The organism is Terrabacter sp. Soil810, from assembly GCF_001429645.1.
Taxonomy (GTDB): domain Bacteria; phylum Actinomycetota; class Actinomycetes; order Actinomycetales; family Dermatophilaceae; genus Terrabacter.
In genome coordinates, this window is the sequence record NZ_LMSW01000001.1 from 172,518 (window position 1) to 230,188 (window position 57,671).

Genomic DNA, 57,671 nt, shown 5'->3' on the forward strand with positions numbered 1-57,671 from the left:
GGGAGGCCCGGCGCCTGCGCCGCGACGTCCATGACCTCGCGGTCGGCGTCGGCAGGCGCACTGCACTGACGCGGGTGTCGACGCTGGCCGTCGAGGCGCGTCAGGCTCAGATGCTCACGGCCACGAGCGATTCCGTCGCCTGGCTCTTCACCCGCGACGCCGGCGTCCACGAGCCGTTGTATGCCGCCGCGCTGGCTGCCGCAGCCCTGCTGACCTCCGAGGGCGGGCGGGCACGTCTCCGCCGGCCCGGGCGACGGGTGCGGGTGGGTCTTCCTCAACCCGTCGGGCCGTCGGCGCTGGTGCATCATGTCGGTCTGCGGCAACCGGGCCAAGGCGCGGGCCTACGCCGAGCGGCGCCAGCGCACCGGCCCGACCTCCCCGACCTCCCCGACCGCCCTGCCCTGAGCGACGGCCCCAGCCCGCAACACACCGAGCAGGTCACAACGCACCCGAATCGGATCCGGGTGCGTTGTGACCTGCTCGGTGTGTTGCAGTGGAAGCGAAGGGGGGTACGCGTCAGAACGCGGACTCGGGGACGTCCATGAGGTCGTTGTCGGTGGCCTCGGCGATGGCGCGCTCGGCCGCGATCTTCGGCAGGACGTTCTTGGCGAAGAACGAGGCCGCCGCGACCTTGCCACGGTAGAAGTCGGCGTCCTTGCCCGAGGCGCCGCCGTCGAGTGCAGCCTGGGCGACCTCGGCCTGGCGCAGGAGCAGCCAGCCGACGACGAGGTCGCCGGCGGCGAGGAGCAGGCGCGTCGTGTTCTGGCCGACCTTGTAGAGGTTGGCCGTTTCGCCGCCCGTGCGCGGGTCGCTCTTCATGAGGTCGCCGATCATGTGGCCGACGATGCCCTGGACGTCCTCGAGCGCCCGGCCGAGCAGCTCGCGCTCGGTGTCGAGCGAGCCACCGAGGTCCTTGGCGAACTCCTGCACCTGGCCGGCGACGTACTGCAGGGCCTGCCCCTTGTCCCGGACGATCTTGCGGAAGAAGAAGTCGAGGCCCTGGATGGCGGTCGTGCCCTCGTAGAGCGTGTCGATCTTCGCGTCGCGGACGTACTGCTCGATCGGGTAGTCCTGCAGGAAGCCGGAGCCGCCGTAGGTCTGGAGCGACTCCGTGCCGAGCAGCACCCAGGCGCGCTCCGAGCCGAGCCCCTTGACGAGCGGCAGCATGAGGTCGCTGATCCGGTTGGCGACCTCGGCGGCCGAGCCCTTCTCGAGCGGTGCGGCGGGGTTGCCGGCCTGCGCCTGGTTGACGGCGTCCTGCTGGCTCGCGGTGTAGATGACGAGCGCGCGCAGGCCCTCGGCGTACGCCTTCTGGAGCATGAGCGAGCGTCGGACGTCGGGGTGGTGCGTGATGGTGACGCGCGGCGCGGCCTTGTCGGTCATCTGCGTCAGGTCGGCGCCCTGGACGCGCTCCTTGGCGTACTCGAGCGCGTTGAGGTAGCCGGTCGAGAGCGTCGCGATCGCCTTGGTGCCGACGAACATCCGGGCGTTCTCGATGACCTTGAACATCTGCGCGATGCCGTCGTGGACGTCGCCGAGGAGGGTGCCGACGGCCGGCTCGTGCTCGCCGAAGGTGACCTCGCACGTGGTGCTGACCTTGAGGCCCATCTTGTGCTCGACGTTGGTGACGTGGGCGCCGTTGCGCTCGCCGAGCTCTCCGGTCTCGAGGTCGACGTGGAACTTGGACACGATGAAGAGGGAGAGGCCCTTGGTGCCCGGGCCGGCGCCCTCGGGGCGGGCGAGGACGAAGTGGACGACGTTGTCGACCATGTCGGACTCGGCGGAGGTGATGAAGCGCTTGACGCCGGTGATGTGCCACGTGCCGTCGGGCTGCTGGACGGCCTTGGTGCGGCCCGCACCGACGTCGGAGCCGGCGTCGGGCTCGGTGAGCACCATCGTCGTGTGCCAGGCCCGGTCGACGACGTGCTTGGCCAGCTTCTTCTGGTCGTCGGTGCCGAGGTGCCAGAGGAGGTTGGCGAAGGAGTAGCTCGCCGTGAACATGTGGATGGCCGGGTTGGCGCCGCAGACCATCTCGGCGACGGACCAGCGGAGCGAGGCCGGCACGACCATGCCGCCGAGCTCGGCGGGAACGTCGAGGTTGCCCCAGTCACCGTCGACGTAGGCCTTGAACGACTTCTTGAACGACTCGGGCATGGTCACCGACTGGCTCACCGGGTCGTAGACGGGCGGGTTGCGGTCGCTGTCGAGCAGGCTGTCGGCCAGCTCGTGCTCGGCGAGGCGCGAGACCTCCCGGAGGATGTCCTTCGCCGCGTCGACGTCGACGTCGGCGTAGATCCCCGTGCCCAGGACGTCCTGACGGTTGAAGACCTCGAAGAGGTTGAACTCGAGGTCTCGCACATTGCTCTTGTAGTGGCCCATCCGGGGACCCTCCACGTTCTGTCGCTCGTCGTGCGTCCGCACTGTCGTCGGCGGGCGCGCCAAGTTACTGGCCGGTCACTTCCATGATGCTACTGACGGGTAACGATCGCAAGGGGGAGAGGTCACGGTTGCGCCACGGGCCGGGCCGAGGGCGTATGCCGCCGGGCCGGCGCGCACCGCCGGGACCGGGCGACCTGGCATACGGCATCGGACAGCAGAAGGGCCCGGTCGCGATGACCGGGCCCTTCTCATCTGGAGCAGGCGGCACGAATTGCACGTACGTCTTCCTTCTGGAAGAAGGCTGTTCTGCTACTGAACTACGCCTGCGAGGCGACGCCAACCGTAGCAACTCCGGGCCGCCGGAGTCCAAACGGACGCGCCGGGAGCCTCGACCGAGCGCCGAGCGAAGGTCCTCCCAGTGCGGCCCACGGGCTCCGCTCGGTCCGCGCCGTGCCCGGTGGCATGGTGCGCCACACCACCGGGCCGGCGTCGCTCGAGGTCGCGGGCTGAGCCACGTCCAGCGACCGGGCGTCAGCGGACGCTCACGACCCGTCGCGCAGGCGGCGGGCGAAGGCCGACGACCTCGCCCGGAGCTCCTCGATGCGCCGCTCCACGAGCGCGAGCGGGTCGAGGCCGCCCTCCATGCCGTTCGGCAGGCGCCGGACGTGGGTCGAGCAGCTGAAGTCGGCGTGCACGAGGGTCCCGAGGCTGTTGCCCTCGCGCCCGGCGGCGCCCGCCCGGCGTGCCACGAAGAGCGTGACGTCGCTTGTCGCGAAGACGTCCTCGCACCACGCGCACGTCGTGCTGGCCTTGCGGGTCCGCTCGGAGGCCCGCAGGAGCAGGCCGACGGGTTCGTCGTCGACGGGGATGACGGCATACGCCCGCTGCGGGTTGCTGCGGTCGACCCAGCCGAGGTAGTCGAGCGACTCCCAGCGGAGGCCGAGGTCGAGGTCGGCGGGAAGGTTGGCCTGCTTGGCCTCGCGCCGCGACGCGTTGACGAAGGAGGCGCGAATCTCTTTGTCTGTCAGTGGTTTCACGGTCTGTTCCTGTCAGTCGGGCAGGACCGGATGGCCCGGTCAGCCGGGGTGGGGGAGGTGGCGCGGGACCGGGACCGCTGAGCAGGCCATGACGGCCACCCACCTCTCCGCGGGCCTCCCCGCTGACGACTGACGTGCCCCGACGGAGCCGCGTCCATGGTGCGTGGTGGAGGGTGCGCCGGTCCACCCCTTAACGGCACGGGCCGCCGAGGGCGTATGCCGTGGGGTCACGGCGCGCCTCACAGGCGCCCTGAATGCCCCTGATGTCCGCCTGAATACCTTTTGACTTGTCAACTATTGCCATAATCTGACGTTCCATGCACTTTTCGTGACCTGTCTGTCACCGTCGATGGATGCTCATCGCCCGGGGTCCTCCCCGAGCGGCCCACCGGACGCCGAGTCCTGTCCACCGGTGGGGCAGCCACGCAATAACGGACAGGAGTGGGGGACCCACTTTCGGGCCGGTCAGCCGGTCCTTGGGGTGAAGCCGCATCTGCGGCCGGGCATCTTCCGCCCGAACCCGACAGCTCACCTCACAGGCGTGGGAAGGAAGTCCACCATGTCCATTTCTACCCTTGCACGCCGAATTCCCTTGCAGTCCTTGGCGATCACGCCACTACTAGCAGCAGCTCTCCTCGTCGGGACCGGAGGCGCACCGACATCGTCGGTCTCGCCCCACGCGGCAACAGGCTCAGCGCAGGGTCCGGTCACCATCAAGGCCAGGTCGGTCGCCTACGTCTCCGCCTACGCGCGAGCCGTCCGAGGAAGGGCGGCGGTGAAGATCGCCGCCGCACAGCAGGGCGACCCGTACCGGTACGGCGCCGCGGGTCCGTCGGCGTTCGACTGCTCCGGCCTCGTCTACTACACCTATCGCACGCGCCTCGGTGTCGGTGTGCCGCGCACGGCCAGCGCGCAGCGGCTCGCCAGCGTCCGCATCAGCAAGTCGAACCTCCAGCAGGGAGACCTGATCTTCTTCCTGTCCGGAGGACGCGTCTACCACGTCGGGATCTACGCCGGCTACGGCAAGGTCTGGCACTCGCCCAAGCCCGGTCAACGCGTCCAGCTCTCGAGGATCTGGACGACGAGCTGGGTGGCGGGCCGCATGCCCTGACGGCTGCGGTGTCGGCCGTCGCCTGCGGCGTCGGAGTCGATCCAGACCGGGACGGAGCGATACGTCGCGAACTGCGACCTGTATCACTGGTCCGGTCGTGGACCACTTGTCCGTGCGTCGCCTGACGCAAGGAACAGGGAGATCCCATGACCATGTCACTACCCGTCTTCGAGCTGGGTCGACCCGAGCTCGACCCCGGCCGCGTCGCAGCTCTCGCAGCCGACCTCTTCGAGCTCGAGGGTGAGGTCACCGAGGATGGTGAACGACTCTCTGTCTCCGACGAGAACCTGCTCCTCGAGGTGTTCGTCGCCTCGGGGGACCTCTTCGCTGCGGACCGCGCCCAGCTCTGGAACCCCTCACTGCGGCCCTCGCTGCCGAAGCCCGAGGAGGCCTACGACCGGGCCCGCGAGCTGATCCGGCGTCACGACCTGTGGCAGACGCAGGGGGACCTGGTCGAACTCGTCGAGCTCGGCGCCGGGGCCACCCATGTCGCCGCCCGAGGGCGTCGACGCGCTCGGGCGGACCGTCGAAGCCGTCAGCTCGACGTGCAGGCGCGCTTCGTCCTCGGCATCCGCAATCCGGGGGTCGACTCGGAGTCGAAGGTCCTTCCGGTCATCGGAGGTGGCGGGAAGCTCACCTTAACCTTCGGCGACGGCGGCCGGCTCATCGGCGCCAACGGAGGCTTCCGCCCGATCGGGGAGCCGCACGTCGTCGATGCCCTCGACGTGGACGAGGCCTTCGCGCGGCTCGGCGCCGACGGCGACCTCGGCGAGGTCGACCGCCGCGGCGCCTACCTCGCCTACTACATGGCTCCCGGCGATGTCGTCCAGGAGCTGCTCACACCGGTCTGGGTCTTCACGAGCGACTTCGAGGTCGAGCACGCCGGCGGCAAGGGCAGCTCGACCGTGCACGCCCGCCACACCTTCGTCGCGGCGACCGACCACGGACCGGTCTTCCCCGAGGCCGAGGTGCAGCCCGAGCGATCCGACCGCGCGCCCGCAGGACGGGCACCGCGATCCGAGCGTGCTGCGCGCGCGCTCAACCCGAGCGAGGCCGGGACGAGCTGGGTCAAGCAGATCGACCAGAGCCAGCCGCTCAACGGGAGCCCGGCGAACGCCCAGGGCTTCGTCGACGGGCTCTCGGCCGACGGCTGGCAGACGAACTTCAACTGGGGAGACCTCAACGCCTGGGAGTCCGACTGGCACTCCGACGACGACACGTGGGTCGATGCCGCCGACTTCGTCTTCTACACCGGCCACGCCAACCAGAACGGCTGGGTGCTCTGCGTGCCCGGCAAGAAGCAGTCGGTGCTCCTGACACCCAGCGCCGTCGGCGCTGCCCCGGCCTCGCCCGGGGACCTGTACGGCCAGAACGACCTCGAGTGGTTCGCCGTCGCCGCGTGCGGCCCGCTCCAGGACGACGTCATCTCTCCCGGAGGTGGCGACGTGCTGAGCCGCTGGGACGGCGCCTTCGACGGCCTGCACACGATGCTCGGCTACGGCGCCATCACCTTCGACAACACCGACGAGGGCCGCAAGCTCGCCCGCTACACGCGGGACGGGATGAGCGTCATCGACGCCTGGTTCAGGACCGCCAGGGAGGTGCAGCCCGCCACGAACAACCGGGGCGCGCCGGACGGGCCGGACATCTGGGTCGGCGCGATGTGGGTCACCAAGGCCGGCGTCGACCCCTCGAGCGACCACATCTGGGGGCACGGGTCCGTCTCCGCCGACCCGGCAGCCCCCTCCCAGCTCGTCTGCATGTGGACGACCTGCTAGCCGGAGCGCACGCACGAGGGCCCGGACCGGCACACGGTCGGGGCCCTCGCGCTGCTGCATCCTTCGTGGCGTGGAGCGAGCGACGGGAATCGAACCCGCGTATCCAGCTTGGGAAGCTGGCGCTCTACCATTGAGCTACGCTCGCACGGCCGCCCGGAGGTGCCCCGCGAAGGGTCCGCAAGGCGGCACGCGGCGTCAGTGTAGCCGACACCGCGCCAGTGCCAGGAACGCGACCCCAGGGGCCGAAACCGTCATGGATCTCGCCAAGCAGACCGCCTTCGTCGACCACGTCCGCGAGCGCGGCGGAGCGAGTGCCCAGGTGGCCGTCACCCTCGAGCAGTTCTTCGAGGGCAACGACTGCGAGTGGTGCATCGCACCCAACCGTCCCGAGGACATGCCGCTCGACACGGTGCGCCGGGTGCTCTTCGAGCTGCGCGAGCACCCGGAGGTCCACGACGTCCGGGTCGAGCTCGACGTCCTCGAGTTCCAAGACTTCCCCGACGACGAATGGCCCTACGCGAGTGGGGTGGCCGTCGTCACGACCTTGCTGCCGGAGGAGGTCGACGCGATGACGATCGACGCAGACACCGAGTCGAGCGGTGGTCCGGCCGCGAGTGCCGAGTGGCTCGTCGACGGTCCCGTCGTCCCCCAGGGCCACCACTACGTCGGCGTGTGGTGGGACTGATGGCGGCTGCACCCGGTCCCGGCCCCGTCGTCACGGGAGAGCTCGAGCAGGTCACCGACGCCCTCTGCTACCACGGCGAGGGTCCCGTCTGGTCGCCCACGTGGGGCGGCCTGCGCTGGGTCGACCTCCTCGCCGGTGACGTCCTGACCCTGCGTCCCGACGGGTCCGTCGACCGGATGCACGTCGGCGACGTCGCCGCGTTCGTGCGGCCGCGCACCACGGGCGGGTGGGTCGTCGCGACCGAGCGCGGGCTGGCGCGCGCGGACGAGCCGGACGGCATACCCACCCCGTGGTTCGACCTCTGGGACGACCCGTCCGTCCGGATGAACGAGGGTGGCGTCGACGGCGAGGGCCGCCTCTGGGCGGGGACCATGGGCTACGACCGGGTGCCCGGCAGCGCGCTGCTCTACCGCGTCGACGCGACGGGCCACGTCACGACGCTCCTGCCCGACGTGACCATCTCCAACGGCATCGACCTCTCGCCCGACGGCCGGCTCGCCTACTACGACGACACCCCGACCGGCCGCACCGACGTCTTCACGGTCATCGACGGCGAGCTCACCGAACGGCGCCCCTTCGTCACCCACGACGTCGGTCACCCCGACGGGCTCACGGTCGACAGCGCCGGCAACGTCTGGGTCGCCCTCAACGGCGCGGGCCGGGTCCGCTGCCACTCGCCGGAGGGCGAGATGCTCGCCGAGGTCGTCCTCCCCGTGCGCCTCACGACGGCGTGCACGTTCGGCGGCGACGACCTGCGCGACCTCTACGTCACGACGTCCCGCGAGAACCTCGACGACCCCGAGCCGCAGGCCGGCGCCGTCTTCCGCGTCCGCGTCGCCGTGCCGGGCCTGCCGGTGCGCGCCTTCGCCGGTTGACGGAGCCCCCGAGGGCGTATGCCGTGTGCCCGGGTCCCGCGGTCAGCCGGAGTGGGTGACCCCGCCGTCGGGGGAGTAGCCGAAGGACGCGACCGAGCGGCTCGGCCGCGGCAGCCGGCCGGACGGCATACCTCGCAGGTCGCCGTCCGCGCCGTCGTGCGCCCCGACACCGAGGAGGCTGCGGGTCAGCGCCTGCGCGTCGGACAGGAGCTCGTCGAGTGCGACGCCGAGGTGGTCGTCCGCCGGGGGCTCGTCGGCGACCGCCGCCGCGAGCACGGCTCGGCGCACGAGCTCCTTGGCGAAGGATGCCGTCGTGCCCTCGGCCCGGGCGGCCGCCGCCGAGATCGCCTCGGCGCCGAAGAGGTGTCCGCCGTAGAGGCGGAGCAGCTCGCGCCGTCCCTCGGCGTCCGGCAGCGGGATCTCCGCAGCCAGGTCGACGCGGCCCGGCCGCTGCGACAGGGCGACCTCGAGGTCCTCGACGCGGTTCGTCGTGAGCACGAAGGCGACGTCCGAGTCCGAGTCGAGCCCGTCGAGGGCGTCGAGCACCTCGAAGAGCAGCGGCGACGCCCCCATCGGCGCGAACGACCGGTCCTCGGCAACGAGGTCGCAGTCCTCGAGGACGACGATCGCGGGCTGGTGCGCGCGGGCGACCTTCGCGGCGTCGTGGATGAAGCGGAGCGAGCCACCGCTCAGCAGCACCGCGGTGGTGCCCGGGGTGGCCGAGAGGAGGTAGCGCACCGTGTGGGTCTTGCCGGTGCCGGGCGGGCCGTAGAGCAGGACGCCGCGCTTGAGGTGCTGGCCGTGCGCGACGAGCCGCTCGCGGTGCTCACCCATCCCGATGACATGGTGCGCCACGCGGTCGAGGACGCCGTCCGGCAGCACGACGGCGGCCGCGTCGACGGTCGGACGCTCGATGAAGGTGACTCCGGCCATGCCGGGGCCGTAGGGGTCCGAGCCGAACGTCACGACCTGTCCGCGGATGACGCTCCGCTCGTCCATCAGCTCCTGGACGCGGGCCATGAGCGCGTCGGACACGTCCCGGTCCTGCGCGACGACCTCGATGGTCCCGGACTCGCGCCCGAACTGCCGGTTCATGCCCTGCTGCCGGACCGCGACCGGGTGGCCGTCGAAGTGGAAGAGGCGGATCCCGGACGTCACGACCTGCCTCTGGTCGTCCTTGCCGGGGCCGGTCGGCATCCGGTCGTAGTCGACCTGCCCGACCGACATGCCCGGGCCGTGGAAGCGCTGCACGAGGTCGCCGAGCGACATGTGGTGGCGCGCGTCGCCGGCGATCCCGATGACCGTGGTGTCCCGGTCGTCGGCCGAGACCTCGGACAGGGCGATGTCCGCGTCGACGAGCCGGTGGGGTGGCACGGGCGCCGAGACGACGGCGAGCAGGTGCGGCTCGGCGCCCAGGTGCTCCCGGAGGGCCTCGGACAGCCGCTGGCCGCTCTCGTCGGCCGGCAGCGCCTCGAGGATCCGCCGCACGACGGAGTGGAAGTCGGCGAGCAGGGCGTCGTCGGCGACCGGGGCTTCGCGGGCGAGCAGGGCGTCGGAGGCGAGCGGGGCGTCGGAGGCGCGTCGGGCGCCCGTGTCCGAGGGGTCCATGAAGCGACGATAGGTGCCCCGCGGCCCACGTAGGGCGTCCGCGGGTCAGGAGAGTCCGGGCGAAACCGGTCCGGCGTTATAGCCTCGTCCCGTGCTGCTCTCCGACAAGGACATCCGGGCCGAGATCGCCGCCGAGCGGGTCGTGCTCGACCCGTGGGACCCGCAGATGGTCCAACCGTCGAGCGTCGACGTCCGGCTGGACAAGTTCTTCCGGCTCTTCGACAACCACAAGTACCCCTACATCGACCCGGCGGCGGAGCAGCCCGACCTGACGCGTCTCGTCGAGGTCGGCCCGGAGGAGGACCGCTTCGTGCTGCACCCGGGGGAGTTCGTCCTCGGATCGACGCTCGAGACCGTCACGCTGCCCGACGACCTCGCCGCGCGGGTCGAGGGCAAGAGCTCGCTCGGCCGCCTCGGTCTGCTCACGCACGCGACCGCCGGCTTCGTCGACCCCGGCTTCTCCGGCCACGTCACGCTCGAGCTGTCCAACGTCGCGACGCTGCCGATCATGCTCTACCCGGGCATGAAGATCGGCCAGCTCTGCTTCTTCCGCCTCAGCTCGCCCGCCGGGAACCCTTACGGCTCAGCGGCGTACGGCTCGCACTACCAAGGCCAGCGCGGTCCGACCGCGAGCCGGTCGTTCGCCAACTTCCACCGCAGCCAGGTGTGAGCGCCGAGCCGGCTCCCGCAGACGAGGTCCCGCTCGCGTCGCTCGTCTGGGACGCGCAGCCCACGGACGCGACCGTCGTCGCCCTCGTCATGCACGGTGGGGCCGTCGACGGGCACGAGCCCAACCGGCCGTGGTCGCACAACGTCGCCCGCCTCGTGCCGTTCGCGCGTGCCCTCAAGAAGGTGCCCGGCCCGATGGCCGTCGCCCGGCTCCGTTTCCGCGTCCGCGGCTGGAACGGCGACGCGATGCCCGTCGAGGACGCCAGGTGGGCGCTTGAACAGGTGCGGGCGGCATACCCCGGCGTCCCGATCGCCCTCGTCGGTCACTCGATGGGCGGACGGGTCGCGATGTTCGTCGGTGACGATCCCGACGTCCGGCTCGTCGTCGGGCTGGCGCCCTGGGTCGAGCCGGGCGACCCCCGCCCCGGCGCCGGCAGGCGCACCGTCCTCGTCCACGGCGACCGTGACGTCATCTGCTCGCTGGCCCGCACTCGCCACGCCGTCGAGCAGATGCAGGCCGACGGTCTCGACGCGTCCCTGATCCGCGTCGCCCGCGCCGACCACGCCATGCTCGTGCGCGCCCGGCTCTGGACCGCCCTCGTCAGAGAGGTCGTCGAGGCCAGCTTCGCGCGCGAGCTGGGGGGCACCGGCGAGCCGCGATCCGGACCGATCGGGGCCGTCGTGGCCCGGGTCGTGCACGCCGGGGGCGTCACGGTCGACATCTGACCCTCGACGAGGTCCGAGGTGCGGTCGGCGCAGACGGGTACGTTGAGGAGCATGATCCGCTTCGAGGGCGTGACCAAGCGCTATGCCGATGCGTCCGGCACCGACGGGGGAGCCGGGTCGGTCGCCGTCGACGACCTGACCCTCGAGGCCCCGACCGGCAAGATCACCGTCCTGGTCGGGCCCTCGGGCTGTGGCAAGACGACGACCCTGCGGATGGTCAACCGGATGATCACGCCGACCTCCGGCACCATCTCCATCAATGGGCGCGACACGGCCTCGCTCGACGTCGCCGAGCTGCGTCGCGGCATCGGCTACGTCATCCAGCACGCCGGGCTGTTCCCGCACCGCACCGTCCTCGACAACGTCGCCACCGTGCCGCGCCTGCTCGGCACCGACAAGCGCACCGCGCGGTCGCGCGCGATGGAGCTCATCGAGCGCGTCGGCCTCGACCCGGCCATGGCGAAGCGCTACCCCGCCCAGCTCTCCGGCGGCCAGCAGCAGCGCGTCGGCGTGGCCCGGGCGCTTGCGGCAGACCCTCCCGTCATGCTCATGGACGAGCCGTTCTCGGCCGTCGACCCCGTGGTGCGCGAGCAGCTCCAGAACGAGTTCCTCCGCCTCCAGTCCGACCTCGGCAAGACGATCCTCTTCGTCACCCACGACATCGACGAGGCCGTCAAGCTCGGCGACCAGGTGGCGGTGCTGCGCGTGGGCGGCGTTCTCGCGCAGCTCGACTCGCCGGCCAAGCTCCTCGCCGACCCCGTCGACGACTTCGTCGCCGGCTTCGTCGGTCGCGACCGCGGCTACCGCGCCCTCTCCTTCGCCGCGGCTCCCGAGCTCTCGCTCACCGACGAGCCCACGGTGCGTCTCGGGGCCGGTGCCGACGAGGTCCGTGCGATTGGTACGCCCTGGGTGCTGTGCGTCGGCGACGCGGGCGAGCCGCTCGGCTGGGTCCGTGCGGCCGCCGTCGAGTCCGAGGTGACGCGCTCCGTGCTGCACCGCGGCGGCACCGTGGCCTCGACCACCGGGTCGCTGCGGGCGCTGCTCGACGCGGCCCTGTCCTCGCCCAGCGGACGCGGCGTCGTGGCCGACGCGGACGGCCGTCTCGTCGGCACCATCCGGGCCGCCGAGGTGATCCCCGCGATCGAGGCCCGGCGCGACGCCGCCTCGTCGGGCGCCGCCGCCCCGTCAGGTGCCGGCACCGGTGCCACGACCTCGGCCGCCGACCGCCCGGCCGAGGAGGCGACCGCCCGGTGACCTGGGCCCTCGACCACATCGGCGACATCATGTTCCGCGCCGGCCAGCACGCCTGGCTCGCCGGGCTGCCGCTCGTGCTCGGCCTCGTCATCGCCCTGCCGCTCGGCTGGCTCGCCGCGCGCCGGCCCAGGCTGCGCGCCGTGCTCCTCACGACGACGGGCCTGCTCTACACGATCCCGTCGCTCGCGCTCTTCATCCTCCTGCCACCGCTGCTCGGCACGAAGATCCTCGACCCCGTCAACGTCATCGTCGCCATGACCGTCTACACCGTCGCGCTGCTGACCCGCACCGTCGCCGACGGCCTCTCCTCGGTCGACGGGTCCACGCGTCAGGCCGCCATCGCCATGGGCTACGGGTCGTTCGCCCGGTTCCGCGCCGTCGACCTCCCGCTCGCGGTGCCCGTCATCGCGGCCGGCCTGCGCGTCGCGGCGGTGAGCAACGTCAGCATCGTCAGCGTCGCCTCGCTCATCGGCATCTCGCAGCTCGGCTACTTCCTCACCGACGGCTACGCGCGCTCCTTCCCGACCGAGGTCTGGGTCGGCATCGTCGCGTGCCTGCTGCTCGCGCTCGTCTTCGACCTCGTCATCCAGGTCGTCTCGCGTTTCCTCACACCCTGGACGAGGGTGGTGGCCGCATGAGCTTCTCGGCGATCTGGGGCTGGTTCACCGACCCGGCCAACTGGCAGGGCACCGACGGCGTGCCCAACCGCGTGCTCGAGCACCTGCTCTACACCGGGCTGACGCTGCTCATCGCGCTCGTCGTCGCTGTGCCGCTCGGCGCCTGGGTGGGCCACTCCGGGCGCCTGCGCTGGCTCGTGACCGGCGCCAACGCCGCCCGCGCCGTGCCGACCCTCGGCCTGCTCTTCGCCGTGTCGATGTTCGTCGGGCCCCTCATCCAGAGCGACCTCGCCTTCGTCATCCCGAGCATCACCGTCCTCGTGCTGCTCGCGATCCCACCGCTGCTGTCGGGCACGTATGCCGGCATCGACAGCGTCGAGCCCGCCGCGCGCGACGCGGCCCGCGGGATGGGCATGACGGGTTGGCAGGTGCTGACCAAGGTCGAGGCGCCGTGTGCGCTGCCGCTCTTCCTCAGCGGCCTGCGCAGCGCCACCCTTCAGGTCATCGCCACCGCCACCATCGCGGCCTCCGTCAGCCTCGGAGGTCTCGGCCGCTACCTCATCGACGGGCTCGCCTCGCGCGACTACGTCCAGATGGTCAGCGGGTCGATCCTCGTCGCCGCCCTCGCGCTCGTCGCCGACGGCCTCCTGGCCCTGCTCGAGAAGAGGGCCGTCTCACCGGGAATCAGCGGGCGGGCCGCGCGTGTTGCCCGTTCACGCGCACGAAACTCCGATCCCCACCCCGAACCAGACTCCGACGGTGCAGACAGCTCGGACCCCGACCCGCGGCAGGCCGCGCTCGTGGGCTCCGGCAGCACCGGCCCCGTGCAGGCGACCGCCACCACGGGCACCCCATCCGAAAGGGACCGAACATGACACGCACGCGCTTCCTGGCCGCGGGCCTGCTCCTCGCCGCCGTCGTGCCGCTCGCCGCCTGCGGGGGCGGTAGCGACCCGCTCGCCCCGGCCACGAGCGCCGGAGCCGGCTCGACCGGGGGATCGACCGGCGCCGCCGGCTCGGTCAAGATCGGCTCAGCCGACTTCCCCGAGGCCGCCCTGCTCGGCGAGATCTACGCCCAGGCGCTCGAGGCCAAGGGCATGACGGTCACCCGCCAGTTCAACATCGGCAGCCGCGAGACCTACCTCAAGGCCATCACCGGCGGCGAGGTCGACGTCCTCGCCGAGTACACCGGCTCGCTGCTCAACTTCTACGACAAGAACGCCAAGGTCACCCAGCCCGACGAGGTCTACTCCGCCCTCCAGAAGGTCGTGCCGCAGGGCCTCACGGTGCTCGACAAGTCCGCGGCCGAGGACAAGAACTCCCTCGCCGTCACCAAGGACACCGCGAGCCAGTGGTCGCTCAAGGCGATCCCCGACCTCGCCGCGCACCAGGCCGAGCTCACCATCGGCGCCCCGCCGGAGTTCAAGACCCGCCAGCAGGGCCTCGTCGGCCTCAAGTCGGTCTACAACATCACGCCCAAGGAGTTCCGCCCGCTGCAGAGCCAGGCGACGGTCGAGGCCCTGAAGAACGGCCAGGTCAAGGCGGCCAACATCTTCAGCACCGACCCGTCGATCTCGGCCAACGGCTTCGTCGTGCTCGACGACCCGCAGAGCCTCTTCGGCTCCGACAACGTCGTGCCGCTCGTCCGGTCCGAGAAGGCCGACAGCGTCAAGGCCGCCCTCAACGCGGTCTCGGCCAAGCTCGACACGACGTCGCTGGCCGACATGGTCAAGGAGGTCGTCGTCGACAAGAAGGACACCAACGAGGTCGCCAAGACGTGGCTCGCCAGCGCGGGTCTCGCCTGACCCGACCCGTCGTCCGCCCAGAGGCCCCCGCGTCGGATGCGGGGGCCTCTGGCGTGCCCCGGCCGGACTGACTCGGCCGTGGAGGGAATGTAGCACCGTCGAGAATGGTTCTCATTACGGTTGCGGAAACTCGTGACCCCGAGACCGAAGGAGCCCCCATGGCCAAGCGCACCGACCTGCGCCCCGTCGTCACCCTGCGTTCGACCGCCGGCACCGGCTACGCCTACGTGACGCGCAAGAACCGTCGCAGTAACCCCGACCGCCTGGTGCTGCGCAAGTTCGACCCCGTCGCGCGCGAGCACGTCGACTTCCGCGAGACCCGCTGACGGCAGCGGACCGTCGCGTGACCGCGACGACTCCAGTGGCCACGTCCGACCTCGGACGTGGCCACTGCCATGTGCCGTATGCCGTCCGGCGCGGTGCCGGACCGCGCGCCGGGGGGGGTCAGGGCCGATGCGCCCCTACGGGGCCGGCGAAGCGGTCGAGGGCCGCGACCAGGATGCGCTCGCCCTTGCTCCCCGGTCCGTGCAGGTCGTCCTCGACCACGTGCAGCTCGGCGAGCGGCAGGGCCTGCGCCAGCTCGTGGGCGACCCGCAGGGGAGAGGCGATGTCGAGCCGGCCGCGCACGAGCACGGCGGGGACGCCCGCGATCCGGTCGAGGCGGCCCGTGATGGCGTCGTCCGGCAGGAAGGCGTGGTGACCGAAGTAGTGCGTGACGAGCCTCGCGAAGCCCAGCCGGAAGCGCGGGTCCGCGTACCGCGGGCTCGGCCGCACCGGCCCCGAGAGGGTCGCGATGCGGTCCTCCCACGCGCACCAGGCGCGCGCGGCTGCGTCGGCCACGAGCGGGTCGTCGTCGAGGAGCAGCCGGTTCACGGCCAGCGGCACGTTGGCCCGGTCCGCCTCCGCGGGCAGCGACGCGAGCAGGGCGTCGAACTCGGCGGGGTAGACCGCGCCCATCGTGTGGGTCAGCCACTCGACCTCGTGGCGGCGCGTGGTGACCACGGCCCACAGCACGAGCGCGCTGACCCGCTCGGGGTGCTCGACGGCATACGCGAGGGAGAGCGTCGAGCCCCATGACCCGCCCAAGAGGACCCAGGACTCGATGCCGAGGTGCTCACGGAGCCGCTCGAAGTCGCCGATGAGGTGGCCGGTCGTGTTGTGCTGCAACGCGGCCCGCGTGTCACCGGCGTGCGGTCGGCTTCGGCCGGCGCCGCGCTGGTCGACGAGCACGACGCGGTAGCGCTCGGGGTCGCAGAACTGCGTCCACCACGGCGAGGCCCCCGACCCCGGACCGCCGTGCACGACGAGGAGCGGCGTCCCGTCGGGCCGGCCGGACTGCTCCCAGTGCACCTCGTGACCGTCGTCGGTGGGGAGGATGCCGGTCTCGTAGGGCTCGTGAGCGGCATACACGGCTGTGTCCTCCCGGGAGTAGGGCTGGTGACTGCCGCGGTCGGGTGTCGGCGGTCGGGTGTCGGCGGCCGGCGGCCGGGGGCCGGGGGCGCGGATCGGCCCCGGCGTCGGACGCCGGGGCCGGATCAGGATGCCACCGAGGTGGTCAGCGTGCGTACGTCCCGACCTGTCGGGCGCGGTCCGTCGCGACGGGTGTGGGCGGAGGGGCTGCCCAGGCGACGGGCACCGGCTCGGGCGCCAGGGGTGCGAAGGTGGCCACGACGTCGATGCCGTCGCGCAGGAGCTTGACGAGGCGCTCCTCGGGGTCGTCGACGCAGGCGCGGGCGATGCCGTCCACGGCCAGGGCGACGACCTTGGCGGCGTTCGCCGGGCGGACGGCTGCGGTGTTGAAGCCCATGCGTGCCAGGTGGATTCGTGCCCACCGCTCCGCCGCCGGCGCGGCGGTGAGGGCGGCCCGTGAGGCCTTGGACAGCTGCCCGGGGGATCGACCGTCCTGCTCGGCGAGGATGCCCTCGGCGTTGAGGATGGCGAGGGCCATGACGTTCTGCCGCTCCTCCGCGGCGACGGGCAGCGCGGCCCGGGCCGTCGTCAGCACGAGCGCCGTCGTGACCCGCGGGTCGTCCGGGTTGAGGCCGACGACCTCGGGGATCATCGTGACCAGACGCTGGCGGTGCGTCTCGTCGAGCATGTCGTTGACGCAGCGCGCGAGGGTCGCCAGCACCGGGTGGGTGCACTCCGGGTGGTCGCTCCAGCGCTCGCCGGCCAGGAACGAGGCCATCTCCATGAAGCACGCGCCCTTGCGCGAGCTGCGGTGGCGGCCGCGGGACAACACGGGCACGCCGTCGGGCACGAAGGGGGCTCGTCGAGACATCGTCGCTCCTCGGACTTCCATCAAAGATCCTGCGCGGGTTCCTTCATGGTGCGCCTGAATCGGCTGCTTGACCACCCCTTCTGTCCAACCTGCCGGGCGCGCTCGACGTTGTGGGATTGCGCGCAGTCCTGTCGCCCGGCGCCGGAGTGTGTGCACAATCGGCCCATGCCCGTCGACGCGCACCCCGAGTCCGAGAGCAGCGGGGTCCGCGCCCACGTCGCCGACTCGTGGCTGCGGTCCGCCGCGGCCGGCGTCCAGGTCGACACCGTCGACGCGCCGATCACGCTGCCCGCGGACGCGCTGCGCGACCACCGCGAGGCGCACCCCTTGGCGCGCGTCTTCCCGTTGCTCGACGACGTGCTCGGCCAGGCGGCGCGCGACTGCGACGCCGTCATGGCCGTCTCGGATGCCTCGGGCCAGCTGCTGTGGGTGTGTGGGACGCCGAGCGTGCTCCGTCGTGCCGAGTCGATCGGCTTCGTCGAGGGCAGCAACTGGGACGAGCGCCTCGCCGGCACCAACGCACCGGGGATGGCCCTGCGCCTCGACCAGTCCGTCAACGTCATCGGGGCCGAGCACTTCCGGCACTCCGTCCAGCGCTGGAGCTGCGCGGCGACGACGATCCACGACCCGGCCGACCAGTCCGTCCTCGGGGTCCTCGACATCACCGGTGGCGACGACATCGTCGTGCCGCAGACCATGGCCATGGTGCGGGCGGCCGCGCGGATGGCCGAGTCCGAGCTGGCGCGCGAGCTGCTCGTGAGCGGCCGGGGCGCCCAGCCCGAGGGGACCGCGCGCGGGCTCTCGGTGCTCATGGAGTCGCTCGGCCGCAACGACACCCTCCTCACCGTCGACGACGGCAGGGGCCACCGCCGAACCGTCCGCCTCAGTCCGCGCCACAGCGAGATCCTGCTCCTGCTCGCCTCGGCGCCGCGCGGGCTCTCGGGCGACGAGCTCGCCGTCCTGCTCTACGAGGAGGACAGCAGCGCCTCGACGCTCCGGGTCGAGATGGGCCGGCTGCGCAGCCTGCTCGGTGAGGACCTGCTCGCATCACGCCCGTACCGGCTCGTCGCCGAGCTCTCCGGGGACTGGCTCGGGGTAGAGGCGCACCTGGCGGCCGGTGACGTCGCGAGCGCGATGCGCGCCTACCGCGGGCCGCTCCTGCCGCGGTCGACGGCGCCGGGGGTGGTCCGCCTGCGCGCGAGCGTCGAGGGCGACCTTCGCCGCGCGGTCATCGGGAGCGGTCGGGCCGACCTCATGTCGGCCTGGACGCGCTCGGCGTCCGGGGCCGACGACTACGAGATGTGGCAGGCGCAGGCGCGCGTCCTCGGCCCCGGGTCGCCGCTCATGCCGCTCGTCCAGAACCAGATCCACCGCCTCGACCGCGAGCTCGGCCCCGCCTGACCCGCCCGGTTCGTGGCCCCTCGACGGTTGAGACCCGGCCACAGCTGGCCCCTCGACGTTTCAAGCAACCGTCGAGAGGCCACGTCGCGCCCCGCCTCCCCCGTCGAGAGGCCACGTCGCGCCGCCCCCCACCCGTCGAGGGGCCACAAACCGGGCGTATGCCGTGACGTCGCCACCCCGCACACGGCACGCAACGTGGTTGCAACGTTGCCCTGCCTACGGTCACGCCAACCCCTGGGAGGGGCACCACCGAGGATGTTGGGAGATCAACCATGACCGTCTACGCACCGCCCGGCTCGCCCGACTCGCTCGTCACCGTCCTCGACCGCTACGGCCACTTCATCGGCGGCAACTGGGTCGACCCGAAGAAGGGCCTCTGGTTCGAGAACATCTCGCCGGTCAACGGCAAGCCGTTCTGCGAGGTCGCCCGGGGCACCGAGGAGGACATCGAGGCCGCGCTCGACGCAGCGCACGCCGCCGCCCCCGCCTGGGGCCGCACCAGCCTCGGGGAGCGCTCGCTCATCCTCAACCGGATCGCCGACCGCATCGAGGCCAACCTCGAGGCGCTCGCCGTCGCCGAGACGTGGGAGAACGGCAAGGCCGTCCGTGAGACCCTCGCCGCCGACCTCCCGCTCGCTGTCGACCACTTCCGCTACTTCGCGGGCGTCCTTCGAGGACAAGAGGGTTCGAGCAGCGAGATCGACGAGAACACCGTTGCCTACCACTTCCACGAGCCGCTCGGCGTCGTCGGCCAGATCATCCCCTGGAACTTCCCGATCCTCATGGCCGTGTGGAAGCTCGCGCCGGCCCTCGCTGCCGGCAACTGCGTCGTGCTCAAGCCGGCCGAGCAGACCCCGTGGTCGATCCTCAAGGTGGTCGAGCTCGTCGGGGACCTGCTCCCCCCGGGCGTGCTCAACGTCGTCAACGGCTTCGGCGTCGAGGCCGGCAAGCCGCTCGCCAGCAGCCCGCGCATCGCCAAGATCGCCTTCACCGGCGAGACGACGACGGGCCGCCTCATCATGCAGTACGCCTCGCAGAACATCATCCCCGTCACGCTCGAGCTCGGCGGCAAGAGCCCCAACGTCTTCTTCGAGGACGTCGCGCAGGAGCGGGATGCCTTCTACGACAAGGCTCTCGAGGGTTTCACGATGTTTGCCCTCAACCAGGGCGAGGTCTGCACGTGTCCGTCGCGGGCGCTCGTGCAGGGCTCGATCTACAGCGACTTCGTGCCCGACGCCGTGGCCCGCGTCGAGAAGATCGTGCAGGGCAACCCGCTCGACACCGACACGACGATGGGCGCCCAGGCGAGCAACGACCAGCTCGAGAAGGTCCTGTCCTACATGGACATCGGCAGGCAGGAGGGCGCCAAGATCCTCACCGGCGGTGAGCGCAACGTGCTCGAGGGCGACCTCGCCGAGGGCTACTACGTCGCGCCGACCATCTTCGAGGGCGACAACTCGATGCGGATCTTCCAGGAGGAGATCTTCGGCCCGGTCGTCTCGCTCACGAGCTTCGACGACGAGGCCGACGCCCTCTCGATCGCCAACGACACGCTCTACGGCCTCGGCGCCGGGGTGTGGACCCGCGACGGGTCACGCGCGTACCGGATGGGCCGTGGCATCAAGGCCGGTCGCGTCTGGACGAACTGCTACCACCAGTACCCGGCGCACGCCGCGTTCGGTGGCTACAAGCAGTCGGGCATCGGCCGCGAGAACCACAAGATGATGCTCGACCACTACCAGCAGACGAAGAACCTTCTCGTCTCCTACTCGCCCGACGCGCTCGGGTTCTTCTGAGCGGGTCGGCCCCCGTGGCCCACATGCCCCCAGAGACGGTCGCACCCGGTGAGCCAACGGCTTGCCCCAGCCGGGTCGACCTCACCGGTGAGGCGGCGGACCTGCTCCGTCGCCTCACCGGGATCCACGGTCCGCTGATGTTCCACCAGTCGGGTGGCTGCTGCGACGGCAGCTCTCCCATGTGCTTCCCGGCCGGCGACTTCATCACGAGCGAGGCCGACGTGCACCTGGCCGACCTCGCCGTCGACGGGGTCGAAGCACCGGTCGGCTTCTGGATGTCGGTGTCGCAGTACGAGTACTGGAAGCACACGCACCTCACCGTCGACGTCGTGAGGGGTCGCGGGAGCGGCTTCTCCGTCGAGGCGCCCGAGGGCGTGCGGTTCCTCATCCGCTCGCGCCTGCTCACCGCTGAGGAGCTGACCGCCTTCGGCATCACCGCTCGGACCGTGGGCCGGGTCGGCTGAGCCCGACCGGACCGTGGAGGTTCGCACCCCTGTGCGGGGGTGCGAACCTCCACGGTGTCGTATGCCGTCCGCCGCGCCCGCCGTATGCCGTCAGGCAGGCGGCGCGACCGCGGCGCCCGACTGCCCCGACCGCGCCAAGGCGTCGGCGACGAAACCGCTCGCCTTCAGCTCCTCGACGAGCTCGTGCAGGAAGGCGACGGTGTCGGCCGCACGCGTCCGCGTCGTGCCGACGGCCTGCTCGATCTGCATGAACGCCTCGTCGACGACCCTCACGTCGTCACGGCCGGCGGCGAAGGCGGTGACGGGCTCCCGGATGCCGGCGCCGACCTCGAGGCCCTCGGCGGCGAAGACGTCGACGCCCTCGTCGCCGCGCACGACGGTCGCGTGCGCCAGCGTGCGGGTGAGGAAGAGGTCGTAGGCCGAGCCGTGCTTGACCCCGACCCGGACGCCGCCGCGGTCGACGTCGGCGACGGACCGCACGGGGGAGTCGACGGGCACGACGTAGACGCCCTCGATGACGACGTACGGCGCCGTGAAGGCGACCTCGGTCGCCCGCGCCGGGTCGACGGCGAGGAAGCACAGGTCGGCAGCGCCCGACGCCATTGCCTCGAACGACCGGCGCGCCGCGTCGAAGCAGACCAGCTCGACGGGCACGCCGAGCCGCTCCCCGACGGCATACGCGAGGTCGACGGTCACCCCGCTGGGTGCGTCCGGCGTGCCCTGGGCGAGCACGGGGTTGCCGAGGTTGATCGAGGCGCGGAGGACGCCCGTCGGCGCGAGGTCCTGGGCGATGGCGGGCGTCGGGGTCGCAGTCACCCGGTCAGGCTACGGCGTCCTTCCCGCGGGTGGGCTTGCGGTAGAAGGCGATCCCGGGCACGGGACGCTCGGCCTCGATGACGGCGGCATCCGTCACGGAGATGCCCGGTCCGGCGACGACGGCGAAGAAGACCGTCTGTCCCAGCACGACGTCGACCTCGGCGGGCTCTGCCTGGCCGTCCTTGACCATGACGAGGACGCCCTGTCGCTGCTGGCTCTGCCAGGCCCGGATGCCCTTGTCCGAGCTCGAGTCCGGCGCCGAGACGCGCACGACGCCCGTGGCGCCGGAGCCGTGGGCGTCGGCCCACTCGTAGGTCCCGGTGCACGTGAAGGCGTGGGAGTAGCCCGACTCGTTGACGAGGCGGTCGCTCGAGAAGAAGTCCTTCTCGCCCGAGACGGCGAAGGGTCGGGCGTGCGGGTCGGGGCAGTGCCACATGACCATGTCGCCGGCGTTGACGGTCACCTTCTCGACGTCCGGCACGAAGGCCTTGCCCTCGGCCCGCACGGTGACGAGCGTCTGGGCCATCTCGCCGCGCTTGGGTGAGTCACCCTCGACGACGACGACGTACGGGTGGTCCTGGGCCACGGCGGCGGTGCCGGCGTGGCCGATCGCGTAGGCGTAGGTGCCGGGCTTCATGAACCGCTGCCCGTAGCAGTCGGTCTGCCGCAGCGCCCTGCTGTCGAAGTGGTCGCTCATGGTCGTGCCCTCCTCAGGCGCTGATGTCGGCGCTGAGGACGAGCTCGTCCTCAGGCGCGTTGTGCTGGACCTCGGCGCCGATGGCGTCGATGTGGACCGAGACGGCCGGGTCGATCGCCGACGTCGCCGGCAGCACCTCGAACCACTCGGGCTGGTCGTAGATCGGGAAGCGGGTGCCCGAGATGAACGGCGTGATGATCGGCCCGAGCCAGCCGGTGAGCCCGGCGATCCCGATGGCGGCGGTGACGGCGATGGCGAGACCGGCGAGGAACGGGCCGATGAGCGGCACCCAGGCGACGGCCGCCGCGACGGCCAGCCCGATGCCGGCGACGATCGCGGCGGTCCCGGGCCCGAAGGCCAGGCTCGGCACGCCCTGGACGATGCCCTCGACCTTCCACATACCGCCGACGAGCGCGACGGACAGCCCGAGGTCGACCGTGGCCCGCACGAAGTCACCGAACGACACGGGCACCGAGACCGTGGGCCACGTGATGTCGATCCGCGGCGTGCAGACGGTCCCGACGCACGGGATGTCGATGCAGACCTGGGGGATGTGGATCTCGGGGAGGAAGTCGCCGAGGTCGAGCGACAGCGTGGCGCTCGCACTCCAGTCGAGGCGCAGGTCGGCGATCTGGATGGTGCCCGGCGGGATGAGGTCGACGGAGCCGTTGCTCAGGGTGCCGCTTACGGAGTAGCTGACCGCGAAGGGCCCGAGGCTGGACGAGCCGCTCGTCGACTGCGGGCCGAGCCCGGCGACGACGGTGTCGAGGAAGTCGTTGGCCGCGCCCTCGTCGATGGCGGCGATGATCTCGGACATGGAGGTCTCCTAGAGGTTGCCGCGCGCGAGCACGCGGTCGATGTCGATGAGCGGGCCGACCGTCGGGGTCAGGGTGAAGGCGCCGACGCGCAGCGCGGAGACGGGGATGCGAATCGTCGTGAGGACGCCGCGGAGCATCTGGCCGATGAGGCACTCGAGCACCGACTCGAGGTCGTCCGGCGAGACGTCGACGAGCTCGACGGCGTCGACGGCGAAGCCGAGGGCCGGCTGCCCGTCGAGCGTCGTCCCGACGAGGTGCCCCACGGCATACAGCTCGATGGCCGTGCACACGGGGTTCTGCGCCTTGCCCGGCTTGTCGTCCCAGCGCGGGTCGTCCGGCTCGTTCGGGTGGTCCCCGCCGTGGTCCCCGTGCGGGTCGTGCGGGTCGTCCTTCGGGTCGTGCCGGTCCTTGGGGCAGTCGACGCAGATCTGCACCTTCGTCGACACGCTGAACTGCCCCGGCCCGAGCGTGAGCTGGGGCGGCAGCGGCGCGTCCTCGTCGAAGAGGTCGAGGTGGGGCACCGAGAAGCGCACGTGCCACTGGATGCCGCCGGTGCCCGGGAAGAGGATCGGCGGCATCTGGGTGTCGCCCACGTCGGAGACCGGCACGAAGGCCGGAGACCCGTACGACAGCAGGTGTGGTCTGGCGGTGCACAGCGCCGTCACGAGGTCGTTGAGGGCCGTCTCCTCCACGGAGACGAAGACCTCGGAGGTGTCGGTCAGGCTCATGGGTTCCCCCCGGTGCTCGGGCCGGCTGCGGTGCGTCGGCTGCAGGAAGTCAGTGGTGTGCGCGCGACCCGCTGATACACGCCGACGTCGCCGGACGGCATACGCAAAAGGCCCCCTCCGCGGGTGCGGAGAGGGCCTTCGACAGCGAGCGGGCGTATGCCGTCCGGCGCGGTCAGGCGACCGGTGCGGGCTCCGGGTCGGGCTGGGGCTCAGGCGTTTCCGCCTCGGCGGGCTCGCCGCCACCGTCGCCGCGGCGCACGGCCGCGAGGAGCATCTGGGCGACGTCCACGACCTCGACGGCGTCGGTGGCCTTGCCGTCCTGGATCGCGGCGTTGAGGCCGTCGGAGAGCATCACCTTGCAGAAGGGGCAGCCGACGGCGATGCGCTCGGCGCCCGTCGCGAGGGCCTCCTCGGTGCGGTTGTTGTTGATGCGCGTGCCGAGCTTCTCCTCCATCCACATGCGCGCGCCACCGGCGCCGCAGCAGAAGGACTTCTCCTTGCTGCGCTCCATCTCGGCGTACTCGACGCCGGGCAGGATCTGGAGCAGCTCGCGCGGCGGTGCGTAGACCTGGTTGTGACGACCGAGGTAGCAGGGGTCGTGGTAGGTGACCTTGGCGCCGGTCGACGCCGCTCCAGTGAGGGTGCCGGTCGCCACCGCGTCACCCGGACGCGCGACGGGGGTCAGGCGCTTCTCGCGGACGAGCCGGTTGAGCAGCTGTGTGTGGTGCAGCACCTCGTACTGCCCGCCGAGCTGGGGGTACTCGTTCTTGATGGTGTTGAAGCAGTGCGCGCAGGTGACGACGATCTTCGTCGCGCCCACCTCGTTGAGGGTCTCGACGTTCTGCTGGGCGAGCATCTGGAAGAGGAACTCGTTGCCGGCGCGGCGGGCCGAGTCGCCGGTGCAGGCCTCGCCGTCACCGAGGACGGCGAAGGAGACGCCGGCGGTGTCGAGCAGCTCCGCGACGGCGCGCGTCGTCTTCTTGGCACGGTCCTCGTAGGCCCCGGCGCAGCCGACCCAGAAGAGGTAGTCGACCTCGGAGAGGTCCTCGACGTCCTGGCCGACCTGCTTGACCTCGAAGGGGAGGTCCTTGGCCCAGTCCATCCGCAGCCGCGGCGCGAGGCCCCAGGGGTTGGAGTTCTTCTCGAGGTTCTTGAAGAGGCCGTTGAGCTCGGCGGGGAAGGCCGACTCGATGAGGTTCTTGTAGCGGCGCAGGTCGACGATGGCGTCGACGTGCTCGATGTCGACGGGGCACTGCTCGACGCAGGCGCCGCACGTCGTGCACGACCAGAGGACGTCCTCGTCGATGACGGCGTCGGGTCCGTGCGGGTTGTAGGCCGTGAGCGGGTGCCGGATGTCGTAGCCGGTCTCGCCGACGAGCTGCTCGGTGGCCACGGCGCCCTTCGTGGCGTCGCTGAAGCCCTCGGCCGACTTGATGCCTCCGGCGCGGACCTCCTCGGAGGCGAGCAGCCACGGGGACTTGGCGTACGCGTGGTCGCGCAGCGTCATGACGAGCAGCTTGGGGGAGAGCGGCTTGTCGGTGTTCCAGGCGGGGCACTGGCTCTGGCAGCGGCCGCACTCGGTGCACGTCGTGAAGTCGAGCAGGCCCTTCCACGTGAAGTCCTCGACCTTGCCGACCCCGAGCGCCGCGTCCTCGTCGAGGTCGTCGACGTTCTCGAAGTCGAGCACCTCGCCGCCGACGCGGATCGGCTGGAGCTCGCCGAGGCTGGTGCGGCCGTCGGCGTGGCGCTTGAAGAAGATGTTGAAGAAGGCGAGGAAGCGGTGCCAGGCGACGCCCATCGTGGGCTGGAGCGCGATGGTGATCATCCACGCGAACGAGATGAGGATCTTGATCGCGGCGATGACGACGATGAGGTTCTCGATGGCGCCGACCGACAGGCCGGTGAAGAAGTTGCCGATCCAGCCCGTCAGGGGGAAGTGCAGGGCGTTGTCCATGCCGGTGCCGGTCTTGCGAGCCAGGGTCCACTCGAGCGCGCGGAGCAGGCCGATGCACAGGGTGACGCCGAGGATCGTCAGCTCGACGTAGTAGGCCTGCCACCAGGTCGAGCCGAAGAAGCGGCTGCGGCGCCCGTCCTCGCCGGCGGCCGAGCGCGGGTGGTTCTTCTGCCGGATCGCCATGAGCAGCAGGATGCTGAGGAAGCCCGCGAAGGCGAAGAAGTCGGTGACCCACTCGTAGGGGAAGAAGTGGCCGATGACCGGCAGCACGAACGCCGGCTGGAAGAGCTGGCCGAACGCGTTGAGCAGGGTGAAGAAGAGGACGCCGAAGCTGACCATCGTGAACCAGTGCGCGACGGCGACGACCGGCAGGCGGGACATGCGCGTGTGACCGAGGAACTCGCGCAGCAGGGTGCGGGTGCGGGCTCCCTTGTCGTCACCGCGGTCCTCGGGCTGGCCGAGCCGGAAGGTCGCGAGGAAGAGGTTGACCGTCTTGACGAGCAGGGCGACGGCGACGGCGGTCACGCCGAGGCAGACGACGACGGCGACGATCTGGAGCGCACTCATGCCGGGGAGTCTACTGACGAGTTAGCAAGCGCTTAGCGATTGTGACGGCCGTCGCGGCGTGACGCTCGTCCCCTTCGTCCCCGGCCACACGGCATACGCCCTCGGGGTGTCCTATGCCGTCCAGCACGCCCCGGAGGACCGCCCGGATCATGGGCGACCCCTTGGCAACAGATAACAACGTGTTGGAATATGCATAACGAGAACTCGGTTGTCGCAGACAATCGAGGCGACAGACGTCCCACCGCACCCGGCCGAAAGGGCTCCAGCAATGCCGATCTACGACGACGTGACCAAGCTGATCGGCAACACGCCGCTCGTGCGCCTCAACAAGGTCACCGACGGGGCGCAGGCGACCGTCGCCGCGAAGCTCGAGTTCTACAACCCCGCCAGCTCGGTCAAGGACCGCATCGGCGTCGCGATCGTCGACGCGGCCGAGGCGAGCGGTCAGCTCGAGCCCGGCGGCACCATCGTCGAGGCCACCTCGGGCAACACCGGCATCGCGCTCGCCATGGTCGGCGCGGCCCGCGGCTACAAGGTCGTCCTGACGATGCCCGAGTCGATGAGCAAGGAGCGCCGCGCGCTGCTGCGGGCCTTCGGCGCCGAGCTCGTCCTCACCGACCCGTCGACCGGCATGAAGGGCGCGGTCGCCAAGGCCGACGAGATCGTCGCCGAGCGCGGCGGCGTGCTCGCCCGCCAGTTCGCCAACGAGGCCAACCCCGAGATCCACCGCAAGACCACCGCGGAGGAGATCTGGAAGGACACCGACGGCGAGGTCGACATCGTCGTCGCCGGCATCGGCACGGGCGGCACCATCACGGGCGTCGGCCAGGTCCTCAAGGCACGCAAGCCGAGCATCCAGATCATCGCCGTCGAGCCCGAGGAGTCCCCGATCCTCAACGGCGGCCAGCCCGGTCCGCACAAGATCCAGGGCATCGGCGCCAACTTCGTCCCCGAGATCCTCGACACCGAGGTCTACGACGAGGTCATCGACGTCAACGCCGAGACCTCCGTGAAGTGGGCCCGCCGTGCCGCGACCGAGGAGGGCCTGCTCGTCGGGTTGTCGTCGGGCGCCGCCATCGCCGCCGCCGTGCAGGTCGCCCAGCGGCCCGAGAACGCCGGCAAGACGATCGTCGTCATCATCCCCTCGTTCGGCGAGCGCTACCTGTCCACGATCCTCTTCGAGGGCCTCGTCGACTGACGTCCCTCCGATCGCCCGCCCCACCTGCATCGCCACCAAGGAGTTGTGCATGAGCACCGCACCACAGATCGACCACGGGCCCCGGCCGGCCGAGACGCCGCTGACGCTCGTGCGCGGTGACCGCGCGGCCGAGGTGGTCAGGGTGGCCGGGGAGCCGGCGGCGACTGCGTCCTCCCACGCAGCCGCCGTCGTCCCCGGCGAGCGGTCGTATGCCGGCCCGCTCGGCTTCGCGCGCAAGGTCGCCGAGCGCGCCCGCGAGGACGTCGACGGCGCGATCGAGCGCGACCCCGCGGCCAACTCCCGGCTCGAGGTGGTGCTGACGTCGCCAGGCCTGCACGCCATCTGGGCGCACCGCGGACTGCACGAGCTGTGGAAGCGTCCGGGTGGGCGGTTGCCGGCGCGGGTGCTCGCCACGGTGGCGCGCTCGGTCACGGGCGTCGAGATCCACCCGGCGGCCCGGCTCGGACGGCGGTTCTTCATCGACCACGGCATGGGAGTCGTCATCGGCGAGACGGCCGAGGTCGGCGACGACGTCATGCTCTACCACGGCGTCACGCTGGGTGGCCGGTCGATGGAGCACGTCAAGCGCCACCCCACCGTCGGCAGCCGCGTCACGATCGGCGCCGGCGCCCGTGTGCTCGGCCCGATCCGCATCGGTGACGACGTCCAGATCGGCGCGAACTCCGTCGTGGTCAAGGACGTCCCGGCCGGTGCGGTCGCGACCGGTATCCCGGCGGTCGTCCGCTTCCCGAAGCGCGACGCCGCCAACCAGTGGCTCGACCCGGCGATGTACATCTGAGCCTCCGGCTCAGCCGTCATGACGCGCACGGTAGGGCGAGGGTCTTCGCCGTGCGGCCAGAGCCGATCGGTGGTCTGCTGACGTCCGACAGGTGTCGGCGAGCGTGGGCTCGCCCGGACGTCAGGGGAGCTCGGATGCGCAGGTATCTCGTCGCGGCAGCGGTGCTGGCGGTTCTGGTCTGGTCCGTCGTCTCGAGCGGTGGCCCGCGGCTCGCGGCCGGTGACGGCGACCTCGAGCCGTCGTTCGGCTTCGGTGCGGCCGTGTCGTCCGCCGACGAGACACGGAACGTCTTCGTCACGCCGCTGTGCCTGACCGGTGGACGGGGCGCGACCATCAGCGACGTCCGGTTGGTCGAGCCGCACGGTCTGGTCGTCCGGGACTTCGGGCTGCGGGTCTACCCGACGGCGGCGCCCGTCACGGTCGACCCCGGGACCGGAGTCCTCGCGTCGGCGGCCTTCGTGCGATCGCCCGTGACGTCTGCCTGCGGCGGGGCCGACCAGTCCATGCTCGCGGTGACCCTCCAGGTCATGGGCGCCGAGCGCAGCTGGTCTCGTGGCCTCGTCGTCGCCTACGTCATCGACGGCCGGCCGGAAAGCATGGTCATGCCGCATGTCGAACTCGCGATGTGCGTCCAGGAGACGGCCGAGGCGACCTGCCAGCCTCCGGAGCAGGACGATTCGGACGGGTGAGCCGGCCGCGGATAGACTTCCGCGGACACTGGAGGGCTCGCATAGTGGCCGAGTGCGGCGGTCTTGAAAACCGCTATGGGTTCATAGCCCATCGTGGGTTCGAATCCCACGCCCTCCGCAAACTGCTCCGTCGGTGCGGAGCGCCTTCGGATCAGCTGCGGAGGCGTGAGATGAAGGGGAGCGCTGGGCCCAGGCGAGGAACGAGCCCGGTACCAGCGCGGCGTCCCACGCCCTCCGCGCTCGCACGCCGGTATCAGCGCTTGGCCATGCCCTCCGCCACGGGTGCATCCAGATCGCGCGGCTGATCGCGCGCCTGGTGTGGCCGGGACGCACCTGTCGCACGTCCTCCAGCCCGATCTCACGCCCGAACGGCGCCGCGCGCAGCGCCTCGACCCGGATCCGGGCATGAAAAAAGGGCCTCCGGAGATCCGGAGTCCCTTTTGTCTCATGCGCCGGCTCGACGGTGAGCTCGGCGGTGCACGCGCACTCTCAGAGCAGGCCGAGCCTCTCCTCGTAGGTCGTGCTGGAGTTGTACTGACCGACCGGCATGGACGTGGACGGACGGTTCATGGCCGCGAAGAACGACACGATGTACGACATCTCTGTATTCAGTTTCCTTGATGGCAGAACCCTCGCCGACGCGTCGTCGAGAGGGCTCGGTGGTCGATCGTCATTGCGGGACGATCAGGACCGGCAGACCACCCGCGACCCGGCCGGGAGCGTGGCCGGGCCGTGGGCGATGTCTGCTCCACAATGGTAACAGTTCCGCAACCATGCCCAGTCCACTCGTTGACCTTTGTGGATCCTCGTGAGATACGACAGTGTGACCAGAGATTCCGGCTCGGATCCCGCGCCCGACACCGCCGAGATCCTGAGCCGGCTGGCCCCGCTCCAGCTCCCCGAGGCGAGCCCTCTCGTCCTGCGTGGCCGGCGCTTCGACGCGGCCGCGCCCGCGGTGATGGCGATCGTCAACCGGACCCGTGACTCCTTCTTCAGCGGCAACCGGCACGCCGACCTCGAGTCCGCCAAGGCTGCCCTCGTCGAGGCCGTCGAGCTCGGCGCCGACCTCGTCGACGTCGGCGGTGTGCGTGCCGGTCAGGAGGGCGAGGTGGTCGACGCCGACGAGGAGATCCGACGCGTCGTCCCGTTCCTGCAGTGGGCGCGCACCGAGCACCCGGACGTGCTGCTGAGCCTCGACACCTGGCGGTCGGAGGTCGCCCGTGAGGCGGCCGGTGCCGTCGACCTCGTCAACGACACGTGGGCGGGTCACGACCGGGACCTGGTTAACGTCGCGTCGGACGTCGGCGCCGGCTACGTCATCTCACATACCGGCGGCCTTCCGCCCCGGACCGATCCGGTCGACGTGACCTATGGTGACGACCCCCTCGACGTCGTGCGCGACGTCGTGCGCACCCTGGCCGACGGTGCCCGCGCGGCCGAGCAGGCCGGCATACCTCGTGAGCGCATCCTCGTCGACCCGACGCTCGACTTCGGCAAGACCACTGCGCACTCGCTCGAGGTGCTGCGGCACACGGCTGACGTCGTTGCCCTGAACTACCCTGTGCTGCAGGCGATGTCGCGCAAGGACTTCGTCGGGGAGACCCTCGACCTGCCCGCCGATGAACGCCTCGAGGGGTCGCTCGCAGCCACGGCTGTCGCGGCGTGGCTCGGTGCCACCGTCTTCCGTGCCCATGACGTCCGGGCCACGCGACGGGTCCTCGACATGGTGGCCACGATCCGCGGCGACCGGCCACCACGGCTCGCGCTCCGTGGCACGCGCCGTGACGGCATGGCGAACGGTTCCTGAACGGACAAAATACGGTCCGATCCGACGGGCCGACCGGCCGGTATTCTGCTAGGTTCGTCGCGGTTGCAGTTGCAGTTCCTCGCAGTCGAGCAGGTGCCCGTCATCCGCAACGGTGACGGGTTTCTTTTCGGCTTCGGTGGGTTCGCGCCCGTCGAGTGGAGTCAAAGCGGCAGCTTGGGATGCGCGAGGTGCGTTGTCCCACACGCTAAAGAAGGAAGAGTTACCCGTATGGCACAGGGCACCGTCAAGTGGTTCAACGCTGAAAAGGGCTTTGGCTTCATCGCCCAGGACGGCGGCGGCCCCGACGTTTTCGTCCACTACTCGGCCATTCAGTCGAACGGTTACCGTTCGCTGGACGAGGCGCAGCGAGTCGAGTTCGAGGTCACGCAGGGTCCCAAGGGCCCGCAGGCCGACGCAGTTCGCCCGCTCTGATCACTCGAGATCAACAGCAACGAGCGACACCAACCTCAGTCGTTTGTGACAAAGCCCCCGGCCATCGGCCGGGGGCTTTGTTGTGTGTCGGTGGTTCTGGTCCCGCGCCTCAGCAGGTCTCGTACGAGTCGGTGCTCGACGTGGACGGCGTCTTCGTCTTCGTCGGCGTGCTGGTCGGGGAGGAGGTCGAGGACGGCTTCGGCGTCGCCTTCGGGGGCGCGATGCCCTTCTGGACCAGCTCGCGGATGAGGTCGTAGTCGGGATCGTTGGAGTAGACCCCCTGCTTCTGCGTCAGGGCGACGCTCGCGATCTTCGACTTCTGGACGCGCTCGACGAGCTCGACGAAGGCCGGGAGGTTCTGCACCGGGATGTCGGTGTAGATGTTGTCCTTGAGGATGCTCGCGACCTCGGGATACTTGGTGACCATCTGAGCCGGGTTGACCTGCTGGACGATCGCCTGGACGACGCAGCGCTGACGCATCTGGCGGAAGGTGTCGCTGTCGGCGGCGCGGGTGCGGGCGTACCAGAGGGAGTGGTAGCCGTCGAGGTGCTGGCGACCGGGCTCGAAATAGCCCTTGACCCCGACGATGCGGCCGTCGGGGGCGTGCTCGCCGCCGATGGTCAGCTTCGTGCCGTAGCCGCTGCGCTTGACGTTGATGTCGAGGCCACCCATGGCGTCGATGAGCCGCGAGAAGCCCTTGAGGTCGATGACGACCATCTGGTCGACCTCGAGGCCCGTGATCTCCTGGACGGCGCCGCGCAGCTCGACCCGACCGGGCTGGTCGCCGACGGGGTAGGCGCCGGGGTGTGCCTTGGCGTAGTTCTCGGCGTCGACGTAGAGGTTGGTCAGCATGCACTGGCCGGCGCCCTGGTCGCAGGAGCTGTCAGGGGACCCGAACTTGCCCGAGGGGTAGATGGCGCGCAGCGGGCTCTTCGGTGCGAGCGGCGCGTTGAGCAGGTTGCGGGGCATCGAGACGAGGGCGGTGCGGCCGGTCTTGGTGTCGATGCTCGCGAGGATCATCGAGTCGGTGCGGATCCCGATGCGGTCGGCGCCGGCGTCGGAGCCGAGAAGCAGGATGTTGACGCGCGCCTGGTCGGCCCACGGGTCCTCGCCCTCGGAGACCTGGGCGCCGGCCCCCGGTGTCGTGGGGGTCTTGCCGAAGACCTGCGCCACGGTGCTCTGCGTGATCGTGGCGTACTCGGCGACCTTGAACGACGAGCCGGCGACGAGGAAGACCATCAGGGTGGTGAACCCGGCGAGCAGACGCGTGCGGGTGCGGTCGAGCCTCGTGGGGCGGGACTGCACCGCCGTGAGGATGATGGAGCCGCACCAGAGGATGCCGCCGACGACGAAGGCGACGGCGAGGGACTGCAGGACGGTCGGGCGCGCGACGATGGACAGCGCGGTGTTCGTCACACCCGTCTTCATCACGTAGTAGGCGCCGACGCTCAGGCTGACGACGGCGAGCGCGATCAGCAGCCAGCCGAACTTGCGGCTACGGGTCTGGGTCAGGCCTGCTCCGGGGACGACGGTGCCGAGGGCCGTGAGCCCGACGGCGCGACGGAAGCCTGACTTGAGCTCGCGTCGCAGCGCCTCGCGGGTCGGGGGCGCAGCCGGACCTCGCGCGTTCGGGTAGGTCATGGAGTCCTCTCTGCATCGGCCCGTGCGCACGAGCCGATGCACATTGTGCCCTGCCAACCTGATATATGCCGCATCGAGATGGGTAAGGCGCTCGCGGCCGTCCACCCCCGGTTTGGGTCGGGCGCACCCGTGCCGGTAGCCTGTGCTCGCCCGTGCATCCGACGCCGCCTCGGCGGCCTCGTCGCGGGCACGGAGGCGTCGCATAGTGGCCTAGTGCGCCCGCCTGCTAAGCGGGTTGAGGATAAAACCTCTCGCGGGTTCAAATCCCGCCGCCTCCGCCAGCACAAGACAGAAGGACCCCGACACGCTTTTCGTCGGGGTCCTTCTGTCTTGTGCTGGTCGAACGCGTGGGATTTGGGAGGAGTTCAGGAGTCCCCGAGGGACGAGGGGCCTCGTGAACGACGGCTCCCGCCGCCTCCGCTCCAGGTGGGGGGGCGGCCAGAGGTGGCCTTTCGACGGGTTGGGGGCGGCCAGAGGTGGCCTTTCGACGGGTGGGGGGCGGCCGGACGTGGCCTTTCGACGGTTCAGGTGGGGGAGGAGTGGGTCCCGTCCGTGCTCGCGTCGTCGTCGCGGGTCTCGAGGTTCTGGCGCGCGCTGCCCTTCTTCGACAGCGGCACGCCGACCCACAGCGCCAGCCCGAGCACGAGCAGCGCCCCGCCGAACCAGAACGCCGCGGTGTGCGACATCAGCACGTCGAGTACGAGCACGACCCCGCCGATGATGCCCAGCCCCAGCGTGAACAGGCCCACACCCATCAGCCGGTCGGTGTAGGTGACGATGAAGTCCTTGAGCCCGTCTCGGAACAGCGTGCGGTGCAGGGCGACCGGCGCCGTGAAGACGATGACGCTGACGGCGGCGGCCATCAGCGTCACGACGTAGATGTCGCGCTGGAGGTCCGTGAGGGTCGTGAAGCGCTGCTGGAACGGGATCGTCAGCAGGAAGGCGAAAAGGATCTGGACGCCCGCCTGGGCGATGCGCAGCTCCTGCAGCTGCTCGCCGAAGTTGCGATCGATCCGTTCGGCCTCGGTCTCGTCGCGGGTGTACTGGTGTGAGTTGCTCATGGGCCACCTGTACCCCACGGACGGCACCGAAGGACAGGGGACGTGTGCCGCGTGCCGGGCGACACGGCATACGCCCTCGGTCCCGGGCGGGCACGACGACCCGGCGATGACGGAGGGCCCGGCACCGTGAGGTGCCGGGCCCTGCATCACGTCGTCCTCCGCCCGCCGGCCAGCAGGCGGTGGACCGACCTCTCAGTGCTCGCTGACGCGGGCCTTGAGGCCATCGAACTCGGCCCACAGCTCCGCGGGGAGCTGGTCGCCGAACTTGTCGAACCACTCCTGGATGAGGGGCAGCTCCTTCTCCCAGTCGGCCGCGTCGACCCGGATGGCCTTGGCGACCTGCTCGGGCGTCATGTCGAGCCCGTCGATGTCGATGGCGCCCTCGGTCGGCACGAACCCGATCGGGGTCTCCACGGCATCGGCGTCGCCGTCGAGGCGCTCGATGACCCACTTGAGGACGCGGCTGTTCTCGCCGAACCCGGGCCACAGGAACGAGCCGTCCTCCTCGTCGCGACGGAACCAGTTGACGCCGAAGATGCGGGGGAGCTTGGAGGCGTCCGCGCTCTTGCCGATCTCGAGCCAGTGGTTCATGTAGTCGCCGGCGTGGTAGCCGATGAAGGGCAGCATCGCCATCGGGTCGCGGCGCACGACGCCGACGGCGCCGGTCGCGGCTGCGGTGGTCTCCGACGAGAGCGTCGCACCGATGAAGGTGCCGTGCTGCCAGTCGCGCGACTCGTAGACGAGCGGCACGGTCGTCTTGCGGCGGCCGCCGAAGAGGATCGCGTCGATCGGGACGCCGTCGGGGTTGTCGTACTCCGGGGCGATCATCGGGCACTGCGAGGCGGGGGTGCAGAAGCGGCTGTTCGGGTGGCTCGAGAGCGTCCCCGCCTTGCCGTCCTCGGGCGTCCAGTCATTGCCGTGCCAGTCGATGAGGTGGGCCGGTGCCTCGTCGGTCATGCCCTCCCACCACACGTCGCCGTCGTCGGTCAGGGCGACGTTGGTGAAGACCGAGTTGCCCTTCTCGATGGTGGCCATCGCGTTGGGGTTGGTCGACTCGCCCGTGCCGGGGGCGACGCCGAAGAGCCCGAACTCCGGGTTGACGGCGTAGAGCCGACCGTCCTCACCGAAGCGCATCCAGGCGATGTCGTCGCCGACCATCTCGGCCTTCCAGCCGGGGATGGTGGGCGTGATCATCGCGAGGTTCGTCTTGCCACAGGCCGACGGGAAGGCCGCCGCGATGTAGTGGACGGACCCCTTGGGCGAGGTGAGCTTGAGGATGAGCATGTGCTCGGCCATCCAGCCCTCGTCGCGGGCGATCGCCGAGGCGATGCGCAGCGAGTAGCACTTCTTGCCGAGCAGGGCGTTGCCGCCGTAGCCGGAGCCGTAGCTCCAGATCGTGCGCTCCTCGGGGAAGTGGACGATGTACTTCGTGTCGGAGCACGGCCACTGCACGTCGGCCTGGCCCTCGGCGAGCGGCGCACCGACCGAGTGGAGGGCGGGGACGTAGTCGGCGTTCGTCTCCTCGATCTTGTGGAGCACCTTGTCGCCGCAGCGGGCCATGACGAGCATCGAGACGACGACGTAGGCGGAGTCGGTGATCTCGACACCGAACATCGGGACCTTGGCGTCGAGGTGACCCATGACGAACGGGATGACGTACATGGTGCGGCCGTGCATGCTGCCGCGGTACAGCTCGGTCATCCGAGCCTTCATCTCGTCGGGTGCCATCCAGTTGTTGGTAGGCCCGGAGTCCTTCTCGTCGACGGAGCAGATGTAGGTCTGCCCCTCGACGCGCGCGACGTCGCTGGGGTCGGAGGCGCAGTAGAAGGAGTTCGGCTTCTTGCTCTCGTTGAGCCGGACGAACGTGCCGGCCTCGACGAGCTGGTCGGTCAGCTCCGTCCACTCCTCGGGGGAGCCGGTGATCCAGCGGATGTCGCGCGGCTGCGTCAGCTCGGCGACCTGCTCGACCCATGCGGACAGTCCCGCGTGCGTCGTGTGTGTCTGTTTTTCGTGGGTCGTAGTCAACTCGGGGCCCATCCCTTCGCGCGCGGTGCCGCCCGGCACCACGTCGTGCCGGTGTGAAGCTGTCCGTCACGTGGATCCTGGGCGAGCCCGGATCGGGCTGCAGGTGTCCACATGCTGAACAGATGACGTGATGACTTCAAGGTACGCGCAGCCACGGGCGCCGTTGACCGCATGCGGGCGCGGGGTCGGTGAGACGCCTCACATGGCCTCGTCGCCGCAAGAAAAAGGACGACCTGTTGTCGGTTTCTTGCAGGAATTTCAGTACTCCCCGGTACCCCGCAGGGCTGGATCGCAGGCTCCTGCGGAGACCGTCGCGTATGCCGTCCGCGCGCCTGCATGCGTCGGCACCGGCCGGGTGCCGGGTCGGTGCCGGGTCGGTGTCGGGTCGGTGTCGGGTCGGTGTCGGGCCGGTGCCGGGCGCATGTCGGGCGGTGTGCCCGAGCCTCGGCCTGGGCCGATTTCGTGGATGAGGACCCGAGGCGCTAAGGTAACTTTTCGTTCCTCCGAGTGACGGAACGACGCACCCGTAGCTCAACGGATAGAGCATCTGACTACGGATCAGAAGGTTAGGGGTTCGAATCCCTTCGGGTGCACTCTGTGTTGAGACAGAATACCGGCCCTGACCTGCAGCAATGCAGGTCAGGGCCGTTGTGTTTCAGGACGTTACGTCGTCCTCAGCCATCGCTTACCCATCGGAATCCCCGTACTCGGCGAAGGCGGAGAGCGAGGCTCGCGCGTCCGGTCCCTCGTGAGTTCGGGCTATGTAGTAGTACCGCTCAGTGACTCCGGAAGAGGCGTGTCCCAGCCGGGACGGGGCGGTCAGTGCGTCGAACCCCCTGGAGAGGACCGTGGCGACGGTCTTGCGGACGGTGTGAGGTGACGCCCTTCCACCGCTTGTCGCGCTCTTGGAAGTCGCGCCACTGTCGACTCACGTTCCGGGAGTCCCGAAGCATGCCGGTCGAAGAGGGGAACACCACGTCGTGCGCATTGGGTTGCTGCTCGACGCTTCTCCTCAAGAGCATCTCCACCGCGAAGGCAGGCAGCTTCAGACTGCGTTTGCTTGCGTCGGTCTTCGGATGCGCCTGCAGGACCAGGCCACGGCCTCTCAGCCGCATCACTGGTCGCCATGATGCTGACGGTCGGTACCTCGCTCTTGTCGACTTGACCCCGGGGGACCGCCAAGGCCTCGTTGATTCGGCAGCCCGTCGTAAGCATGAGGCCGACCAGATCGGGCAGTTCGGCCCTCACGGCGGCGTCTTCATTCCGTAGCGCTCGTCGCAGGCTCATTGCGTCGTCAACGGTCAACGCCACCATGTGCTTCTGCGTTGCCGGAGCGGTCGAGAAAGCGGCTCTAGCCAGTCCTCGTTTCGCTCCAGTCCCGTCCTCTACTCGGTATCGCCACGCAACGGTTGGGCCGGGCGGCTCCACGGGTTGCCGAGCGCCCGACCTCCCATGAACTTCCGCGGGATGTGCGTACCCGAGGGCTGGGCAGACGACCCGTTCTGGAGTAGGCGGTTGCCCTGAGGGCCGCACCGGGCGGCGTGGTCAGGAAGGGGGCGCCGGTTGAGACGCTCTACACGTGTGGCCTGTGGCATGACCGGGCGAGCGCAGCCGCCCCTCAACGCGGCTACATGAGCGTGCGGCGGGATCGGGACACGCCTGAGCACCGGCTCCGCCCGGACCGCCGTCCCGCTCACACCCGTTCGACGCGGTCGGCCTGTGGTCCTCGATCGCTCTGTCGCACCTGGTACCGGACCCGATCGCCCTGGTGCAGCTCCTCGGCGCCTCTGAGGACCGACACGTGCACGAACAGGTCCGCGCCTCCGGCGTCCGGGGCGATGAAGCCGAACCCCCGCTCCGCGTCGTAGCGCGCGACCACTCCCTCGCCGCCGCGCGCCGGGACGTCGGATGCCTCCAGGTGTCCCGACCGAGCGCGGGTCGTCGACGCCGCGCGTGCGCCCCGCGGTGTCGAGCTGCGTGCGAGGCGCACCTCGCGCGCCTGCGGGCCCCTCTCGCTCACGACGACGTCGTACGTCACCCGGTCCCCCTCGACCAGCTCGGGGAGCCCGTCGGCCAGCGCCCGGACGTGGACGAAGACATCGGGGCCGCCCGACTCGGGGGTGATGAACCCGAAGCCTTTGCCCGCGTCGTACCAGGACACGGTGCCGTCCGCCCCGTCGGATGCCACGGCCTGCTGGGCGGCATGGGCTCCCAAGGGCAGCACATGGTCAGCCTGCGGTCCCTTCTCCCCGTCGACAAGGAGGAACGCCACCCGCTGCCCCTCCGAGACCACGCCGCCCGCCACGATGGCCGAACTGTGCACGAAGATCTCGGCACCACTGCCATCGGGCGTGATGAAGCCGTACCCCTTGGCCGGCTCGTACCAGGCGACGGTGCCGAGCACGCCCAGCGGTGTATCGGCGGCCTGGTCGGCCGTGACCCGGACTCGGCGCGCCTGCGGGCCGCGGTCCCCCTCGCCGATCTCGAACTCAACCACCTGCCCCTCCCGGAGCAGCTTCATCGCGTCGTCGCTGACGATCTCGGACGCATGCACGTACAGGTCCTCTGCCTCCTGCCCGAGGGCGATGAAGCCAAACCCCCGGTCGGCATCGAACCAGCGGACGGTTCCCTCGGTCACGGCGACTCCTTGTCGAAGCTACGGTCGGTGTTCTCCTAGTGTCCCCGACGGGACTGCGACACGCGCCCGGCGCCAGACGGTGCCCGCACTGCCGTGGCAAGTGCCCGACGGCGACATCCACGACACCCGGCGCCGCGCCGACAGCGGCATAGGAAGGCGTTAAGCGTCTTCGGTCTGGCGTGGCGAACGTCCTCCTGATGCGCTTGTCGGGCTTGGTGTCCCATCGCATCGAAGGAGGACGTTCATGTCTCACGGTAGTGGTGTTTCGCGCGGGGATCGGAACCGGAACGCGAGGTTGTCGCGGCTGCGTCAGGCGGTCCCGATCACGAACGCGATCATCGGCATCGACCTTGCCGACCGCAAACAGATGCTCGTGGTGACCGACCACGACTCGAAGGTGCTCGCTCGGCGGACGTTCCGGTGTAAGGCGTGGGACCTCGGCGCGGGATGCAGCGCCTTGCGCACTGCCCACTTCCAGTCCTCCCAGCGGGCCGGGTCCGACTGTAGGTACTGGTGGAAGAGCACCAAGCCGTCGTCCGGACTGGACTCCATGCCGACGTAAAGGTCGGTCATGAAGAAGCAGCCCGAAACGCCTCATCGAGTGTCAGGGTCTCGGGCACATTCGAGTCGTCCATCACCGTGCGATGTTCTCACTGTCGCTCCCGAGGGGCCGGCAGCAGTTGTGAAGGTCCATCTGACCGGTTGGCTGACTCCTCGCCCACCGCGGAGTCCGAGTCGGTGACGCACCTGCAAAACCTGTCGGGAGCGTTCGACGCCGTCGGGCCTATCGTCAGGCTTGAGTGCCACTCCGGGTGGCGCGCACCAGCATGAGACGAGTCATTTCGATACGACCGCTCGGCGGCAGTTCAGTGCGTCGGCGGCGCTGTCGTGGGTTCGGAGACCTCAAGAACGAGGCCGGCGAGGCCGAGAGCGACGAGTAGCACCGATGGCGGCAGCAGAGGAGAGCGCCAGGGGTCGCCATAGCTTTGCACCGCGACAATCACCCCTGAGGCCAAGGCCGCTCCGGCTACCAGTTCGACGATGCTGAGGATCAGCGAGGGGCCGTGACGATCCCTTCGTCCACGCCGTAGGACCGTCGCTGCCGTGTACGTGAAGACTCCCGCGGCGAGCGCGAGCAACAGCGCCAGTGGGAGAAACACTCCGCCCAGTTCGGCGCCGGAGTCTGCACCCGCGACGATCATCACGCCGGCGAAGACCAACGCCGCCCCACCCACCAGCAGGTGGCCGACGCCGATGATGCCTCGTGCGGCGCGTGGGGACCGCTGGGCGGTTGCCATGACTCATGGAAGCACAGGGGTACGACGGCGACCATGAGCACGCGTACTTGCCGTCCGTGCGAAACGAGACGGCTACTGGCTTCCCAACGACGATGCGTCGGCACAACGGGTCGCGGACAGCGGCACGAGTGGACGTTCACCGCAGCACGTCGGCAGGTTGCACGATCGGAAACACATTGCGCTTTTGGTTCAACGCGCACCATACCCGCAAGTAGTGCGAACCGGACTTAGTGGTTCCGCTGCGCAATCGCACCATGGCGAGTATGCCGGAACGAGGGCCATCGCCGATTTGGCCCCAAAAACCACCCTCAGGAGGTGGACTCATGATCCGATCACGCGGCATGGCCCTCGCGGCGGCTATGGTGGCCGGCTTGACCCTTCCGGCGCTCGCGCTGGCGGCCCCGGCTTCCGCGGCCCCCGCCGGGAACGGCCCGTGGCACACCTGGTACGACGAACCGTTCACCGACACGATCCAGGACTTCTGTGACGTCCCTGGCCTGACGGTCGCGTACACGTTCGGGGGCGCCACCTACCAGGAACGGGATTTCCGCACCCTCGGCCCTGACGGCTTCCCCTACGGCACCTACTGGTACACCGCCGACGAGCTCTACACCAACGTCGCCACCGGGGAGACAGTCACCGATGCCCTCACAGCCGTAAGCCAGGACGTCCGCCTCATTGACAACGGAGACGGCACCTTCACCCGCTACGTCTCCAACAAGGGCCACCACGTCCTGTCCTCCGACGACGGCGTCGTGCTTGCCCGCGGAGACGGCATATTCAGCTACAACGTGGTCTACAACTACGCGGGCACCCCCTCCGACCCGTCCGACGACTTCAAGGTAGGACGGCCCTTCAACTTCAAGGACAAGGGCCTCAACATCGACTACTGCGCCGTCATCGTCGGCGCGATCGGCTGATCAGGAGGGTCACTAGGCGCGTCGGCCAGCCCACATCGGATCGCCCGATGCGCGGCGGGCACGGCGTGAAACTGATCAAGTGTCCGCTCGGGACTGAGGGGCCGATGGGAGCGACGCGAACCCAACAGGTTGTTGGGGCCCACCGGCACGACCTCGACGTCCTCAATTCGGCTACTTAGAGACTGGTTGCAGGATCGACGTCCGGCCAGACTCGGTCCAGGTGCTCGACGGGACGCTCTCTCAATGCGGCTGCCCACCGGTGTCATTGGTGTGGCTCTCTCATGGCATGCGCTCTCGTCGGGCACCGCGCGAGGAGAGGCTCGAAAGGGGTTTGTTCCGCTCGAAGTAGCAATGCCCTCCCCGCTTTCACATCACTGAGTGAAGGAGGAGGTGCAGGGCGATGGGCGTGATCATCGGGATGGACCCGCACAAGCGCTCGGCCACGATCGAGGTCATCGACCAGACCGGTTGAGTTCTTGAGGTGCGGCGGTTCGACACGGACAAGGCCGGCTACGCGGCGATGCTCGCTGCCGGCCGCCGGCACGGTGTGGTCGGTGAGCGGGTGTGGGCCGTCGAGGGTTGCAACGGCATCGGCCGACACATCGCGCACCGGCTGGTTCACGACGGGGAGCGTGTGGTCGACGTGCCGCCGAAGCTGTCGGCGCAGGTACGGATCTTCGCCACCGGCAACGGGCGCAAGACCGGCCCGGTCGACGCGCACTCCGTCGCGTTGGCGGCGCTGTACGCCCCGGCCGAGCCCGGGCTGCGACCCGTGGTCGTCGAGGATGGGTTTCGAATCCCTGCGCGTGCACTCGGTGTTGAGACAGAGAACGGCAGGTCGCAGCCCCGGGTCGCCCCAGGCGACCGGGGCCGCCTGCACCCGGGTGGCCGCCGCGCATCACGCCCCGCGTCGGCCCGGATGACCTCGGCCGTCGTCCGTGGCTCGTGCGTGGGCTGAGGTGTACGTGGCGGGGTTGGGGAAGCGATGCCGACGAGCTGGTTGGTGCCGCCGTTGACGAGATCGAGGTCGCCGCTGGAGTGGCACTGGTCCTGAGACTCTGGCACGCAGATCCCTGGCAGTCCTCGTCCAAACGACGTAGTCGCCGGCGCGAGACATCCGATTTGCGAGGTCATGTCTCTCGATGCGGCTTCGCGGCCAATCGCGCCGTTACGAGGGACTTGTGCTGTGAAATCTTGCGGCGAATCCCGTGTTCTTACTGAAAACCATGCGCCGACTCGTAGCGAACATACGATGGCGACGCCGGTACAGGTCTAGTCGCCCGGGGGGCGCGACGGTGACTGTGGGGCAACAACTTCGGTGACCACGACCCGTGTTCCCGAGGCGATCCACCATGAACTCCTTGGGTAGGGGAGGGGCAAGAAATGTGCGACAACATCAAAATGGGGGGCGTCGGCACGAGCCTGGAGGTTCCAGAACCTGACACCGTTCGTGTCCTTCTTCACGACCTCAGGGGGCCGCTGTCCGCGATCCTCCTGCTGTCCGAATCCTCGAGGGGTGACGTCGAGGAAAAGCTCGAGCGGATCACTGAGCAGGCGTCGTGGCTCCTCGCTCTGGTGGAGTCCAGCCTCGAGCAGACCACCGCCGACGACGTCACCATCGTCGATGCGCTCGAGGTCGCCGAGTTCGTCGCCGGCCTGGCACGCGTGGCGGTGACGACCTCGATCGCGGTGGAGTCGTCGACTGACGTCTGGGCCCTGGCTCGTCCGATCGCACTTTCCCGTGCCCTCGGGTGCGTCGTGGACAACGCGGTGCGCGCCGCCGGTCCCGATGGTCATGTCACGATCAGCGTGCGCGACGTCGCCGGTGCGGTGCACCTGACGGTCGTCGACGACGGGCCAGGCCTGGGGCGGGTGACCGGACGAACCTCCATCGGGCTCGTGGCGACCCGCGCCATGGTGGCCTCGTGCAAGGGCAGCTTCCGGCTGGCGAACGGCCCAGACGGTGGCGCCACCGCGGACATCTCTCTGCCCAGCGGCAGAGGCGTCTCGGCCGCGTCCTGAGCTGGTGGAGTCATGAAGCTGGTGGTCTGCGATGACCACGCGCTGATCCTCGATGCCCTCGCGACGGCGCTGGGCGACCTGGGCTACGAGGTGACGACGGCGTGTCGGCCCGAAGAGGCGGTCGAGGCGGCCCGAGCGGTCCAACCCGACGTGTGCCTGCTCGACGCGAACTTTCCCGAGGGCTCGGGCCTCGACGTCATCCCCAGCATCCGGGAGGCCTCGAGCGGCACCAAGGTGGTGATCTTCTCGGGCGACTTCTCCGACGACCTGGTGAGACGAGCCATCGCCCTGGGGGCCTCCGGTTACGTGCGCAAGGACCGCGGGCTGCCGCAGCTGGTCGAGGCGATCGACCTGGCCATCAGCGGACACATGGCCATCGAGCCGAGTGCGCTGCAGAGGGCGCTTCGCTCGGGCGATCCGAGCGAGCACCCGACGTGGGTGCTGTCCTTCCTCACCGACCGGGAGTGGCAGGTCCTCAAATGCGTCAGTGACGGCCTGAGCACCGAGGAGATCGCGATCCAGCTCAACGTCCGTCGCAGCACCGCACGCACCCACGTCCAGAACGTGCTCACCAAGCTGGGGGTGCACTCGCGACTCCAGGCGGCCGCGCTCGTCTCTGCGAACTCGCTGGCCTTCAGCTGGCCGAGGCACGTTCGATAGAGGGCGTCATCCGTTTGACGTACGGTGCGGTCCCTCCGGCGTCGGGTCCGCCGTCGGGAGTCCGGCGGCAGGCTCGGGGACATGAAACAGGCAACCCGCGTCGTCATGGTGGACGGCCGCCAAGGCTTTCTCGACGCCGTTGCGCTCGTGCTCGCCCATGAGGATGCCATCGACCTCGTCGGGACGGCACGGACCGTCCGGGACGCGCTCGCCCGGCGCCTCGTTCGCGGCTGCGACGTCATCGCGGTCGGCCTCGGCGACGGCGTTCGGGTCGAGGACCTGGCCGCTGTTCGTGATGAGGCACCGGATCTCCGCATCCTGGTCATGGCCGGTCCGGGGGACGACGCGCGGTTCGCCGACGCGCTGGAGCTCGGTGTCCGCGGGTGGGTCTCTCGCAGCGACGGCGTCAACGAGCTGATCGCCGCGCTGGTCGACCTGGGCGAGGGAGAGGCCCACCTGCCGGCCGAACCGCTTCACATCCTCTTCGCGGCCATCGTCGCCCGCAGGCCACAGCTTGCCGAACGTGCCACTCGGTCACTGACCCACCGGGAGTCGGAGGTGCTCGCCTGTCTGGCATCGGGGATGAGCCGCCAGGACATCGGTGTCGCGCTCGAGCTGTCGGACAACACCGTGCGGACCTACGTGCGGCGGATCCTCAGGAAGATGCACGTCCATTCGGCGCCGGCCGCGGTCGCCCTCGCGCGGAGCGGCGGTGAGGGCGGTGCCTGAGCTCGCGACACGCGCCCCCGCCCGGCGGCGGATGGACGACGCGCGGCCGATTGCCGTGCCTTTCACCCGGACCCGGATCTGCCCCGAGGTGAGCCAGGGGGTGCTCGACGTGCTCGCATCCGGCTGGGTGACGTCGGGCCAGCACGTCGTCGAGTTCGAACGGGAGTTCGCGGCATACCTCGGGGTCGACCATGCCGTCGCCGTGAGCTCGTGCACCGCCGCCATCGAGCTGTCCCTGCGCGCTCTCGACCTGCCACCCGGCTCCAAGGTGCTCACGTCGACGATGACCTTCTGCGGGGCGGCGTCAGCGATCAGCCATGCCGGGCACGTGGCCGTGCTCGCCGACGTCGACGAGCTGACCGCGATGCCGAGCCCCGAGACAGTCGCCGCGTCCGTCGCCGAGTGCGGCGGCGTCGACGCCCTCCTCGTCGTGCACCTCGGAGGCCTGCCCACGGACGTCAGGGAGCTCGCGGCAGCGGCCGGCGTCGACCTGGACCACGTCATCGAGGACGCCGCCCACGCGCTCGGGACCCGTTCGGGTTCGGCCGTGGTCGGCACGATCTCGCGCGCGACCTGCTTCAGCTTCTACGCGACGAAGAACCTGCCGATCGGCGAGGGGGGCATGGTGACCACGAACGACGCGCAGCTGGCCGCGCGCCTCCGCGAAACCCGCCTGCACGGCATGTCGGCCGACGCATGGCGTCGCTATCTGCCGGGTGGCGGCTGGAGGTACGACGTCGCCGTCGACGGCCTGAAGGCCAACATGACCGATGTCCAGGCGGTGATCGGCCGGGCCCAGCTGCGGCACTTCGACGAGTACCAGGCCCGACGAGCGGAGGTGGCTGACCGCTACGACGGCGCGTTGGCCGCCATCGCCGGGATCCGGCGCCCGCCTCGGCCCACGACAGGACGTCATGCCTGGCACCTGTATGCCGTCCGGGTCCTGCCCGAGTACGGCGTGCCGCGAGACGAGCTGATCGATCTGCTGCGCGCCCGCGGGATCGCCACCTCCGTGCACTTCATCCCGGTCCATCGACTGAGCTGGTTCCGCCGGAGCTGCGTCCTGTCCGCGGGTGGGCACCCCGGTGCCGACGCGGTCTTCGACCGCACCCTCTCGCTGCCGATGGATCCCGTCATCAGTGATGCCGAGGTGGACATGGTCTGCGCGGCGCTGGCCGAGCTGGGAGGAACACAGTGAGCACGTCACTGCAGTACGAGTGGACACCGGCCGATCTGGGCTTCATCCCCACGATGCAGAAGGGGCTGAGAACCCTGATCGTGGGCGCTGGGGAGGCGGGCCGTGCCCTGGCGCGCGATCTCGAGAACGTCCCGGACCTGGGTCTGGCCCCCATCGGCTTCCTCGACGACGACACGCACAAGCGGGTGGTGCGACGGCTTCCCGTCCTGGGGATGCTCTCCGACCTGCTCGCCGTGGTGACGGTGCAGCGTGTCGACGTCGTGCTCCTCGCCATACCGGGGCTCTCCTCGGCCCAGGTCCGCACCTTGGCGACGACGGCGTCGCGCGTCGGCGCGAGCGTGCGCCACCTGCCGTCGTTCGTCACCATGATGCAGCGCGACGTGGTGGGCACCGACCTGCGCTCGCTCGAGATCGGAGCCCTCATCGGTCGACCGGAGATGCACGTCGTGTCTCCCGAGGTCCAGGCGACGATCCGCGGCGCGCGGGTCCTGGTCACCGGGGCGGGTGGCTCGATCGGGAGCGAGCTCTGTCGTCAGGTGAACGGCTTCGGACCCGAGCGACTCGTCATGCTCGACCACGACGAGTCGAACCTCCACCGTCTCCAGCTCGAGCTCACCGGCGAGGGGTTGCTCGACTCCGACGACCTGGTCGTGGCCGACATCCGCGACGCGCAGCGCATGGACCAGATCATCGGGGACATGCGGCCGGACGTGATCTTCCATGCGGCGGCCCTCAAGCACCTGCCGATGCTCGAACGGCACCCGTGTGAGGGCGTCAAGTCCAACGTGCGCGGCACGCTCAACGTCGTCACGGCCGCGGTCGTCCACGAGGTCGGGCGGTTCATCCTCATCTCGACCGACAAGGCGGCCGACCCGACGTCGGTTCTCGGTGCCACGAAGCAGCTCGCGGAGCTCGTGACGAAGCATGCTGCCGCGTCATGCGCGACCACCACGGTGGCTGCTGTCCGCTTCGGCAACGTGCTGGGCAGCCGCGGGTCCCTGCTGCCGGTGCTCGCGGAGCAGCTGCGCAACGACGAGCCGTTCACGGTGACCCACCCCAACGTCACGCGCTTCTTCATGACGATCGAGGAGGCGGTCGGCCTCGTCCTGGAGGCCGCCCATCTGGCGCGCGGCGGGGAGACCTTCGTCCTCGACATGGGCAAGCCGGTTCGCATCGTCGACCTCGTCGCGAACTACGCCCGCCAGCTCGGCCTCAGCGACGTCGACATCCGGTTCACCGGACTGCGCCCCGGCGAGAAGCTCCACGAGAGTCTGTTCGCCGGCCACGAGGCCCGTGAGGCGACGACCCACCCGCGCATCTACAGCACGTCGTCCGCAGCGCCGGGCCCCCGTTTCCTGTCGGGTCTCGAGGACCTCTTCGAGGCGTCGTCGCGCAACGCGGTCGATGAGGTCACGTCGATCATGGCCGCGCTGCTAGGCAACTACGTCCGCTCCAGCCCCGCCGACAGCACATCCTGTTCGGCGCTCTACCCCGACGACTTCTGAGTCGGTCGGCCGCCTTCAAACGAACCTCCAGACGAAGCGAGGAACAGCGTGCAACTCACGGTCATCGCAGCAGGTCGCCGCGGCACCAGGCAGCAGCCGGGCCGGTCAGCGCCCTCGTCACCCCCGGCATACCCGTCACCCCCGGCAGCGAGGGCCACGGTGCTCGACGGCCCCGGGCTGCGAGCCGACGAGGCGGTGCTGCACTCGCTCGAGCTCGGCGCCGCCGGGCTCGACCTGGCCGCGCCTCCCGTGGTGTTGCCGGACTTCCACCACAAACGCAACATGGAGATGCCGTCGAGCATCGCGGTGGCCACTCGCGGGACGATCCGTCCGACGTTCACCAGCTCCTCGGTGAACTGCGGCATGGCGCTCATCGCACTCGGGACCGACCGACCGGACGACCGAGCGATCCACGAGTTCTACCGGGCGGTCAAGGAGAAGTATCCCTACCCCACCCGCGGAGCCCGCGAGCTGACGTCCGGGGAGGTGGTCGCCGCCGCTGTCGACGGCGCCGGCTTCGCTGCCGACCGATGGGGGGTCGACGCGAAGGAGCTCGAGCGGATGGAGGAGGGCGGCCGGGTCGACCTCGAGCAGTGGGGAGGGGCGGAGCGGCTCCGTCGGGAGATCCCAGCGCTGGCCTGGCACCTGGCGCGCTTGCGGTTCGGGACCGTCGGCCCCACCAATCACTTCGTCGAGCTCCAGCAGGTGGAGGAGATCCTCGACCCTCACCTCGCCGAGCTGCTCGGTGTCCGCCAGGGACAGGTCACGCTCCAGTACCACGCGGGGGGAGGCGTGCTCACGGGTGAGATCGGCCACCTCTTCCAGCGACGTCGGGACACCGCTCGCGTCATGCGTGCCGTCATGTCGGTCCAGAAGCCACTGTTCCACCTCGCGACGGCGCGATCGGCGGCTCAGCTGCGAGAGCGGATGCGGCTCTACTTCGCCAAGGGATGCGCCCCCGTCGACCTCGCCAGTGACGAGGGGCAGCGCCTCATGCTCGCGAATGCCGCGGCGATGAACTACGGCTACGCGTTCCGCCTGGCGACGTACGCCGCCCTGCGAGGTCTCGCAGCCCGGGTCTTCGGAGGCGACATCGGCAGCCTCGTCGTCGACTCGCCCCACAACTCGATCTACGAGGAGCAGGTCGCCGGGCGACCTGCGGTCGTGCACCGTCACAACTCGTGCAGGGCCTTCCCAGCGAGCCGTATGCCGGAGGGGACGGTCTTCGGCACGACCGGACAGGCGGTTCTTCTGCCCGGCACCAACCGGACGTCGTCGTATCTCGCCGTCGCCGGGGACCGCAGCGCGGACAGCCTCCACTCCGCGTGCCACGGCGCGGGGACGGTCATCGACCAGTTCGAGAAGGACGGGCGTTCGCTGCTCGATCCATCGGGCCGGAACACGCTGCGCTTCAGCTACTCGGACGCGGCGCCGACCACGGTCGCGCACCTGGACGACAACGGCGTGAACGCGGCGATGTCGGTGCTCACCCAGCACCGCATCGTGCGTCCCGTCGCTCGGATGCGGCCGTTCGCCGTCCTGAACTGACCCCCACCACACCACCGGATCCGGTCCACCAGGACCAGACCAGACCAACCAGCCGCCAGACCAACGAGTCGAACAGACCACACGCCGACGTGAGGAGCCGACGATGCACGCACGAGGGCTGACCGGAACACTTGCCGCCTTCACGCTCGCCCTGACCGGGCAGCTCGTCGTCGCCGGTCCCGCGTCGGCGGCAACCTCGTGGTGGGTCGACAACACGACGTCCAGCTGCGCAGACACCGGGCCCGGCACGGCCGCCACTCCCTTCTGCACCATCGGCGCCGCAGCCGGCCATGCGCTGACGGCAGGCGACACCGTCACGGTCAACCCCGGGGCGTACCCCGAACAGGTCACGGTCGGCGCCTCTGGGGTCGGCGGAGCGCCGATCCGGTTCGTGGCCTCGGGCCCCGGTGTGAACGTCGTCGGGACACGTGACCTCTCGGCGGCCACGTGGTCGAGCCAGGCGGGCGGCATCTGGAGCACCGCCTACGCCCCACCGAGCTCGCCGAAACAGGTCGTCGTCGACGGGGCGCGACTCGCGACGGGAACGAGCGCGACGGCGCTGCCGAGCGGGTCCTTCTACTACGACGCGACCGCCAAGGTGCTCTACGTCAACACGGGTGGCCAGTCGCCGACGGGCCACGCGGTCCTCGCCGGCGCCCAGACCTACGGGTTCAACGTCGTGGGTCGCAGCAACGTCAGCATCGAGGGCTTCGACACGACCGGCCAGAACCTCGCCGGTCTGCGCGTCAGCGGCAGCAGCACCGTATCGCTGACGAACGTCTCGAGCACGTCCAGCGGCAGCTACGGCATCCTCGTCGAGTCCTCGAGCTCGGGCATCACCGTGGCGGCATCGACGGTCACGGCATCGGTCTCCGTGGGCATCAGGCTGAGCGCCACGACGGGCTCCACGGTCTCGGGGAGCTCGGTCTCCGGCGCGGGGAACCACGGGATCTCGCTCCAGGGCTCGTCGGGCAACGTCATCGAGCACAACGAGTCGGCACACAACCGCGTCACGTCGGGAAGCGCCACGGCGGCCGGCATCGACGTCAACGCGACGTCGACCGACAACGTGGTCAGGGCGAACGTCGTGCACGACAACCAGGACAGCGGCATCCAGATCTACAACGGGTCGGCCCGCGCCCTCGTCGTCCGCAACATCAGCTACGGCAACGGGAACCACGGTCTGGACACGCTGGGGTCGACGGGCGTCCGCTACGTGTCCAACACCGCCTACGGCAACCACGACGACGGCATCTCCGTGGAGGGGCAGAGCACCGGTGCCATGTTGCGCGACAACATCTCCGTCGACAACGGCCTCACCACCGCAAGCTCCGACCTCTACGTCGAGCAGACGTCGATGACCGGGTTCTCTGCCGACAGCGACCTCATCTGGAACAGTGCGTGGACCCCGTCGGTCCGCATCGGCCTCACCCGCTACCAGACGGTCGAGAGCTTCGCCGCAGCCACCGGGCAGGAGCAGGCCGGACTCGGACGCGACCCGCAGTTCGTCGCCGCAAGCACCCACGACTTCCGGTTGGCGGCGCAGTCGGCGGCCATCGACGCCGCCGACACGGGCGCGAGCGGCTTCGAGCCGCTCGACCGTGCGGGCACGGCCCCGACCGACGACCCGACCGTCGTCGACCGTGGGACGGGTACGCCGGCCTACGCCGACCGAGGCGCCCTCGAACGGATGCCGCAGGCGGGGGACTCGGGCACGAACCCTCCGCACGCCGTGCTCGTGCTGTCGGCGGCCAGCGGCCAGGTGCCTCCCGCCCTCAACGTGACCGCCGACGCTCGCGGCTCGAGCGACGTCGACCTCGAGGGCATCAGCACGTACACGTTCGACTTCGGGGACGGGACCGTGGCCGGTCCCCAGACCTCCGCCGTCGCGCAACACGGCTACGTCACGAGCGGCACCCACGTCGTGACCGTCACCGTCAGGGACACCGGTGGATCGTCGGCCACGGCCGAAGACCCCGTCGTGCTCACCGACCGGCCCCTCGTGACCTACCACGTCGACCGAGGCGCGGCGTCCTGCTCGGACTCCGCTGACGGCACGAGCACCCCGTTCTGCACGATCAGCCGAGCGGCGTCGGTCGCCCTGGCCGGTGACACGGTCGTCGTGGAAGCGGGGGACTATCCGGAGCAGGTGACCCCCGCCCACACCGGGATGCGGACCGCTCCGCTGACGTTCCGCGCGAACGGTGGAGTGCGGGTCATCGGGACGACAGACCTGTCCGCCGCGTCCCTGTGGACGGCGACGGGGACCAATGCCTGGCGCACACCCGTGTCATCGGCCTCGGCGGTGACCCAGGTCCTGCGCGACGGCAGTCGGCTCGCGGTCGCCACCGGCGCCACCAGCACGACCTCCGGCACGTTCTTCTACGACGCCGCCGCCGGGCTGCTCTACGTCGACGTGGGCGGCGCCAGCCCGGGATCGTCGGGAACGACCGCGGCATCAACACGAACCTACGGATTCAAGCTCTGGAGTGCGGACTCCGTCGTCGTCGACGGGTTCACGACCGTGGGGCAGAACGGCGTCGGGATCAGCATCCAGGACTCGTCGGACGTCGTCGTCTCGTCGGTCCTCGCGCAACAGGCCTCGAGCTACGGCATCTCCTCGGACCGCTCGGTCCGGACCCGCGTGTCCGGGGCGACCAGCACCGGCAACGGCTCCATCGGCATCCGCATCGCCACGAGCGCGGACGCGGTCGTGTCGTCGAACTCGGTCTACGCCAACGGATTCCACGGAATCAGTGTGCAGTCGAGCACGGGTGCAACCGTCTCCGGCAACACCGCGCACGACAACGTCCACCCGACGCAACGACTGGCCAACGGCATCGACGTGAGCGCGGGCTCCACGGGAGCCGTCGTCGAGCGCAACACCTCGTACTCCAACCAGGACTCGGGGATCGAGGTCTACACCGGCTCCGACAACGCGACCGTGCGCCGCAACATCGTCCGCGACAACGGCGACCACGGCCTCGACTGCCTGGGCTCGGTGGGCGACCGCGTGATCGGCAACACGGCCGTGGGCAACGCGACCGCGGGGATCAACCTCGAGGGTGGCTGCTCCGGTGCCGTCGTGGCGGACAACATCAGCGTCGACAACGCCATCGGCAGCACCCGGACGATCGGGGACATCCGGCTCGACGAGAAGTCGAGCCCCGGATCGACCGTCGACCGCAACCTCGTCCACATGAGCAACGGCGGCCCGCTCTACGAGTGGTTCTCCGTGGCCTACCCGACCGTCGCCGGGTTCCGTTCGGCGAGCGGTCAGGGCGCGAACGACACCGCGGCCGCAGCCGGATTCGTCGACCAACCCGGACGCGACCTCGCGCTGACGCCGCAGTCGCCCGCGATCGACAGCGCCGACCTCGGCGTGGCAGGTGCCGTCTCCGACGACCACGACGGGGTCTCGCCCGTCGACGTCCTCGGAGTCCCGGACACCGGCGCCGGCACACCGCCCTACGGTGACCGTGGAGCGCTCGAGTACCACGGCGGGGCGGCAGGTGCGAGGGGCCCGACGGCAGCAGTCACGGCGACGCCGCCGAGCGGAACCGTTCCCTTGTCCGTCACGCTCTCGGCCGCGGGTTCGTCGGCCGGTGACAACGCCATCAGCACCTACATGTTCGCGTGTGGGAACGGGACATCGGTCGGTCCGCAGACCCTCGCCACGGCGACGTGCACCTACCCGCTCGCGGGGACCTACACGGCGTCGGTGCGGGTCGTCGACACGGCCGGTCTGGCCTCGACCGCACCCGTCGCGATCGTCGCGTCGGCGCCGGCCCTTCCCCCAGCGGCAGCGCTGACCGCCACGCCCACCTCCGGAGCCGTGCCGCTGCCCGTGGCGCTCGACGCGTCCTCGTCGACCGACCCGCAGGGCAGCGCCCTCTCGTTCGTCTTCGACTGTGGCAACGGGGCGCCCAAGGTGGGTCCGCAGTCATCGCCGTCGGCGAGCTGCACGTATGCCGTAGCAGGCACGTTCACCGCATCCGTGACCGTGACCAACGCGCTCGGTCGGACGTCGCAGGCAACGAGGACCGTGACGGTGGCGGTGAACCAGCCGCCTACCGCGAAGCTGGCGCTGACGTCGCCGCCGGGGTCCCTCGCGCCCACCACCGCGCGGTTCGACGCCTCGGCCTCGTCCGACCCCGAGGGTCGCCCGCTCACCTTCACGTTCACGTGCGGCAACGGCACGAAGGTCGGACCCCAGGCGTCCGCCGCCGCCACGTGCAGCTATCCGGCCGGGGGCACTTTCAAGGCCCGGGTGACCGTGACCGACGACGCGGGCAACCAGGCGAACAGCCCGTTCACGACACTCGTCATCGCCTCCAACCAGCCGCCCGTGGCCGTGCTCACCGTGACCGTCGCGGGGAAGGTCGCCACGCTCAACGCGTCTGGTTCCAGCGATCCCGAGCACGGTGCGCTCACCTACACCTACCGGTGCGGGAACGGGGCTCCCGACATCGGCCCGACCACCTCGTCATCAGCACAGTGCACCTACTCGACGTCGGGCACGTACACCCTCCGCCTGACGGTGACGGACGCCGGCGGCCTGTCCGCGTCGACGACGACGAAGCTCCGGATCTAGCAACCACCCAGCTCGGCGCCGCGACCGAGGACAGCAGCACGACGGCGCCGTGGAACGCGGCCGGGACGACGCTCCAGCACCCCCTCCCCCCGGGATGCAGTCGCCCCGGCCGCCCGTCGTGTCCGGTGACCGGCGTAGGCAGGCAGCACGGTGGGCCGGATCCCGCGGTCCGGCAGCACTGCCTGCACACGAGGGGGTCGGTCGTTTGACGTAGTCGGGGGTCGTGTCGGCGAGCGATGTCGTGCCTCTGCGGCAGACCTAGCGTCGGTACACGAGAAGGCAGCTCGAGACACAGAGTGTGGGGACATGACGATCGACGAGGCATTCCATCGGATACTCCGGGGACACTGGCTGATCATCCTCAGCTGCATCGTCCTTCCGTTGTCGGCGGCAGTGCTGCTCGGGAGGAACGACGCCGACCTGTACGAGGCCGTGGCCCGGGTGCAGATGGGACGAGACCTGGCGGCATCCAACGTCCAGGCCGACGCGACGAGCCAGCGGGTCCTCGGCATCGCCACGAGTCCCGGTGTGGTGCGCGTCGCGCTCGACAAGGCGGGCCTGCAGGCAGACGTCACCGGTTTCGCGGCGAACCACATCGACGTGCGCCGAGTCGGAGTGTCGCCGGTCATGGAGATCGCGGTCACCGACACATCGCCGAGCCGGGCCGCCATCATCGCCGGCTCGCTGACCTCGGACGTGATCCAGTTCTCCAACGTCGGCGACCAGCAGACGGTCGAACAGCGCCGCAAGGAGGTCAAGTCGCAGCTCGACGGACTGACCAAGCAGCGCCAGCAGCTCGTGTCCAGGCTCTCCCACGCCTCGCCGGGTGACGTCCTCGCCATCCAGGCCCAGCTCAGCGCGCTCACCGCGAGCCAGACCGAGTACGAGCGTCAGCTCTCGGACCTCGACCTCGCCTTCCTGTCGAGCTCGAGGGCGGTCCTGCTCGACCCCGTTCGCCAACCGACGGTCGCGCTTCCCAAGGACACCCCGCAGAAGGGGATCCTCGTCGCGCTCATCGGTGCCCTCGTGGGGCTCGGCCTCGCGGCGACCCTCGAGACCTTCCGGCCGCGACTGCCCACTGCCCGCGCGATCGCCCGCGCGCTCGATGTGCCGCTCGTGGGCCACCTCCCTGCACGCGACGTCTCTCCGCGCACCGTCGCCGCTGCGGTACAGGCTGCAGACCGGCTGGCCCTGTTGGCACGAAGGTACGAGGCGGGGCACCTCTTCGTCGTGCCGGTCCTGGCGCGGGACGAGGACTGGGCGCGTCTGCTCGCGCCACACGTCGGCCCGTCGGCCGGTCCCGGCTCCCACCGCCTCGAGTGCTCCGTCCTGGGGAGCGAATGGGTGGACCCTGGTGAGAACCCGGTGGCCGTCGTCCTCACGCCGAAGCAGCTCCTGGCTCGTGACCTCGCCCGAACGAGCGCTCTCGTGGAGGCCCTCGGGTGGCCGGTCCTCGGTGTCGTCAGCTACGAACCCGGCAGGCGCAGGCTTCGCCGCGCACCTGCCGGCGACACCGGCCGGACCGGGTCGCATCACGCCGCCGAGCACGCCGAGCACGCCGAGCACGCCGAGCACGCCGAGCACGCCGAGCACGCCGACCGGGCCGAGCACGCCGACCGGGCCGACCGGGCCGACGTGGGTCCCGTCAGGGGGCCGATCCCTGTCGACGACGAACGCGCCCTGGCCCGGGTCGAGACCGAGGAGGTGCTTCGACGATGAGCGAGCACATGCGTACCGCTGGGGTGGTCGTCGACGTCGACGCCGACACCGAGGACTGGTTGGAGGTCGTGCACGAGGCCTGGGGCGGCCCGGAGCCCTCCGACGCCGACAGCCGTGCACCGCGGGACGGCGGTGCGGCAGCGGCAGTCGCCGACGTTCGCGTCACCGTGGCGCGCACGGGGACGACCGAGCCCGGGCCGCACCACCGCCCGCTGACGCGGGGGGCCTGGTCCGACGGCCGGGAGGTGATCCTCCTCGACGCGTGTGCGAGTGGGCTCGACCTGACGATCCGCCCGTCCGACTCGGGGCTCGACATCGTTGCCCGGGCTCGGCCGGGGTGGCGCCACCGAGCCCTCGGTGCGCTGGCTCCCGATCGTCGCGTGCTGCTTCACCGAGCCGTCTTGGTGCAGTACCCGGCCATGTGGTGGGCCGGTGTCATGGGCCATGTGCCGTTGCACGTGTCTGCCGCCACGGTCGGCGGATCCGCCATCGTCCTGGCGGGTCCGGGTGGCGTGGGCAAGTCGACGTTGGTCGCCACCCTCGACGGAGCGTCCGACGTGCCCGTGAGCGACAACCTCTGCGTCAGCGACGGACACACGGTGCACGGCCTGCTGGAGCCGGCCCGCGCCCTCGGAGGCTCGGGACGTCGGATGCCGCACGGCCGACGCGAGTCGTCGTGGGCGCGTCGAGTCGAGTCCGTGGTGCCCGATGCCGTGGTCGTGCTGCGCCGTGGTGACCGGGCAGACCCGGTGGTCCGGCGGCTGGACGCGAGCAGCGCCGCTCGTGAGCTCGTCGGTGGCACCTACGCCGCAGGCGAGCTGCGTCGCTACTGGGCGTTCGCTGCCACGCTCGCGCTCGGGACGGCGCGCGGCCCGGCCCATCCTCCGGTCGCGGGCGTCGCCGAGTCCATGGCTCGGACGCGTCCCGCATACGAAGTCCTGCTTCCCTCGTCGCCCGGGGTCACCCTGCGGGAGATCGCTGCCCAGCTGCGCGTGACGGCGGAGCCGGCTGTCGACGGAGCACATCGCCCATGAAGCGGCGGGTCGTGCACGTGGTCACCCGGTGCGTCGCCGGCGCCGGAGGCGTGGCGGTGCGGGGCGCCACCGCCCTGGAGCCGTCGCGCTACGACAGCGTCCTCGTCACCGGAACCAGGGATGGACCCCTGCTGGACCGCGCTCGAGCCGGCGGGGTGGAGGTCGTGGTCGTCCCCGAGCTCGTCTCCCCGATCAGCCCTCGGGCCGATGCCGTGGCGCTCGACCGGCTCACCGACCTCGTGCGCACCCGCGAGGCCGACATCGTGCACACGCACAGTGCCAAGGCGGGGGCTCTGGGTCGGCTGGCGGCCCATCGGGCGGGCGTGCCCCTCATCGTCCACACGCTCCACGGATTCCCCTTCCACGAGTTCCAGAACCCCGTGTCGCGCGCCGCCTACATCGGCATCGAACGCCGGCTCTCGAGGATCACCGACGCCTACCTCGCGGTCGGCACCGGTGTGGCGGTCGAGGCGCTGCGGCGTGGACTGGCCCGGCCGGAGCAGATCCACACGATCGGCCCGGCGGTGGACGACCCGAGTGTCGTCCTCACCCCGGAGACGCGGGCGCGGGCCCGGGAACGGCTGGGTCTCGGGCCCGACGTGCCCGTGGTCGGAACCGTCGGTCGACTCGACTACCAGAAGGCTCCCGAGGTGATGCTGCGCGCGCTGAGCCGGCTCTCCACGCCGGCGACCCTCGTCTGGATCGGGGACGGCGAGCTGGCCGCGCGCGCTGCCCGTGAGGTCCAAGCGCTCGGGATCGGCGATCGGGTGCTGCTGCTCGGCAACCGCTCGGACGTCCCCGAGCTGCTGCCCGCCTTCGACGTCTTCGCGTTGGCCAGCCGTTACGAGGGGCTCCCGTGCGTCGTCGTCGAGGCCCAGCAGTGCGGCATACCCGTCGTCGCGACTGCCGTGAACGCCGTCCCGGACGTGGTCATCCCGGGTGACACGGGGCTGCTCGTCCCGCCCATGCGTCCGGACCTGCTGGCCGCCGCCCTCGACCATGCCCTGACGCACCCGGTCGAGGCGCGCGAGTGGGCCACCCGCGCTCGTGAGCGCCTCGGCGCCCGATACGACCAGACCACAGCCGGGTCGGTGCTCGACCAGGTCTACACGGACGGGGCCGCGCGTCCGCGGGGTCGCCTCGTCGGCGCCGGAACGCGGGGGACGTCGTGAGCGTCCCCGATCCCGCCCACGTCCTGCTCTCCGCCGACACCCAGGTGGCATGGCCCACGCGGCGGGAGGACGTCGCGCGGGTCATGGTCCTCCCGCGCGGCGCGACGGTCGCCCTGGCGGACCGGCGGCCGGGTGGACGGGGCCGTCTCCGGCGGGCCGCCGGACGACTCGGTGTCCGGGTCGACGCGGAGTACATCGTGCTGCCGACCTGGGGGCATGCCACCTTCGTGGCGGCCGACGACCCCGCAACGGTGCGGTGGCTGCTGTCGACCTTCACCACGACTCCGCCGCGCGTGACGCGTGGCACGTACCTCATCGAGGCGCTGCAGCGCGCGACCCAGCGGGCCGGCGGCACGAGGGCGGGGGCGGTCGTCATCCTCCGGGTGACCGGTGCCCTCGTACCGGGTCGCATCCTCGTCGGGACCCGGCGATGACCACGACGTTGCTCGGGACGAGTCCCGGAGACCTGCTTCGCTCGACGCTGCGCGACCACCTCGGGACGGAGTCGCCGCCGCTCGTCGTGGTGGCGCTGTCGAGGGACGAGAACCCCAAGGCCATCATCGTCGCGTTCTCCCCGACGGACTCGACACCGCGCCTCGTCGTCAAGGCGGCGCTCACCGAGGGGTCCGTCGCTGCCGTGCGCGCCGAGGCCGCAGCGCTCCGATCGGTTGAGGCGCTCGATCCCGGCATGGTCGGTGGCACCGTGCCGCGGCTCCTCGACGAGCGCCGGGACGAGACCGGAGCCCTGCTCGTCACGGAGGTCCTTCCGGGCGTGCCGATGTCCGTGGACTACCACCGGTGGCGGCACACGGCGAAGGCTGATGTCGTCCGGGAGGACTTCGCCGGTGCGACCTCGTGGCTGCGAGAGCTCGGACGCCTTCCGGTGGACCGGGTCCCCGGCCCCTCCGGGGACTGG

48 protein-coding genes, 5 tRNA genes, 2 pseudogenes and 1 riboswitch (2 of these 56 cut by a window edge) are annotated in these 57,671 nt (G+C 70.4%); of the genes and pseudogenes, 38 read left to right on the forward strand and 17 right to left on the reverse strand.

What is annotated here, in order from left to right:
• A pseudogene (locus ASG96_RS24575) lies at nt 1-206 on the forward strand (ABATE domain-containing protein) (its annotated part extends 277 nt beyond the left edge of the window); the annotation flags it as partial.
• Between the two features lie 94 nt (nt 207-300).
• Nucleotides 301-405 (forward strand): annotated as a pseudogene (locus tag ASG96_RS24580) (hypothetical protein); the annotation flags it as partial.
• Nucleotides 406-516: 111 nt separating this feature from the next.
• Here the strand turns inward: ASG96_RS24580 and ASG96_RS00745 are convergent.
• The 3 genes from ASG96_RS00745 to ASG96_RS00750 form a co-directional block, all read right to left on the reverse strand.
• On the reverse strand, nt 517-2,379 hold the full coding sequence (locus ASG96_RS00745) for an acyl-CoA dehydrogenase (RefSeq protein WP_056756006.1): 1,863 nt from the start codon (nt 2,377-2,379) through the stop codon (nt 517-519).
• A gap of 253 nt (nt 2,380-2,632) precedes the next feature.
• Nucleotides 2,633-2,706: transfer RNA gene (locus tag ASG96_RS23030), tRNA-Gly, on the reverse strand.
• Nucleotides 2,707-2,921: 215 nt separating this feature from the next.
• Nucleotides 2,922-3,416: an FBP domain-containing protein gene (locus ASG96_RS00750; RefSeq protein ID WP_057585970.1), complete on the reverse strand. Its 495-nt coding sequence runs from the start codon at nt 3,414-3,416 to the stop codon at nt 2,922-2,924.
• Nucleotides 3,417-3,799: 383 nt separating this feature from the next.
• Nucleotides 3,800-3,973, forward strand: a riboswitch (cyclic di-AMP (ydaO/yuaA leader).
• A 218-nt stretch (nt 3,974-4,191) separates the two neighbouring features.
• Between ASG96_RS00750 and ASG96_RS23930 the strand changes: the two genes are divergently transcribed.
• Both ASG96_RS23930 and ASG96_RS00760 read left to right on the forward strand, forming a co-directional pair.
• Nucleotides 4,192-4,527, forward strand: coding sequence for a C40 family peptidase (locus ASG96_RS23930; protein ID WP_235506570.1), 336 nt, complete (start codon nt 4,192-4,194; stop codon nt 4,525-4,527).
• A gap of 146 nt (nt 4,528-4,673) precedes the next feature.
• Entirely contained in the window at nt 4,674-6,305 is a 1,632-nt protein-coding gene (locus tag ASG96_RS00760) for a DUF6345 domain-containing protein (RefSeq protein ID WP_057585971.1), read from the forward strand.
• A gap of 71 nt (nt 6,306-6,376) precedes the next feature.
• Here the strand turns inward: ASG96_RS00760 and ASG96_RS00765 are convergent.
• Nucleotides 6,377-6,450 (reverse strand) — tRNA-Gly (locus ASG96_RS00765).
• Between the two features lie 108 nt (nt 6,451-6,558).
• On the opposite strand from ASG96_RS00765, the gene ASG96_RS00770 reads away from it, so the two are divergent.
• Together ASG96_RS00770 and ASG96_RS00775 are read left to right on the forward strand one after the other, a co-directional pair.
• On the forward strand, nt 6,559-6,990 hold the full coding sequence (locus ASG96_RS00770) for a hypothetical protein (RefSeq protein WP_056756014.1): 432 nt from the start codon (nt 6,559-6,561) through the stop codon (nt 6,988-6,990).
• Nucleotides 6,990-7,865: an SMP-30/gluconolactonase/LRE family protein gene (locus ASG96_RS00775; protein WP_057585972.1), complete on the forward strand. Its 876-nt coding sequence runs from the start codon at nt 6,990-6,992 to the stop codon at nt 7,863-7,865. The genes ASG96_RS00770 and ASG96_RS00775 overlap by 1 nt, the downstream gene beginning before the upstream one ends.
• A gap of 42 nt (nt 7,866-7,907) precedes the next feature.
• Here the strand turns inward: ASG96_RS00775 and ASG96_RS00780 are convergent, their stop codons facing one another.
• On the reverse strand, nt 7,908-9,473 hold the full coding sequence (locus ASG96_RS00780) for an ATP-binding protein (RefSeq protein ID WP_235509011.1): 1,566 nt from the start codon (nt 9,471-9,473) through the stop codon (nt 7,908-7,910).
• Between the two features lie 91 nt (nt 9,474-9,564).
• Here ASG96_RS00780 and dcd point away from each other — a divergent pair, with 91 nt between their 5' ends.
• The 7 genes from dcd (at nt 9,565) to rpmG (ending at nt 14,869) form a co-directional block, all read left to right on the forward strand.
• Nucleotides 9,565-10,143, forward strand: coding sequence for a dCTP deaminase (gene dcd, locus ASG96_RS00785; protein ID WP_057585973.1), 579 nt, complete (start codon nt 9,565-9,567; stop codon nt 10,141-10,143).
• Complete coding sequence (locus ASG96_RS00790; protein ID WP_056756025.1) at nt 10,140-10,868, forward strand: serine aminopeptidase domain-containing protein; 729 nt, start codon at nt 10,140-10,142, stop codon at nt 10,866-10,868. Before dcd ends, ASG96_RS00790 begins: the two co-directional genes overlap by 4 nt.
• Nucleotides 10,869-10,919: 51 nt before the next feature.
• Nucleotides 10,920-12,122 (forward strand): ABC transporter ATP-binding protein, encoded by a 1,203-nt coding sequence (locus ASG96_RS00795; RefSeq protein WP_082588647.1) that lies wholly within the window; start codon nt 10,920-10,922, stop codon nt 12,120-12,122.
• Entirely contained in the window at nt 12,119-12,760 is a 642-nt protein-coding gene (locus tag ASG96_RS00800; protein WP_056756030.1) for an ABC transporter permease, read from the forward strand. The genes ASG96_RS00795 and ASG96_RS00800 overlap by 4 nt, the downstream gene beginning before the upstream one ends.
• A complete protein-coding gene (locus tag ASG96_RS00805; protein WP_057585974.1) occupies nt 12,757-13,614 on the forward strand; it encodes an ABC transporter permease in 858 nt (285 codons plus the stop codon). The genes ASG96_RS00800 and ASG96_RS00805 overlap by 4 nt, the downstream gene beginning before the upstream one ends.
• A complete protein-coding gene (locus tag ASG96_RS00810; RefSeq protein WP_057585975.1) occupies nt 13,611-14,543 on the forward strand; it encodes an ABC transporter substrate-binding protein in 933 nt (310 codons plus the stop codon). Before ASG96_RS00805 ends, ASG96_RS00810 begins: the two co-directional genes overlap by 4 nt.
• Before the next feature lie 158 nt (nt 14,544-14,701).
• Nucleotides 14,702-14,869, forward strand: a complete 168-nt coding sequence (gene rpmG / locus ASG96_RS00815; protein ID WP_057585977.1) for a 50S ribosomal protein L33 — start codon at nt 14,702-14,704, stop codon at nt 14,867-14,869.
• Nucleotides 14,870-14,987: 118 nt separating this feature from the next.
• On the opposite strand, the gene pip is transcribed toward rpmG, so the two are convergent.
• Both pip and ASG96_RS00825 read right to left on the reverse strand, forming a co-directional pair.
• Entirely contained in the window at nt 14,988-15,953 is a 966-nt protein-coding gene (pip, locus tag ASG96_RS00820) for a prolyl aminopeptidase (protein WP_057585982.1), read from the reverse strand.
• Nucleotides 15,954-16,098: 145 nt separating this feature from the next.
• On the reverse strand, nt 16,099-16,824 hold the full coding sequence (locus tag ASG96_RS00825) for a hypothetical protein (RefSeq protein WP_056756038.1): 726 nt from the start codon (nt 16,822-16,824) through the stop codon (nt 16,099-16,101).
• 165 nt (nt 16,825-16,989) lie between these two features.
• Here ASG96_RS00825 and ASG96_RS00830 point away from each other — a divergent pair, with 165 nt between their 5' ends.
• From ASG96_RS00830 to ASG96_RS00840, 3 genes are all read left to right on the forward strand, one after another.
• Nucleotides 16,990-18,225, forward strand: coding sequence for a GAF domain-containing protein (locus ASG96_RS00830; RefSeq protein ID WP_057585985.1), 1,236 nt, complete (start codon nt 16,990-16,992; stop codon nt 18,223-18,225).
• A gap of 272 nt (nt 18,226-18,497) precedes the next feature.
• Nucleotides 18,498-20,021: an aldehyde dehydrogenase family protein gene (locus ASG96_RS00835; RefSeq protein ID WP_057585987.1), complete on the forward strand. Its 1,524-nt coding sequence runs from the start codon at nt 18,498-18,500 to the stop codon at nt 20,019-20,021.
• Between the two features lie 23 nt (nt 20,022-20,044).
• Nucleotides 20,045-20,485, forward strand: coding sequence for a DUF779 domain-containing protein (locus ASG96_RS00840; protein ID WP_057586694.1), 441 nt, complete (start codon nt 20,045-20,047; stop codon nt 20,483-20,485).
• Between the two features lie 90 nt (nt 20,486-20,575).
• Here ASG96_RS00840 and ASG96_RS00845 read toward each other — a convergent pair whose 3' ends face one another.
• The 5 genes from ASG96_RS00845 to ASG96_RS00865 all read right to left on the reverse strand — a co-directional run bounded on the left by ASG96_RS00845 (nt 20,576) and on the right by ASG96_RS00865 (nt 26,065).
• Nucleotides 20,576-21,301: a transporter substrate-binding domain-containing protein gene (locus tag ASG96_RS00845; protein WP_057585988.1), complete on the reverse strand. Its 726-nt coding sequence runs from the start codon at nt 21,299-21,301 to the stop codon at nt 20,576-20,578.
• A gap of 4 nt (nt 21,302-21,305) precedes the next feature.
• Nucleotides 21,306-21,998, reverse strand: a complete 693-nt coding sequence (locus ASG96_RS00850) for a hypothetical protein (RefSeq protein ID WP_057585991.1) — start codon at nt 21,996-21,998, stop codon at nt 21,306-21,308.
• A gap of 13 nt (nt 21,999-22,011) precedes the next feature.
• A complete protein-coding gene (locus ASG96_RS00855; protein WP_057585993.1) occupies nt 22,012-22,815 on the reverse strand; it encodes a hypothetical protein in 804 nt (267 codons plus the stop codon).
• A 9-nt stretch (nt 22,816-22,824) separates the two neighbouring features.
• Entirely contained in the window at nt 22,825-23,544 is a 720-nt protein-coding gene (locus ASG96_RS00860) for a hypothetical protein (RefSeq protein WP_057585995.1), read from the reverse strand.
• 172 nt (nt 23,545-23,716) lie between these two features.
• Nucleotides 23,717-26,065: a (Fe-S)-binding protein gene (locus ASG96_RS00865; RefSeq protein ID WP_057585998.1), complete on the reverse strand. Its 2,349-nt coding sequence runs from the start codon at nt 26,063-26,065 to the stop codon at nt 23,717-23,719.
• A 268-nt stretch (nt 26,066-26,333) separates the two neighbouring features.
• Between ASG96_RS00865 and cysK the strand changes: the two genes are divergently transcribed.
• From cysK to ASG96_RS00895, 6 genes are all read left to right on the forward strand, one after another.
• Nucleotides 26,334-27,263: a cysteine synthase A gene (gene cysK / locus ASG96_RS00870; RefSeq protein WP_056756064.1), complete on the forward strand. Its 930-nt coding sequence runs from the start codon at nt 26,334-26,336 to the stop codon at nt 27,261-27,263.
• 49 nt (nt 27,264-27,312) lie between these two features.
• Nucleotides 27,313-28,062: a serine O-acetyltransferase gene (cysE, locus tag ASG96_RS00875; protein WP_056756069.1), complete on the forward strand. Its 750-nt coding sequence runs from the start codon at nt 27,313-27,315 to the stop codon at nt 28,060-28,062.
• A 134-nt stretch (nt 28,063-28,196) separates the two neighbouring features.
• Nucleotides 28,197-28,751: a hypothetical protein gene (locus ASG96_RS00880; protein WP_057586000.1), complete on the forward strand. Its 555-nt coding sequence runs from the start codon at nt 28,197-28,199 to the stop codon at nt 28,749-28,751.
• Between the two features lie 30 nt (nt 28,752-28,781).
• Nucleotides 28,782-28,869, forward strand: a tRNA-Ser gene (locus ASG96_RS00885).
• Nucleotides 28,870-29,622: 753 nt separating this feature from the next.
• Nucleotides 29,623-30,558: a dihydropteroate synthase gene (gene folP, locus ASG96_RS00890; protein WP_057586697.1), complete on the forward strand. Its 936-nt coding sequence runs from the start codon at nt 29,623-29,625 to the stop codon at nt 30,556-30,558.
• A 228-nt stretch (nt 30,559-30,786) separates the two neighbouring features.
• On the forward strand, nt 30,787-30,990 hold the full coding sequence (locus tag ASG96_RS00895) for a cold-shock protein (RefSeq protein WP_013491183.1): 204 nt from the start codon (nt 30,787-30,789) through the stop codon (nt 30,988-30,990).
• Between the two features lie 109 nt (nt 30,991-31,099).
• Here the strand turns inward: ASG96_RS00895 and ASG96_RS00900 are convergent, their stop codons facing one another.
• Nucleotides 31,100-32,632 (reverse strand): LCP family protein, encoded by a 1,533-nt coding sequence (locus ASG96_RS00900; protein WP_056756075.1) that lies wholly within the window; start codon nt 32,630-32,632, stop codon nt 31,100-31,102.
• A gap of 191 nt (nt 32,633-32,823) precedes the next feature.
• Here ASG96_RS00900 and ASG96_RS00905 point away from each other — a divergent pair.
• Nucleotides 32,824-32,913 (forward strand) — tRNA-Ser (locus tag ASG96_RS00905).
• 243 nt (nt 32,914-33,156) lie between these two features.
• On the opposite strand, the gene ASG96_RS00910 is transcribed toward ASG96_RS00905, so the two are convergent.
• Nucleotides 33,157-33,693, reverse strand: a complete 537-nt coding sequence (locus ASG96_RS00910) for a DUF6328 family protein (RefSeq protein ID WP_056756079.1) — start codon at nt 33,691-33,693, stop codon at nt 33,157-33,159.
• A gap of 192 nt (nt 33,694-33,885) precedes the next feature.
• Nucleotides 33,886-35,730: a phosphoenolpyruvate carboxykinase (GTP) gene (locus ASG96_RS00915; RefSeq protein WP_056756082.1), complete on the reverse strand. Its 1,845-nt coding sequence runs from the start codon at nt 35,728-35,730 to the stop codon at nt 33,886-33,888.
• A gap of 508 nt (nt 35,731-36,238) precedes the next feature.
• On the opposite strand from ASG96_RS00915, the gene ASG96_RS00920 reads away from it, so the two are divergent.
• Nucleotides 36,239-36,311 (forward strand) — tRNA-Arg (locus ASG96_RS00920).
• A gap of 1,100 nt (nt 36,312-37,411) precedes the next feature.
• Here the strand turns inward: ASG96_RS00920 and ASG96_RS24515 are convergent.
• Entirely contained in the window at nt 37,412-38,356 is a 945-nt protein-coding gene (locus ASG96_RS24515; RefSeq protein WP_057586002.1) for a cold-shock protein, read from the reverse strand.
• An 866-nt stretch (nt 38,357-39,222) separates the two neighbouring features.
• On the reverse strand, nt 39,223-39,654 hold the full coding sequence (locus ASG96_RS00935) for a hypothetical protein (RefSeq protein ID WP_056756089.1): 432 nt from the start codon (nt 39,652-39,654) through the stop codon (nt 39,223-39,225).
• A 323-nt stretch (nt 39,655-39,977) separates the two neighbouring features.
• On the opposite strand from ASG96_RS00935, the gene ASG96_RS00940 reads away from it, so the two are divergent.
• The 14 genes from ASG96_RS00940 to ASG96_RS01005 form a co-directional block, all read left to right on the forward strand.
• Complete coding sequence (locus ASG96_RS00940) at nt 39,978-40,574, forward strand: hypothetical protein (RefSeq protein WP_157610581.1); 597 nt, start codon at nt 39,978-39,980, stop codon at nt 40,572-40,574.
• Between the two features lie 481 nt (nt 40,575-41,055).
• Nucleotides 41,056-41,532, forward strand: coding sequence for a hypothetical protein (locus ASG96_RS24585; protein ID WP_056756096.1), 477 nt, complete (start codon nt 41,056-41,058; stop codon nt 41,530-41,532).
• Nucleotides 41,533-41,957: 425 nt separating this feature from the next.
• Nucleotides 41,958-42,596 (forward strand): sensor histidine kinase KdpD, encoded by a 639-nt coding sequence (locus tag ASG96_RS00950; RefSeq protein ID WP_157610582.1) that lies wholly within the window; start codon nt 41,958-41,960, stop codon nt 42,594-42,596.
• A 12-nt stretch (nt 42,597-42,608) separates the two neighbouring features.
• Nucleotides 42,609-43,256, forward strand: a complete 648-nt coding sequence (locus ASG96_RS00955) for a response regulator transcription factor (protein WP_056756100.1) — start codon at nt 42,609-42,611, stop codon at nt 43,254-43,256.
• A gap of 105 nt (nt 43,257-43,361) precedes the next feature.
• Nucleotides 43,362-43,985 carry a response regulator transcription factor gene (locus tag ASG96_RS00960; RefSeq protein WP_057586004.1) on the forward strand — a complete coding sequence of 208 codons (624 nt, stop codon included), beginning with the start codon at nt 43,362-43,364 and terminating at the stop codon, nt 43,983-43,985.
• Between the two features lie 55 nt (nt 43,986-44,040).
• Nucleotides 44,041-45,183, forward strand: a complete 1,143-nt coding sequence (locus tag ASG96_RS00965; RefSeq protein ID WP_235509013.1) for a DegT/DnrJ/EryC1/StrS aminotransferase family protein — start codon at nt 44,041-44,043, stop codon at nt 45,181-45,183.
• Nucleotides 45,180-46,688 carry a nucleoside-diphosphate sugar epimerase/dehydratase gene (locus ASG96_RS00970; RefSeq protein ID WP_235509014.1) on the forward strand — a complete coding sequence of 503 codons (1,509 nt, stop codon included), beginning with the start codon at nt 45,180-45,182 and terminating at the stop codon, nt 46,686-46,688. The genes ASG96_RS00965 and ASG96_RS00970 overlap by 4 nt, the downstream gene beginning before the upstream one ends.
• A 48-nt stretch (nt 46,689-46,736) precedes the next feature.
• Nucleotides 46,737-48,236 carry an RtcB family protein gene (locus ASG96_RS00975; RefSeq protein ID WP_235506582.1) on the forward strand — a complete coding sequence of 500 codons (1,500 nt, stop codon included), beginning with the start codon at nt 46,737-46,739 and terminating at the stop codon, nt 48,234-48,236.
• 103 nt (nt 48,237-48,339) lie between these two features.
• On the forward strand, nt 48,340-52,830 hold the full coding sequence (locus ASG96_RS00980; RefSeq protein WP_057586006.1) for a right-handed parallel beta-helix repeat-containing protein: 4,491 nt from the start codon (nt 48,340-48,342) through the stop codon (nt 52,828-52,830).
• Between the two features lie 306 nt (nt 52,831-53,136).
• Nucleotides 53,137-54,549, forward strand: a complete 1,413-nt coding sequence (locus tag ASG96_RS00985) for a hypothetical protein (RefSeq protein ID WP_057586008.1) — start codon at nt 53,137-53,139, stop codon at nt 54,547-54,549.
• Nucleotides 54,546-55,583, forward strand: a complete 1,038-nt coding sequence (locus tag ASG96_RS00990) for a hypothetical protein (protein WP_157610584.1) — start codon at nt 54,546-54,548, stop codon at nt 55,581-55,583. Before ASG96_RS00985 ends, ASG96_RS00990 begins: the two co-directional genes overlap by 4 nt.
• Nucleotides 55,580-56,755, forward strand: a complete 1,176-nt coding sequence (locus ASG96_RS00995; protein ID WP_057586010.1) for a glycosyltransferase — start codon at nt 55,580-55,582, stop codon at nt 56,753-56,755. The genes ASG96_RS00990 and ASG96_RS00995 overlap by 4 nt, the downstream gene beginning before the upstream one ends.
• Nucleotides 56,752-57,189, forward strand: coding sequence for a hypothetical protein (locus ASG96_RS23535; RefSeq protein ID WP_057586012.1), 438 nt, complete (start codon nt 56,752-56,754; stop codon nt 57,187-57,189). The genes ASG96_RS00995 and ASG96_RS23535 overlap by 4 nt, the downstream gene beginning before the upstream one ends.
• Nucleotides 57,186-57,671 carry the 5' portion of an aminoglycoside phosphotransferase family protein gene (locus ASG96_RS01005; protein ID WP_057586014.1) on the forward strand. The gene runs 567 nt beyond the window's last position, so 486 of the gene's 1,053 nt are visible here — the first part of the coding sequence; it begins with the start codon at nt 57,186-57,188; its stop codon lies beyond the right edge, outside the window. The genes ASG96_RS23535 and ASG96_RS01005 overlap by 4 nt, the downstream gene beginning before the upstream one ends.

Coding starts and splice junctions, on each gene's coding strand:
- ASG96_RS00980 (WP_057586006.1), top strand. CDS start 48,340: ATGCACGCACGAGGGCTGACCGGAACACTTGCCGCCTTCACGCTCGCC.
- ASG96_RS00780 (WP_235509011.1), bottom strand. CDS start 9,473: ATGGACCCCTCGGACACGGGCGCCCGACGCGCCTCCGACGCCCCGCTC.
- ASG96_RS00770 (WP_056756014.1), top strand. CDS start 6,559: ATGGATCTCGCCAAGCAGACCGCCTTCGTCGACCACGTCCGCGAGCGC.
- ASG96_RS00805 (WP_057585974.1), top strand. CDS start 12,757: ATGAGCTTCTCGGCGATCTGGGGCTGGTTCACCGACCCGGCCAACTGG.
- ASG96_RS00745 (WP_056756006.1), bottom strand. CDS start 2,379: ATGGGCCACTACAAGAGCAATGTGCGAGACCTCGAGTTCAACCTCTTC.
- ASG96_RS00960 (WP_057586004.1), top strand. CDS start 43,362: ATGGTGGACGGCCGCCAAGGCTTTCTCGACGCCGTTGCGCTCGTGCTC.
- ASG96_RS00900 (WP_056756075.1), bottom strand. CDS start 32,632: ATGACCTACCCGAACGCGCGAGGTCCGGCTGCGCCCCCGACCCGCGAG.
- ASG96_RS00840 (WP_057586694.1), top strand. CDS start 20,045: ATGCCCCCAGAGACGGTCGCACCCGGTGAGCCAACGGCTTGCCCCAGC.
- ASG96_RS00990 (WP_157610584.1), top strand. CDS start 54,546: ATGAGCGAGCACATGCGTACCGCTGGGGTGGTCGTCGACGTCGACGCC.
- ASG96_RS00795 (WP_082588647.1), top strand. CDS start 10,920: ATGATCCGCTTCGAGGGCGTGACCAAGCGCTATGCCGATGCGTCCGGC.
- ASG96_RS00825 (WP_056756038.1), bottom strand. CDS start 16,824: ATGTCTCGACGAGCCCCCTTCGTGCCCGACGGCGTGCCCGTGTTGTCC.
- ASG96_RS00810 (WP_057585975.1), top strand. CDS start 13,611: ATGACACGCACGCGCTTCCTGGCCGCGGGCCTGCTCCTCGCCGCCGTC.
- ASG96_RS00955 (WP_056756100.1), top strand. CDS start 42,609: ATGAAGCTGGTGGTCTGCGATGACCACGCGCTGATCCTCGATGCCCTC.
- rpmG (WP_057585977.1), top strand. CDS start 14,702: ATGGCCAAGCGCACCGACCTGCGCCCCGTCGTCACCCTGCGTTCGACC.
- ASG96_RS00915 (WP_056756082.1), bottom strand. CDS start 35,730: ATGGGCCCCGAGTTGACTACGACCCACGAAAAACAGACACACACGACG.
- ASG96_RS00850 (WP_057585991.1), bottom strand. CDS start 21,998: ATGAGCGACCACTTCGACAGCAGGGCGCTGCGGCAGACCGACTGCTAC.
- ASG96_RS00775 (WP_057585972.1), top strand. CDS start 6,990: ATGGCGGCTGCACCCGGTCCCGGCCCCGTCGTCACGGGAGAGCTCGAG.
- ASG96_RS00880 (WP_057586000.1), top strand. CDS start 28,197: ATGCGCAGGTATCTCGTCGCGGCAGCGGTGCTGGCGGTTCTGGTCTGG.
- cysE (WP_056756069.1), top strand. CDS start 27,313: ATGAGCACCGCACCACAGATCGACCACGGGCCCCGGCCGGCCGAGACG.
- ASG96_RS00950 (WP_157610582.1), top strand. CDS start 41,958: ATGTGCGACAACATCAAAATGGGGGGCGTCGGCACGAGCCTGGAGGTT.
- ASG96_RS00895 (WP_013491183.1), top strand. CDS start 30,787: ATGGCACAGGGCACCGTCAAGTGGTTCAACGCTGAAAAGGGCTTTGGC.
- ASG96_RS00940 (WP_157610581.1), top strand. CDS start 39,978: ATGATCCGATCACGCGGCATGGCCCTCGCGGCGGCTATGGTGGCCGGC.
- ASG96_RS00830 (WP_057585985.1), top strand. CDS start 16,990: ATGCCCGTCGACGCGCACCCCGAGTCCGAGAGCAGCGGGGTCCGCGCC.
- ASG96_RS00935 (WP_056756089.1), bottom strand. CDS start 39,654: ATGGCAACCGCCCAGCGGTCCCCACGCGCCGCACGAGGCATCATCGGC.
- cysK (WP_056756064.1), top strand. CDS start 26,334: ATGCCGATCTACGACGACGTGACCAAGCTGATCGGCAACACGCCGCTC.
- ASG96_RS00995 (WP_057586010.1), top strand. CDS start 55,580: ATGAAGCGGCGGGTCGTGCACGTGGTCACCCGGTGCGTCGCCGGCGCC.
- ASG96_RS00760 (WP_057585971.1), top strand. CDS start 4,674: ATGACCATGTCACTACCCGTCTTCGAGCTGGGTCGACCCGAGCTCGAC.
- ASG96_RS00835 (WP_057585987.1), top strand. CDS start 18,498: ATGACCGTCTACGCACCGCCCGGCTCGCCCGACTCGCTCGTCACCGTC.
- ASG96_RS00855 (WP_057585993.1), bottom strand. CDS start 22,815: ATGTCCGAGATCATCGCCGCCATCGACGAGGGCGCGGCCAACGACTTC.
- ASG96_RS00860 (WP_057585995.1), bottom strand. CDS start 23,544: ATGAGCCTGACCGACACCTCCGAGGTCTTCGTCTCCGTGGAGGAGACG.
- ASG96_RS00910 (WP_056756079.1), bottom strand. CDS start 33,693: ATGAGCAACTCACACCAGTACACCCGCGACGAGACCGAGGCCGAACGG.
- ASG96_RS00865 (WP_057585998.1), bottom strand. CDS start 26,065: ATGAGTGCGCTCCAGATCGTCGCCGTCGTCGTCTGCCTCGGCGTGACC.
- ASG96_RS00985 (WP_057586008.1), top strand. CDS start 53,137: ATGACGATCGACGAGGCATTCCATCGGATACTCCGGGGACACTGGCTG.